Here is a 57,671-nt window from a genome sequence, read left to right on the forward strand (position 1 = left end):
CCTTGTAAATGGAGCTTTTTTCTGCTCCATCGCTAACAATATATAGAATTCCACGAGCTTGAAGCATTAATCCATCCGCCTAAAGCGAACATACCACATCTCATCTGCCAACTATTAATATGACCAACTCTACCATGTTTGGATGAGTAATAGGAACATGAAATCCCCCCTCACATTTGAGAATGCCCCCCTAACGCGAAAAACTCATCCGAATTATAGCAAACTAAACATTTGCACCATTCTCCCAACTTCTTAAATAATTTATCATCTGACACTATTACATCATCTCTCGACATAAACAATGTATGGAGTATGTCTATCGTATCATTTTTTGCGCACTGCATTCCGTTTAGTTGTGACAGCGAGAAATGTAATTGCGAGCAAAAAAAATATTTATCTAAACTCTTATCATATTTTTCTAACGCTTTGAAGTACTCTGCGCTAGGCCGTTTTGTTTGTGAAATATCTTCGAAAAAATTAATAAATTGAACCTCTGCTAACATACTAACATAAGAGCATAATGTTTCATCTCCAAAAAGTTCTTGGTCTATATCTTTTCGATGATTTTTCGTTAGTTCCTGTCGCCATTCACTAATCCCCTTCATGGATTCATCAATTCCAGCCAGAGATAGATCCGAATCTAAGCTTTGAAAACTCTCCAATGTAAAATATTCGCTCTCTGAAATGTATATTTTCTTCGACATAACCTCTTCAAACGACTGACTATCTGCAATACATTCTGCCATTTCTCTAATCAACTTTCCCTCAACATCATTAAATGGAATTCGAAATGCTTTGTGCATCTTCATCTTATAACTATCCCAATCTATAAATATATTTGAATCCATAATGTTTTTTATTGTAATCTTTCTTGTATCGTAATCATCTAGCGAAATCCCTGATATTAATTCGAACATCGTAAGACTAGATGTATATATTCTATTTTGACTATAAGAAGCTATTTTTTTTGATTTTTTTCTTAACGATGAAGTGTCGAAATAAAACCGCATAAACTGTTCTCCTTTTATTCACGTGATTCTCCATTTGGGACCAACACAAAGGCTAACCCATCAAATGCTAACATTAGCTTCTAATGGGTCGATTTTCTCGTTCTATTAGCTTAAGTCCTTAAAATAAATAGCAGAACATTTAAGCGAACCTGCCACATCTCATTTTCGTACCATCAATATAACCGACTCCACATGTGTTGAGTTGATAGAATTGATGGCAATTTTCTAAATCGTGGTTGATAAATTAGATAACGTTATTTCTCAACAAAGTAGAGTTGCTAATTTTAATGTGGAACATTCTTATCATATTCCTTATTAGTTAACTATTTCTTTGGTTTGACCCTTAGCCATATTTCGCTCCAGCATATGCTACCGCAGCCATAATACAGTTCCAATTCATAGCCGTCAATCTTCTCATAATCGGCAGTCGGCAGCCATTCGGTGTATACTCGTTTGATAAGACTTTGAATAGCATTGCTTGTTCCTTCCACTATATGATTTTCAGTTCTGAAGATCGCCCATGTTGCGGCTGGAACAGTCACTTCCTTATATCCCTCCGCTTGGCTTTTACTTGTTTTGTAGGCGAATAGCATATAAGGAAACGTATTATCGCCTTCAACCGAACGGTAATCACAAATAGCATTGACCAAACACAAATTGTTCGGTGCCTCTGTAAGCATATTCGTAGATTTGATAAGTTTGTCGATTCTGCCGTCACTATGTGCCTCTTGCCAAAGTTTCGGTATGGAGCGGAAATTTTCGCCGTTATCAGCGGTCATGATACTTTCGACACCATAAACAATAAATGCTTCTTTTGATTCAATTCTGTAATTCATAGGAACAGCTCCTCTAACTGTTAGTAGGAAAGAGATTCGAGGATAGGCTGTGAGAACTACGCCATTATCGCGTGCTGACGACGGCGTTGTCCCATGAATATTGTTAAAGGCTCGTGTAAAAGCTTCCGGAGAGTCATAACCATACTTTAGCGCAAGGTCAACAATCTTAATGTTACTATTCTGCAACTCAAAAGCAGCAAGAGTCATCTTTCTTCGTCTGATATACTCGGATATGGAAACATCCGCTACTATTGAAAACACTCTCTGAAAATTGGAGTTGGAACAGCAAGCAATCCTTGCGGCTTGTGTCATATCAATATCCGCACAGAGGTTATCCTCGATATAGTCGAGCGCTTTATTCATTCTTTCAAACCATGTCATCTCGTTTCCCTCCCCTCTGATAACAGTTAATCAGATATAAAGATAATAATCCTTGCAGATTATAATCAAAAAATGCAAGTCCACCATTAGTTTCACAGTTTCGAGCCTCGACAATTCCACAGTTTAGATGCTAGGATAACGTATTTTCAAAAAAGTGTTTAGGATATCATCGTTCAATAGCTTAGGTTATTCCTCCGAGAAATAATCAAGATCTATTTTCTTTTCTTCATATATAGCGACCGTTGACACCCCAAGGTTGTAATCGATCATAAGCTGGGTAAGTTGATCACCGTCAATCAACACAACCTTATTATCGATGTAAGTTACGTATTCTCTTGCTTCTTTTGTAAAGCTGGATGTCGTGATGAATACGCCTTTTCGAGATTTCTGTCCCTGCAACGCACCAACAAACTTCTGAATTTCTGGCCTCCCTACTACACCTTCCCAGCGCTTTGCCTGTATGTATATTACGTCCAAGCCCAATCGATCTTCTTTAATAATTCCATCAATACCACCGTCACCACTTTTACCTACGGCTTTTCCTGCATCGGACATAGATCCTCCATATCCCATCCTAACAAGTAACTCTACGACTGCCTTCTCAAAGAACTGAGGACTTCCCGCTTTTAATCGCTGTAAAAGATCGAGAGCAAGCTCTTTGCGAATAAACTAGATAACTGTATTCAAGATTCTCACCAGGTGTACGTTGTTCCGAAATAATATCTTGTTGATCATCTGGCTGTTGATCACCATTAGTCTTGGCAGTATGGAATTCCATGAATTCGGGAAACTGACGGAGGTATGTGACATTGATAATACTAGGATTTGAGTTTAAGACATCAATTCCCTTTGCCGTTATCTTGCAATAACCACGGCGTGGGTCTTCAATCAGTCCTGCTTTCATTAAATAGGTACGGGACCAGCCTACGCGATTATCAAATATCGTTTGACGACCACTTGGCAGTTTCTCATCTACTTCTTCACTGGTTAGTTGGAAATGCTTCGCCAACATATCAATAGTTTCACGATGCTTATGCTCTTGTTGGTCGCTGACTTGCTTTAGGAAGGGGAGCATGATGGATTGAAAGTCGGGTATTGCCATAGTACGTTTCCTCCCTTATATCATTATCTATTTTATAAGGCTCTTGTATTACGACATTTCGGAAAATTACTGCAACCAAGGAATTCGTCACCTTGCTTATTCTTTCTTCGTACCATAGGAGCACCACACTTGCATGCCACTATCCTTGTAGCTGCGACTTCCTTTTTAGCTTTTGCAACCACAGACTTAGCTGCGGCTTCACTCTTCTTACTAGAACGTGGTTTCTTACTTGGTTGCCACTTGCTCCACGCCTTTAGCTTCTGCTCAATGAGTCCTCCATGCCAGTATTCCACCTTGAACTGCTCAGCTTCCTTCTTAGCTGGAGTTGTTAAGTCTGAAGTCGTAATAAGCAAAGATAGGATACAGTCATGGTTCCTTTTCGCAGCCACCAGCTCTCGTACTGTCTGAACTGGGACCATATTATGATCGGCATAGCACTTAGCTTGTACAGCAGTCTTCTCGCCACGTTTATCGATAATGACCAAATCAACGCCGCCATCATTGCCTCCAACCCCAACCTCATTAACAACATATCCTTGATCGCGGAAATATAAGGCGAGTAACCTTTCAAACTCAGCTCCAGACAAATCACTTAATCTGCTTGATAAGATGATTTCATCTGATCTGCGTCCTTTTGACGATCGTCTTGATTGCGTTTTTCCTGATTTGCTTGCAACTGATCTCCTATTTCTCTTATCCTTACGTCTTTTCCTTGTCCAAATAGCCCCAATGATTTCAGCTATGAGTACAGAGCCTATTAAGATTCCAAAGAAGAAGCCCCAGTGCAGTCCTGGTATATTGAAGTACAGAGCAAGTCCACCGATTATAAATATACCTCGCAGAATATATGCAATTTGCCTTCCTTCAGCGTAGTAAGTTCTAGCCATGTTGTGTCTCCTTCGTCATTTACTCTTCACTCTTCAAGGTTATATCCAACAATAATATCGGCTTCAGTAGCCAACTCTTCCTACTTTTGACCTATTATTCGACATGGTTGGACGCATGTCCTGCATTAAGCAAGGAAAAGCGCCACTATGATGCTCTTCCTAAATACCCAAACAAAAAAATAGACCGCCCCTGAGAAGGTTACGATCTATCTAGTCGTCGATATCGATTCAGCCGCCGCTCTTACAGAGTAAGAGTCAGCAAATCTTTTTCCATTACCTCATTAAAGTCCATTCCTATAAAACGGCTTTCAATTGCACGAAAATCCAAAATAGAGACGCTATCGGAAAAAATCTTCAATTCTTTTACACGCCCATGTTCAACTTGGAAAAAGGCCTGAATGTTGCCTATTGAAGTCCTCTTCTCAAGAGTCGCATTATATACAGGACTCTCTCCATAAATCCATCTATCATCCATATATCTCTGAATAAAGTCAGGCGATTTCTCTTGTCGGCTATACTTTACTAAGAAGGAGTGTTCACCGTAAATTTCTTTAAAGCTATCGATCAGCGCTTCGGAAAGGCTGGAGATAGAGATGTCATCGTTCAGCTCCTTCAGATTGACGACCCGGCTCTTGACCGAGGTGATTCCTTTGGATTCCAGCTTGAGCTTGGATGGTTTCAGTACTTTAGCAAGCATCGTCAAGTCCACGTCTACCATCATCGTTCCATGATGAAATGCATTCCCGTCTTCTTCATAGAAGGCATGGCCGGAGAACTTCTTACCTTCATGTGTCATATCGTTTCTTCCGGACCGTTCAACTTGAAGTCCAAAGCGTTCGACAGCTTTCTGGAGCACTGCTATTTGCTTCGTCAGATCTTCTTGTTCCTTCTTACATACAAATGTGAAGTTTAGATTACCTAGATCGTGGTAGACTGCTCCCCCACCCGATATTCGTCTGGCAATCTTGCCGCCATATCGCTTGATTTGCTCGATATCACACTCGATATACGGATTCTGATTTCTACCGATCACGACTGTTTTTTCATTTTGCCATAGATATAGCGTCACTTCACCGGGACGTGCGTCTCGGAACAGCTCCTCTTCCAGAGCGAGATTGAAATAAGGATCGTATTCCTGAGATATTACGATCTTATTCATGATAATGAAGCGCTCCAATACCTAAGCCTAATGCCGCTTCATGAATGGCTTCACCTGTTGTGGGATGAGCAAATATCGTATGAATAATGTCTTCCTCTGAGATCCCGTTATTGATGATGACAGTAAGTGTACTGATCAGAGCGGAAGCCTCAGGACCGATAATGGAAGCACCGACGATCTTACCGTTGTCAATATTTTTGATTAATTTGACAAATCCTTTTCCTTCTCTCATCGTCAGAGCTTTTCCGTTAGCTTGGAAAGGGAATTTGCTGATCGTAATATTCATCTGTTGACGCAGCGCTTGTTGTTCTGTCAGTCCAACGGATGCGATCTCAGGTGAAGTGAAGATCACGTTTGGTACCATATCGTAATTTAAGCTCGAAGGTGTCCCTAATATATGATCAATAGCTGCTGTTCCTTCATGGGAAGCAACGTGAGCCAACTGAATGCGGTTGGTGACATCGCCAATAGCATAGATATGATCTACAGATGTCTGCAAATGTTCATTAACGGCAATCCCTTTTCTATTTTCATTTAGCGCAACGCCAGCTTTATCGATATCCAGTCCTTCCAGGCTTGGTTCTCTTCCAATGGCGACTAGAACTTTTTCACTTGTCATAAACATCTCTGCGCCATCTTTTTCAAACATGACGACTGCATGGCCGTTCTGGTCCTTTTCGATTCTCGTCACTTTGGCTCCGGTATGAACTCCAATTCCTCGTTCAACGGCTATCTGTCGGATTTCTTCCGAAACGTCCTCATCCACCATAGTCAAGAGGCGGTCACAGTATTCGATCACATTGACCTGGATCCCGAAGTTGGAGTAGATAAAGGCAAATTCCATACCAATTACACCGCCGCCAATGATGGTGATCGATTGCATATTCTCCTTATGCTGCAGCGCCGATGTACTATTCAAGACAAAATCGTGTTCAATACCTGGCAGATTAATATTGGAGATCTTAGAACCCGTTGCAATTATCGTATTGGTCGCTTGAATGGTATATTCGTCTTTCCCGTTCTTGACCAGTACCTGCTTGCTGTCTATAAAGGATGCACTTCCTCGGATCACTCTTACCTCGTTCTTCTCCATCAGGTAGTCGATTCCCGAAACAAGCGTATCTTTGATTTTATCCTTTTGTTCGATGACCTTAGCCATGTCCATCTGTATATGTTCAACGGAAATTCCGAACTCTTCTGCATGCTTGAAGTTGTGGAATACTTCTGAAGATCGGATTAAGGCTTTGGTAGGAATGCAGCCCACGTTGAGACAGGTCCCGCCAAGCTGCTGCTTCTCTACAATAACGGTCTTCAGGCCATGCTTCGCTGCATAGATAGCGGCTACATATCCTCCAGGTCCTGCACCAATCACAAGAAGATCGGCCTCCACCTGTTCCTTCTTGCCATGAAGCAGCCCAGCAAAATAGTCCAATTTAGGCTTAGCAGCCTCACTTTGTTGGGTAGTCATTTTAAACAACACCTGACCAATCCCAATCTCCTGACCTTCTGAAACCATAATCTCATCGATTGTGCCTGCGTATTTCGATTTGAAAGGGGTGTTTCCCTTCTTACTTTCTAATTGCAGTAACTGTTGTCCAATCTCAACTTTATCTCCAACTGATACATTCATTTTCCCAATCTTCGATGTCTTCGCATGTCCGGAGAGCTGTTCGAGTTTAATCTCCAAGAGAGACGCCCCCTTTAGTTCATCTAGGTTAATGCCCGTGAGGCCTGCTTGTGAAAGCAGACCTCCCAATTCGGCATAGAAACTCTTGTGGTCGTTATTTGAAGTCCTTCTCAAATTCGTCGATAGAGTCCTTAAGCAGGGTCACTGAATATGCCATGCTCGGACCTCCGCCAAACGCTACTGCCACCATCGCAGCTTCGATGATCTGCTCTCGTGTTGCACCAGCTTCAAGAGCTTTGTAAACGTGAAACACGATACAGTACTCGCAACGGTTGTAAGCGGCAACTCCAATACTGATCAGTTCTTTCGTTTTGGTATCGAGAGCTCCCTCTGCATAAGTGGTTCCTAGCAAATTCATAAACGCGCCTACGTGTTCACTATTGGTTTCAGACAGGGTAGCCAGTCCGCTTGTAAAATCACTCAACATTTGTCTAACATCTTTCTTCATCTTCATCTCTCCCTTTCGGTTGTGAAATGTTTCACTTTATTAGCATAAAAGAAACTTTACACTGCAATGGTTGCTATGTAAAGTATCTATGTTTAAAGTATCACTTCGTATGAATATTGTCAACTTCGTTCATTGTTTATTCGATAGATTTCGAACCATTTTATGGAGCACCCCTTCAAATACAGCCAATTCCTCCTGTGAGATGCCTCGAGTAGCGTCATCATGAAAAGCTTGACCAATAGGGAGCAGCTTTGCTCGCAGCTCTTCACCTAGGGGTGTCAAGTGAACTCTAACAATCCTTCTGTCTTCAGCATCCCTAATTCTCAAGCACAGATTCTCTTTTTCCATGCGATCGATGAGCCTAGCAACCGACGATTCCTGCACGTTCATTTTCTGGGACAATTCCTTTTGGATAATGCCATCCCGTTCACCGATGAAAAATAGAGCCATCCACTGTACCCGAGTCACGCCGCTGTTCTCTATTCTGTTGTTAAACTCATCACTTATTTTTTTGGAAGCCGTATTCGTAATAAATCCGATGCAATCATTCAGATCAAACATAACATTCTCCTTCCACAGAATTAGCTGTTAATCATGAATTATATCATACAGGAGCTATTCCTCTGAATAATACTTGAAGTGGCTAGTTCACTTAAGAGATTTTACGTCCTTTTCCATAAGGAATACATAATGGTGTTCCAAAAATAGGGTCAGTCGTCATTTGACATTCTAGATCAAAGACATGCTTGACTAATGTAGTTGTCATGATTTGTTCAGGCCTTCCTTCTTGAAAGACGCCTCGATCTCGAACAGTTATAATATGATCAGCATACCGACATGCCAAATTAATATCATGCAGCACCATAACAATTGTTCGCTGTTGCTTCTGATTTAATTCAAATAGTAAATCTAAAACTTCTATTTGATGTGTTAGATCTAAATAGGTAGTGGGTTCATCTAATAAAATAATATCTGTATCCTGTGCAAGGGTCATGGCAATCCAAGCGCGTTGACGTTGACCACCTGAAAGCTCATCCACCGGTTTATCCTGTAAATGATCAACACCCGTTGCTTTTAATGCGTTTAACACTACCTCTTCATCTTTCTCTGTCCATTGCTTGCGCCAGCTTTGATGAGGATAGCGACCTTGTTTAACAAGCTGCAGTACGGTTAATCCCTCTGGTGCTACTGGTGATTGAGGAAGAATAGAAAGTTTTTTTGCTACTTGTTTAGTAGATAATTTAAAAATATCTTGACCATCTAATAATACAGAGCCGTTCTTAGGTTTTAATAATCGAGCAATTGAGCGTAAAAGTGTAGATTTTCCACAACCATTAGCGCCAATCAGCACAGTTATTTCATTCATCGGGATAGATAAATTTAGGTTTTCAATGATATTGGAATCACCATAATTTAGTGTAAGTGATTTGGTTTCTAAAGTTATAGTCATGCCATCTAACTCCTTTATTTTCTAGGGTTTCTAAATAATAAATAGATGAAATAAGGAGCACCAATGGCAGCCGTAAACACACCAGCTGGTACTTCTAAAGGGCTGAATACAGTGCGTCCAATAATATCTGCAATCATGACTAGTAAAGCACCAATCGCGGCAGATGTCGGAATTAGAACACCGAATGAAGGCCCTACAATGCGTCTCGCAATATGCGGTGCCATCAAGCCCACAAAGCCAATTGCTCCTGCAAAAGAAACAGCACTAGCTACTAGACTTGAACTCAAGAGTAATAAAAATAAACGAGTTTTTTGTACCGATTGTCCTAAACTAGCAGCTGTATCATCGCCCAATTCTTGGACATTTAACTGACGAGTACTAAAAAACGCTATAACTAGAAGAACTATGATCACTGGAACTATAATTTGAACTTGTTTCCAATCGGCACTTTTAACGCTCCCTGTAATCCACTTATTGGCTTCACTTGCTTGATAGATAGGACCGATAACCATCAGCATCGTCGTTATGGCTTGCATAAATGCAGAAACTCCCATACCGATTAATACAAGACGAGTGGGTGTTACACCATCCTTCCAAGCAAATAGGTAAACAATGACTCCAACGAAGGTTGCTCCGATAAAACCAGCAAGGGGTAACCATTCAATACTAACGGTTAAGGAATGATTGGAATCACTAAAGATGGCTAAAAAACCAACGACCGCAGCTCCGCCACCGGCAGAAATACCGATAATATCGGGGGAAGCTAGTGGATTTTTAATTATTCCTTGTAATATAGCTCCCGCCACTGCTAAAGCCATTCCAGCGAAAGCAGCAATAAAAATTCTAGGCATTCGGAATTCAACAATAATGAGTTGATCAAACTCAGAGCCTTTGCCGAACAAGGTTCGGATCACCGTTAGAGGATTAATAAATGAATCACCAAATGATGCACTAATGAAAAAGACAGCTAGTGTAATGATGCCAATAAAAGTGAGTTTTTTAGAAGCGTTTGCATCAAGTAAAAACGATATTTTATTTTGTAGTAAGCGTATTGTTCTTAACTGTTTCATTATTTTTTTCCACCTGTTCGCGCAAGGTAAATAAAGAATGGAGTACCAATCATGGCTGTCATTACTCCTACTGGTACTTCTTGAGGCATAATGATATAGCGTGCTCCCACATCGGCTAACAGTAAAAGAATGCCGCCTAATAGAGCAGCCATTGGGATTAGCCAACGATGATCTGTTCCAACAAACTTTCGCGCAAAATGGGGTACCACAATTCCGACAAACCCTATTGGACCAGCTATTGCAACTGACCCACCTGCTAATATAATGACAATAAGACCTACCATCAACTTCATCAATCCTAGTGGTAATCCTAGACCTCTCGCTACATCGTCCCCAAGAGCAAGAATATTCATTTTAGAAGAGATGAGCAGAGCGGCAATCCATCCAATGACTAAATAAGGTAGTACAGATAACAGAATTTCAATCTTTCTCCCTTGTACGGAACCCGCTAACCAAAACAATACTTGTTGGAGTTCTGCTTCGTTAGTTGCAAGTAATCCTTGGGTAAAGGAAGCAAATAATGCACCGATCGCAGACCCTGCTAAAGTTATTTTCAATGGCGTTACTGCATCTCGTCCTGCTGCGCTAATACCATAAACAGATAAAGCAGCTATTGCAGCTCCTAAAAAGGCGATCCATGCAAAGGATTGCAAATTGGAAACATGGAAGAAAATCATAGAGAAAACGACCGCGAAGCCAGCTCCAGCATTAATTCCTAATATGCCTGGTGATGCTAAAGGATTCTTCGTTAATGTCTGCATTAGCACGCCTGTAATAGCTAAGGATGCACCGACACAAGTAGCGATGAGTGCTCTTGGAATACGAACATTTTGAATAATAAGGTGCTCATTAGAATTATTAAACTGTGTAAAGGATTCAAATGTCGTTTGAATGGACGTATCTGCATATCCGCATACAATACTTATCCCCATACAAAGTAGTAGTAATATAGCTCCTACCATTAACCCTATTGTTTTTGAATAATTGTTTTTTAGAATCATATAAATTCATACTCTTTCTTTAAAAGGATTGACAGTAATTGATTCTTACCATATGATTAATCTCGTTCTTAAGTAAATGAAAGTGATTCTCATTATCGTTCGATCTGCATAAACATTCTATCATATACATAGGGGGAAGAAAAGTGAAAAAAGCATCTCGAAAACTACTCGTTTTGTTTGCTGTTGTCTCTATATTTGTTTTAGCTGCGTGTGGCAATTCTAAGGAAAACGCGAAAGAAGAAAGTTCTACTGAGAGCAATGCTTACAGTGTCGAGCATGCAATGGGGACAACTGAAATAAAAGACACCCCAAAACGTATTGTTGTTTTAACAAATGAAGGAACCGAAGCACTTTTAGCTTTAGGTATTAAGCCGGTTGGGGCTGTGCAAGCATTTTCAGGTGATCCTTGGTATGATCATTTAGAAGATCAGATGGAAGGTGTACAAGTTGTCGGATTTGAGGGTGAAATTAACCTTGAAAAAATCGCTTCTTTAAAACCAGATTTGATCATTGGGAATAAATTAAGACAAGAAAAGGAATATGAAAAATTAAGCAAAATTGCTCCCACCGTCTTCTCAGAGACATTACGAGGAGATTGGAAAGAAAACTTTAAACTATATTCAAAAGCGGTAAATCAAGAAACTAAAGGCGCGGAAGTCTTAAAAGCATACGAAGATAAAGTTCAAGCTCTTAAAGAAAAGCTTGGCGATAAAACGAACCAAGAGGTTTCAGTCGTACGCTTTATGGCCGATAAAACTAGAATCTACTATACAGATTCATTCTCAGGTGTCATTTTCGATTCTTTAGGATTCAAACGCGTACCAGAACAAGCGGCACTATTTAAAGATAATGCGAAATTAGGAAAGTTAGCTGTTGAGGTAGGAAAAGAAGTTATTCCTCAAATGGACGGAGATGTAATCTTCTACTTTACTTACACGCCAACAGGTGATGATGCAGCATTAGCTACTGAAAAAGAATGGACAGAAGATCCACTTTGGAAAAACCTAAGTGCCGTACAAAAAGGGAATGTCCATAAAGTTGACGATGTAATTTGGAACACTGCAGGCGGCATTATTGCAGCTGATATTATGCTCGACCAAATTGAAGACATATTTGTTAAATAAATTCTCCACTTAGTCGTAAAAGAAGCAGTGTCTTGTTCACACAGGACACTGCTTCAAAATATATCTATGCATCGCTATCGATTAGATCTACTCCTCGACTCTCGGGTGATCTGGATTGCACTTTGGATCAGGCACTAAGCCTAATTGCGCTAACTTTATAAGATAATAGCACTCTTCTCTCATCATATGATCTGGCATTAGCGGCGAGATTCGATCCAATACTTCGGCCGAAAGCTCCAAATCCTCCAGCTCTTTCAAAAAAGCCCTAAACAGGTTCATTTCCATATCAATGTCTGAATGAAATCTGCGGAATGCAGGGAAATCACTGAGCTGCGTTCTCATATACCCTGCCATTTCAATACTCTTCAAATAGAATTGTTGAAAATGCTCCTCAAATTTTTGGCTTTTTTGAATCAGTCTTTTCTCAACAAAGTCCAAATCGCTGGATATGGCTGCCGCGTGTCCTGCTGCATCAGGCAGCCACAGGAAGTCATGATGCAGGGCATCAAATTGCGGAACCTGTTTGCCTTCAAGCAAGCTATCGAGAATGCGTAGATACTCCTCAAGCTCATTGACCATATGATTGATGAAGGTAGGCGTTAGTGCAATCGTAATTTTTCCGAAGAGAAGGCGTTGGAGGATATTCAGTTTAAATTGTCGCAGGTTGGTAGTAAGCGAATAAGCCTGCTGGTTCAAAGGTCCAAGCTGCGAATCCGATTGTATATTTCGCGCTTGATGTAGAAGCTGATCGAATGCCTGTATAAACTGTTGTGCGGTTTGAATATCTGCCGTTTCTTTCGGGGAGAGCGTATTAAAAATGAATCTTGCGTGATCACCAAGAATCTGGAGCCAGAAACGATGTTCAAAAAGTTCGGCTTGTTCCAAACGGAGACCTCCTTTATTCGTTCTAACAAAGGTTTATGAGTAAATCACGAAATCATTACATTCTTCGCAATTCTTTCTCCAGGAACGAATAAGGTGCGGGTATTTCGCGCCCCATAACCGTCATACAAAAAAACTTTCATGAGCCAACCGCTCATGAAAGTTTTCTATGAAGAACTCTTGACTGTTCTGTACTTGTTGATATCTACATTCCAATCTTCAACTTCAATAGAAGCTGGGTCATTTGATTTATCACGATTTACATGATATGACAGATAGTTTATTTCTGCAATCCAATCATCATCATTTCTATGTATGATTTTGAATGCAAATTTCGGATCATAATACTTCTCTCCTAATTTATTTACAGCCTTGCCATCGTCATTTAGTTTCATAACATAACGATATGCCTCATACTTCTCATATTTATGTACTTCATGAAATGATTTTTCAAATGTGTAATACTTATCCATAATATCATAAGGTATGTAGTCGCAAATCAATTTGAGTACATCGTCTAATTTAATATCATGCTTATTCTCAACATTTGAAAGATTAATGGTTATATTGCTTATTATTCTATTAACTCCACCAGGAGCTGTTACTAATAACAAAGCATCCTCGTTCAACATTTTCCGATCCGTATCAACAACTTTAACTTTATCATAACCCTTCCAGAACTTTTTTGCCTCATTATAGTCACCATAAAATTGAGGATGACCCTTCATAGTCAGTAACTCCAGATCGGATAAATTCTCTTTCACTGCCTCTTGACTACTATTTTCTATACCATCATTTGGTGTAGCAATACTGACCATGAGCCCCGCACCGAGAAGAATGAATATGATTAATACAATAATTTTGTTTGTCTTATTGGGATTAGGCTTTGGAATAGGATTATATTCAAAAGTGTTATATTCAATCGGCTCATATTCAACCTGTACTTGCTCTCTATTAATTGAATCTACTTCGCATTCTTTACATATTTCTTCAAATGTTTTCTTTCCGCATTTTATACATATATTTTCAAATTGTTTAGAACCACAACTATCGCATTGCTCGACATCATCTGTAGCCCTTGTTCCACAGTATTCGCACTTCTTCATATGTTCTCCCTTCTAAGTCCAGATTCAATGGAATATGAATGTATACCATCCATATTGTAACACCTAGAAAGGAGAAGTGTGAGTGTGATCATGCGAAATCATGCATGTTTATTTTAGTCGATTATCATACATTAATTGAATTTGAATGCCAAACGGGTCCTCAATAATGCCGTATGCTTTGCTAAACACATTGCTGGATAAAGGCACAATGATTCGCACCCTATCATCTGTAGTCAAGCTCTTGTAAAAACGTTCAATTTCTTCTAAGTCCGCACTTTGAACACACAATGAGGTGTTGTTGCCAATTGCGTAATTTTCTTTGGGATCCATTGGATTTTCTGCCAGCATGACTTTTGTTTTTCCAATGGATAAGACGGAATGAGTAATATAATGCTTATTTTCATCCGTAAGCTGCAGAGAGCTGTCGCGTTTTGCCATGTCTTCATAGGTAACAAGCAACAATTCCTCTGCATTAAAATGCTTTTTGTAAAAATCGACAGCTTCTTTTGCTTTTCCATTCATGGATAAGAAAATAGCTACTTCCAGTGTTGCACTCATTGTATCAGTCTCCTTTTGTATCATGAGGTTAGGTAATATTGATGTATACCTTGAGCTTATTATAAAATATAAAGGTATCAAAAATTGACACCTTTATAAGGGGATTTACGATGAAGAAGTCAGAAAGATTAAATGACATGATCAGATACTTAAACGGCCGGGAGTTCTTTAATTTAAGTGACTTAATGGATAAATACAATATTTCAAAAAGTACGGCCTTGCGTGATATTAGCTCATTAGAGCAATTAGGTATGCCCATTTTTTCAGAACAAGGCAGACATGGACGATACGGCATTTTAAAAAACAGGTTGTTATCGCCCATTATTTTTACGATTGATGAGGTGTATGCCCTGTATTTTGCCATGTTGACGTTAGAAGCTTATCAATCAACGCCATTCCATTTAATTGTCAATCAACTTAATGAGAAGTTTGAAAACTGTCTTTCTAAAGAACAAATCAAGCAGATTCACAACATGAAAAAAGTCCTGCAATTTGAAATGTATCCGCATCATCACGTGAGTCGTTTTTTAGATAAGATTCTAAAAAGCATTCTTAATGAGAGCAGCTGTAGAATTCAATACGTAAAAAATGATCAGGAGACAAGTTACCATGTTCAATTTTTCAAAATTTCCGCCAAGTTTGGTCAATGGTATGCTGCTGGAATAGAGTTAAATACGAATAAATATAGAGTTTTCAGATGCGACAGAATAACCTTTATAGAAGAAGAGGACATCGAATCTCACTTTTCCATAGAAGAACTCGTTAGTCGCTCATTAGAAATTTACCGTTCTGAGAATAGTATTGACTTTGAAGTCGAGATTTTAGAACAAGCAGAGGATATTTTTTATAAAGAACATTATCCTTCGATGAAATTAGAAAGTAGCAATAACACAGTTATAAAGGGGTTCTATAATCCAGGAGAAGAAGAATTTATAGCTGACTATTTTATGAGATATGGTCATTATGTTATGTCAGTGAAACCTGAATCATTAAAACAAATGATCCAAGATCGATTAGAGTATCTTTTAGATCACTATCGAAAGATATAGTTGATTACTCTTTTCCAAGAAAATTTAGGCCTGCAATCTCGAATATGGCAGATTCAAAAGCGCAGGGACTTCTTCAGGAAAATTGGTAAGACTTAAATAGAAACTATATTCATTTAATCTAAAATAAAGCTTACCCTCTTCTGTATTTTCAGACTCTTGCACCTTATAGAAAGTCCAAGAGCCGCTTCGTCGTACTGAAGCGACCCTTTCATGTAAACTCTACTAAGTCCAAAGTTATTCTATTCCCGTAATCTAGAAACCTTGATTCTTGATGCTCTCTATAATGCCTTCTTTATCGCAGCATTAATATCTTCACGGCGCTGCAATAACCAACTTGCATCATGCGGATAATTCATGAACGTGAGCGATTCCTTCAGCCCCGACTCCATCACCGCACCCGCTTCCTCACGGCCAACTAAGCTTTCTAGCAACTGTAGCGCCCGCATGTCCTGAACGGCTTCTGCCATTTGCATGAGTCGAATGGACCCGACCGGACCTTCTGGACCTGGATACACCAGAAACGAATCCCCAGAAGGGAAAGCATACCCGGCATCCGTCACTTGATAAGGATCGATTGGATAGAGAGAGTATTGGCTGTTCCAGAAGTTATAGCCCCAATGGAGAAAGCCTTGCAGCTTAAACTTGTACAACTGCATACCTATTATACGCGTACGTTCACCCGGCATACTGAAGAAGCGGTTCGATACTTGATCCCATTGCCCATTGCAATAGTAGGTCCACAAGGGGTCTACCCCATTCGCATGGAACTCTTCCACATGATTGTTTCCGGGGATTGGGGTTCCCACTAAACCTTTCGCATAGAATTCATAGTCGGAAAGCGCATCGATGATTTGAATATCGTCCTGTATGCATTCATGCAGCAGGGTACGCGCTTGTTCATATTTCTCCAGGTCCTTTAAACCGGGTTCATCAGAGATGTGGAAGAAACAGCGATCGGTGATGCCTTTATTATCAATCCACGCCTTCAGCTCCGGTAAGAACTGCTTCAGAAATTGGGAATAAGCTGAACCGTAAGCATCCGTTTCCCAGCCAAATACCCGTTCCTGCCGCCCATCCCGTATAGCCATAATCTTAGGGGCATGCTTAGCTCCCCATTGCGTGAATAAGTGAGAGAACTCGATGTATTCAACCCCCGCCTCAAGGCACATATCGACCCACTGATTCAGCTTGGTGAAATCGAAGCCATACTGTCCCTCTCCAAGGAGAGTCACATCGACCAGCTGTACAGTCAGGCGTTCTCCGCCTACCTGTGTATCCAGCGGCGGGGTAAACAGCGGCGTCAAAATCATATTGATACCATGCTGCACAGCCGTTTGCACATATTGACGAACCAATGACCAGTAGCGGTCACTGAATACCTCTGTCTGATAATAGCGAGCGATGCAATCCGTATGGAACCACTCCGTACGAATCAGCGTTTGCGGTGGTAGAGTTGCTGGGATGACTTCCAGCTCAAAGACCTGTTCTCCGAGCAAGCCCTCTTCTTTAGAATGCAGCTGCAGTCTCAGCTTATGATTGCCTGCTGTCGTCGAATTCGATGGTTGAACCGTAATCCACAATGCACGCCATTGCCCTGGAAGACCGACCATATGGGGTCGCTCTTGGCTGGAGTACAACGGGTCGGGATATAATCCCGGCGTCGTTCGCAGCACATAATCATCATGCTTCGCATGATTCGGGTATTCCGAAGGAACGAGCCCGACCTGACGAATCGTGATCTCAGCGTTCAACTCGGATTCTGTTACAACACGCAGCTCTAGATCCGTTAACACACTTGCAGCTCGGTAAGCTAGCTGAAAAGAAAATATCTCACTGCGCAGAACACTGCCTTGTGAGTATGGCGGAGCTGTCAAATCTTCATCTGGAAATACTTTTGCTAAAGAAGATACGAGCGCAAGCTCCCACTGCGGCTTCTTCGTCTCCATATCCCAAAACTCCTTTACGATCATAATACGACACGCATTGAAACTCTAATTGTCCAGATGCAATTTATAACTTGGGTGAGGCTCTACAGCCCTTACCTTTTTCATATAGGCTACTAACCCACAAACGACAAACAGCGCAAGGCCCATGGAAAGAAAGACAAAACGATAACCAAAGTGCTTCAGATAAGGACCCATCAATAAGTTATAGAGAATATCAAACAACGTGGCCCCAGATACGATAATACTAGTCGCATAGATGAATTGTTCTTTAAAGCAGGTGCGAACAAGGAACAGCATCGTCGGATATACGATGGAGAAAAAGAAACCGGACAAGCTAATGAGCAGAACAGTTGAACCTCCACCAAGCACACCAGCTACAAATAACACGCCTGAGGCAAGCACAAACCAGAAAACGATTCTATAACTGTCCATTTTCTCTGTCACATATCCGCCTATTAATCTTCCGAGTGTCAGTAGACCAAAGAAGATCGATAAATAGAACGTGCTGCTCGAAATCGGTAATTGCAAATGCTCCCGGTTATACATCACAAACCAGTTCATAACCCCGTGCTCCACGATGCAATAGATGCCGACCGCTGCAATAAACAGATAGATTCGTTTATCACGGAACAGCCCTCGCTTGTCTTCTGCAAGCTGATGGGTTCGCTTATTCGCTTCCTCATCGGTATTCGCCTTAATCTTAGGGACATGAACCATGAAGCTGAATAACAACAGCAAGGCGATGATCCCTGCCAGTACCAACACAATCGAGCGCCATTGCCATGAATCCGCAAGCAGCATTCCCGTAATACTCTGCGTAGAGGATTGTCCTACTCCATATGCGAAATGCAGCATATTGAGAGCGAAGCTCTGATACACAAGAAAGAGAGAAGGCGTTAACAGATTCATTGTCATATTTAAAAAGGAGGCAAGCCCAGTCACGATAAATATAGAAACCAGCAGCATCGCATAATTACTTGTAAAGGATAGTCCTATAACGGAAAGAAGCAATAGCAGCAGCCCTGCTCGGATCGCCGTCTGCTCTCTTATTCGCTCTAGAATCCAGCCGCTCCCGAGACAGGATAGAAATACACTCAAATAACTTACACTCAGAATAAGCGACAACTGGCTGTGATCCAGATCAAAGGTCGCTTGAAAGCTTGGCAGCAGAAGTCCCCGCAAGCTATCCGATATGGCAACAACGAACATCATCACAAATACAATCACTTTGGTATGAATCGGATTATGAGCGGACATTCCTGAGCCTCGTTGTGCCTCCGACTTCATCTGTGTGCTACTTTGCTTGTCTGTTTTCATCTCACAAGTTTCACCATTCTATAGGTTCGAAATTTCAGATACCTCAATATGTAAGATATCTTTATGCTTTAGCAGGTTTTCGATCAGATGATTCATCTTATCAGGCTTAAAGAACTTTACATTCACTTCAAGATAGATAGCGCTTTCAACATGCTTCTTCTCATGTTCGTATTCACCTGTATTCAGAGAAATATTATTGGTGGATACACCAAACGAATTAAGCTTCTCCAGCAGCACACTGATGAGATCATAGTTGTTGGATAATACAAACTTCATTCGTTTGTACGTGTGCTTCTTAATCCAGTACTTCTCAAATTGGTTGAAGAAAAACAAGACCACCACCACCGCTACCGCTGTCAGCACCGCTGCGTAATAGAAACCTGCACCTACCGCTAACCCTATCGCTGCCACGACCCATAATGAAGCAGCAGTCGTTAAGCCCGATATCACAAATCCGGTTCGAAGAATGGTACCTGCTCCGAGAAACCCTATGCCACTGATGACTTGCGCTGCTAAGCGGGCTGGATCTAGGCGAACATTAGGTTCATTTGCAAATTGGGCAAAGCCATAGGTTGACAGCAGTACAATTAATGTCGAGCCTACACAAACTAAGATATGTGTTCGGAAGCCTGCTGAGTGGTTGCCCAGTTCGCGCTCAAAACCTATGACACCGCCGACAATGATTGAGATAATAATGCGGAGGCTAATCTCATATTGGCTGATCTGCCAGACTTCGGGATTATATATCAATTCCATGTCCATCCCCCTTTAAGCCGTCCCGCTTATACAGCGTTCTTATCCATCAGTAGAACCAAATGCCTGTGAATACGTTCTTCTTACTTCGACGCCTTCAGAGATAACAACAGCTCCGGCTCACAGGTTGTGATCGCTGTGACTCCGATATCGATGAAGTGAGCCATATCATCCGCATCATTAACGGTATACACCCATACGGCTAAGCCCTGCTTCTCGCCGCACGCTACAATTTCGCGTGCACAAGTGTTATACGACATGTTTAAGCCATAAGCACCTTCGTGTGCAGCCTGCGCACAGATCCGCTCCGCGAACTCAGTATAATGGGCAATCTCTTCTTCACTTAAGAGATCAGGCGTGTTATAAACAACGCGAATATCCTTATAACGTTCGGTAATGCCTTCACTGCAGCCAGTCACATAAACGAGATGCTGTGCACCTATGGATCGAACTAGCTGCATCGTTGGCTCAACCGCCTCCAAGTATTTGATATCGAGATTTAATTTCACGTCGCGCTCCAATGCAACGGTCAACACATCCGATAATTTCACGATCTCAGATTGCTCATAAATAGAACTTAACTGCACACGCATCTCAGGCTGATTGAGTTGATCATACGTATACTGCTCTAGCAGTGGAGAGTGGTCATGCAGCAGCACGACCGTCCCATCCGCCGTCACCCTCAGATCAATTTCCACAATATCTGCGCCGGAATCTACGCCTTCTAAGAAGGATTCCATCGTATTGTCTGGAGCCTTGCCACCTCCTGTATGCGCCCCTATTAGTGGGAATTTCAAAGAGTTCATCCCTATCCACCTCCAAACTTATACGGAGCGTTTATCCGCTCGTGCTGCTACAAAGTCTGACAATAGGCGTGCTCCATAGCCTGTAGCACCAGCCGGAATGTATCCTTTCGTTGACGAAGCATCCTTCATTGCAGCCATGTCAATATGCGCCCAACGCAGGGAAGGATGTACGAATTTGCGTAAGAACAACGCCGCGGTTATCGCTCCCGCTTCCCCAACCGAGCTTATATTGCATACGTCAGCGTATATACTCGACAAGTAATCCTCATATTCATCGGCCAGAGGCAGTTCCCAGACCTTCTCCCCGCTTGTGCTGCCTAAGCTCCGTATCGTGGATACCGTTGATTCATGTCCCCATATGCCAGCATATTTGGAGCCGATTGCCCCTTGACAGGAATAGGTGAGCGTTGCCATATCCACCGCTTCAACCGCACCTAATCGGTGAGCATGCAGCAATCCATCAGCAAGCACGAGTCTTCCTTCCGAGTCGGTGTTACCGACCTGAACGGATAGACCGTTCGGGTATTCGAGTACGTCTCCAGGTACCATTGCTCTGCCGTCAGGCATATTCTCCGCTACAGGTATAATCGCAACGACATTAGCTTTGGCATTCGAGCGTGCTAGGATGTCCATTGCACCGATGACTCCAGCGGCGCCCCCCATATCGATGCGCATATCGCTAATATCATGGTCGCGTTTCAAGCTGATCCCGCCCGTGTCGAATGTGATACCTTTGCCGACTAGTGCGATCAGATCCAATTCAGTGTCCGTGCAGTAGCGCATCTCAATCATGACTGGCGGATGCTCGCTTCCTCGACCGACATTGATGAGACCACACATCCGATGTTGTTCGAGCTCCTCGCCCCTATACAGCTTGATTTCCACTTTCGTGTCCGCAAATCGCTCTACGACGCGTTCGGCGAGGGTATTCGGCCGCATATGATTGGCCGGCTCATTGCCCAAGTCACGGGCAAGTTGAATGCCTCCTGCACGAATTTCGCCCCAAGCTGCTGCTTCCTTGTTCTCCTCGTTGTCTGCAAGATCAAACGTAACGGTTTCTATGAAACGATTCATTTTTCTCGACTTATATTTATCAAACGAATAGTCACCAAGCAGCCAACCTTCTACCCATGCAGTAATCGCTGCGCTGCTATTCATCCCCGCCACAGCCTTTGCAGCCAGATCGGGTAAACGCACTTCGACATGCATCAGTTCCTCTCTCTCAACTGCCCTAACTGCATTGCCTGCTGCTTCACGCAAGCATTCTGATTCGAATGCACTCACGCTTCCAAGCCCCACGAATAACAGATGCTGTTCACCATTTCGTCCGTAGTACCAAGTGATTGCCCCGCGATTACCAGCATGAGCTTTCAAGTTTACTTCTTGAATAGGTAACTCAGCAGTCTCTTTGAATAAAGGAATAATAACGACTTGAGCATCATCCGATTGCCCGAAATGGAATCTCATTGGATCACCTTCCCGTCTTCAAGTCGAAGCCATGTCGTAAAGTCACGTACGCCTTCCTGCAGCTGAATCACCCGTGCACCGCGCAGCAGCTTCCCATACGTGTTATAGCCAGTAACTCGACCGAAGCAGAGGCGGATGCCGTTCAGCAAACCGACATAGTCATTATCATGATCATGACCGACAAATGTACCCATCACATCCCCCATATCCACCATTGCAGCAAACATGCCGGAGTTCAACTTAGGACAGCATACTTGTTCCATCTTGTGGCCGTATACTCTGCCTTTCGCTAACACCGTTTCATATTCAGGCAGTGGAATGTGGAAGAAGGCTAGCGATGGCAGCGGAGCACCGTGTCTACTAGTTATTTTGCGAGACTCGGATACGTACCATGCGACTTGATCAGCATGGATCCACTCATACCCACCAATTTCTTCTGGAGCTTCCCTGCCCGAATCTAAGAAATAAAGGACTGCTTCTTCTTTCTCATCTGTTGAACCATTAATCGTAAGTACGTAGTTGCCGACACCCGTAATCTCTTTAGGGCCATGCTGTGCCAGACAAGTGTCATGTTCGAGCATGACATCCATCAATTCGTCGCGGGTAACATTCTCTTCAGAATCATGATTGCCGAATACACAAGCAAAAGGAATGCCTGACTTGACCGCTGGGGAAATCGCTAAGCGAAGTCCGCGTATCGGATCTTTAACACCATGGCTCCAGTTCTGATCACCAGTATGTATAATGAAATCAGGCTGTTCTTCCTGAATCAGCTTCTCCATTAGTGCAACCGACTTCTCGTCTTTCTCCGCTCCATCTATCCCGTCTCCAATATGAATATCCGTGAATTGCAATATTTTGAACGTACCATCTTCGCGAAATTTCAACTGCTTCTTCATGAATGAATTCCCCATTTCATGTCATTTTGGTACAGCTATTCAACTAGATTGATCATATCTTCCAGCGGCATCTCGCACAGTGATGACAGCCGGAGGTCCACATGCTCGAACGCATGATGCTTCGTCATGCTGTTGGGCACTGCCACACAATAAGCACCTGCCGCTTTCGCAGCTAATGTGCCGACCTGCGAATCCTCAAACGCTATCATTTCTCTCGGGTTCACACCCAAAGCTTGAATGGCTTTCTGATAGATTTCCGGATGCGGCTTCACATAAATCGCATCATCCCTAGTCTGCAGGACATCGAAATACGCAACCAAGTCATATCTCTTCAGATGCCCGATGGCCCATTCCGAAGAAGCGCTTGATGCAAGAGCGAGCTTCAACCCCATTCTCTTTCCGGCCTCCAGCACATCTACGACACCTGGCAACAGGTCCTGACTGAGGATCATTTCTTGGAAAATGCGTTTCTCCAGCTGTATAACCTCATCACGGTCGATCCGCTGTTCTAATAGTTCCTCTAAATAATCACAAGCAAGCGTATGGGTGTGAATGCCGCCGACCCAGCATTGCCACTTATCAAAAGAAATATCTTGTCCGTAGTAACGGAACACGTCACGATATGCGTGATAACTGGTCGTTTCGGTATCCAGTATCAAGCCATCGAAGTCAAAGGCGAGCGCTTTAATGTCCATATCGACTCTCTCCTCCATTAGCCGCCGAACAGCCCGACTGTCATAATCACTGAAACACAATGCGAACACTAGCTGTTTGATGAGCTCCTATATCAAAGGAAAGCTGGGACCCCTGTACCGCTACTGCAGCATCAGTAATCGTTCGTTCGTGGAAGTCAACGAAGTAAGCCTGCTTCACCTCGCGACTCAGTCTAAGCTTGACTTTCGTTTCTTTCCCTTCGGTTTCATAAACGCGCATGATCCATTCCTTCTCAACACTTATATGGCCTGACTTGCTTGCGTAGAAGTTGGCTTCAGGCACTTTAATCGCTGAGATCGCTACTTGACCTTGCTCTAGGCTGACAGCTCCATTGCTGAGCGGCAGCGTGCCTTTGCTTGCACTTACCGAGATGGACTCGAGCGGATGATGATAATGGTAAGCCTCTCGGATCATCTCTCGATTCTGCTGATGATCCGCTAAGCTGACTGCAAAGGTGAATCGATGCATGCCGATCTCTGGATAAGGATCCGGACTATAGGATGCACGCAGAAGTGTGATCGCCATCGATTGATCGACACCTCTGAATCCATGCTTCGCATCGGACAGGAGCATCACGGAACGGCTCGGCTCATCGCTATCCGCAGGAACCGCTGTCATAAAGCTGTTGGCTGGAACATCCTGCTGAATAGCTTCGCGTTCAATCGTGCCAAATGGAATATCATATCGGTACGCTCGGCATGCGTAGTTTACAGGCATATGGAAATTCAACTGAGGCGTGAATTCCCCTGATTGACCTATTTCCTTCCAATCGCATTCCAAGCTGTACTTTAAGTTGGTGCTGTTTCGATCGAGGGACACCGTTACTTTCAGCTTAGAGTTGCGGTAGCAAGCGCTGAACGTCATCGATTGACGAAGCCGATCGCTTCCAACGTCATAGCTCTCCAGCTTCCACTTGGTGATAGGCTCAACTTGACGGTATCGTCCAACCAGCCAAGCATTTCCACCACCGTTAAATGTATCTTCCTCGATGAAGCGGAATACCCCCGCAGGACGCAGTGGATCCACATATTCACGATTCGTCTGCTTGTCTACAAGTGATTGCAAGGTAAACTGCTCGATCTGGAACGCTGCCCGTATCCGCTCATTCTCCAATACGAGGTCATAACGTTCATTCGGCGGCAAGTTCTGTTCGGCTAGATAATGGTCATTAGCGGATAAGAAGGCTATGTCGCCGGGCTTCTCCTTCATGACATACGTGTTGTAGCCCATTGGAGGCACCTTTACCTTCAACAACACTCGCAGGAAGAAATGTCCCCAATGCTCAGCGAATCCGCGATCAAAGAATTGGAAAGGAACCTCGTCACCGTTTGCATCGTAGAAGGAAATCTGGCTCAGTTCCCCATTCCAATCCCAGATCACCATCTCAGCCAACTCATCACGCTCATCGATCGAACAGTTGAATACGTGGAATACGCGCGTCATCCCTTTGCCGCGTTCTGATTCTCCCGTTCTGCGGAAGAGATCTACGCCTACTCCAGCCCCCGCTCCCTCGGACATGCTTTCACGCACATCCTCATTCTCCACGATGTATGCCGAGGTATCGATCTGTGCAGCGATCCGACGCAAACTATTGCTCTTCTTCGTGTTCGCAGTCGCCAGAATGTCCTGCAGCAAGCCCATCGCATGCTCTCGCGTTTCTAGCACGCAGGAGCCAGGCAGAATATCATGAAACTGATTGAAGCAGGTCTTCTGCCAAGCATCCGCCAAGTCGGCACTGTCATAACGCGTGCCGACTAATAGTGTGGAGAGGCTGCTAAACGATTCTGCTTCATGCAGTAAACTTTCGGAAGCGCGATTCGCCATCTTCAATCGCGACTCCGAGCTGTAACAGCCAGTGAAGATGAAGTTGAGCTCATCCTTCACGACCGGAAGTTGATCAGCTACCTGCTCAGCAAGCTCAAAATAGCGATGATATGTGCTGAACTCGATATTCGGGAAGATTGGCCAGGTCTGCATATCCAAGATGCGTTCGATATCGCGTCTTGTTGGACCTCCGCCATGATCTCCGACGCCGTAAACCTTCAGCATCGTGTTCAAGTTCGTTTGCTTGCAGAACGCTGGCACCGTCATCACCATCTCTGGCTCGATTCTGGAGTCATACCAATGCGGCTCCTTATAAGCGATGACCGAGCTGCCTGAAGGCGACATCCATCTGAATAGATGGTGCCCATTGTCACGATGACCACGGCAGTAGTAATAATATTTGACTCCGCCATGCTTCAGCGCTTCGGGCACATTGATGCTGTGGCCGAACGTATCGGGTTCGAAATCGATCTGCAAACGATCGGGATCGATCTCAAACAGTTCAGATAAATATTGCTTCGCGTATAACAGCTGACGAGCCATGCTCTCTCCGCTCGGCATATTCTTGTCTGCTTCTACCCAAGTGGAGGCGGTTAACTCCCAACGCCCCTCTTGAACACGTGCCTTAATCTCAGAGAGCATCTCTGGATCATATTTCTCTACGATCTGGTAGCTCGCCGCTTGCGAATGCGAGAACAGATAATCCGGATACTCTTCCAGAAGGTCGAGCATCGTACGGAATGTATTTAATGTAGCTGACACAGTCTCAGTCCAGCCCCACATGAAATTCATATCCAAGTGAGCATGTGCTGCGCACAAAACCGTGTATTGCTTGGCTTCCTTCGATAGCGACGCCAGCTTCCGTTCTGCTTCTTTCGCAACCAGCTCCGTGATGGTGCCATCCTCGTTCAACTTAGCGAGTACATATTCGATGACGGGTGCGATGGTGGAATCAAGTGTATGATCTTGAACCAGAGAGACACGATTAATGTATTCCAGCTGGGAAACGATTCGCTTCGCCCAATACTGCTTCGGACATACCTTAACCAGCATCGAAAGAAGATGATGTGTGTTGTTTACAGACATTAGCTCCATTCTCCCAACAGATCTCGATATTGTTCCAAGTAATCATCCACCAACTCTTTCGCAAGTGAATAGGATTGAATAAGCGGATGCACGGATAATGCCTTCACCGCAAGCTTTCTGGATCTCTTCGTAATCGCTTCAACCGTCAATCGCTCAAATAGCTTTACAGCCTTCATCAATATATACATATCTTCCGGAATCTTACCGATCTTCACCGCATGAGCACCATCTTTAGCTATGATGCAGGATACTTCGATGACATCGTCGTCTTCAAAGCCTTCAATGCTTCCATCGTTAGGAATCGACAATACGATGTTGTGCTGCTTTCCTGTTTGCAGCGACTCTACAAAGTCCAGCATGACACCAGCGTAGCCAAGTGACTCTGGCAGCTTAAGCTCCTCTACAGGCAGCATTTCCTTCGCTTCGGAATTGGTCTCCGTCGCCATATAGGAAGCTTCTCGTTTTTGTGTGTAGTAGAGGTAGATTTGCATTGCTTTTTCCGGGTTATTATCAATATCGATATTTCGAAGTTCATTCAGCATTTCTTTGTTGTTCTGCGCAATCATCTGACCGCGTGTCATCTTCGCTTGTTGAATGTTCGAAACTGATTTTTCCCTGTGATAATAGTAGTACAAGTATTCATTCGGCAAATAAGGCAGGTCCTGCAGCAGTTCATCATCGAACATCTTGAACTCTTCGATCGATTGAATGAAGCGCATATCCTTCTTCAGCTCTGGCAATACATCTTTACCGTCTCGAACCAGCTTTCGAATCCAGGAGAGATGATTCAAGCCGAATACTTCCGTCTCCAGATCTTTTTCGTCTACCCCTAGTGCTTCAGCGATGCGAAGCTTCGTATGACTGGGTGTATCGCAAATACCAATTACCCTATCATAGCCATAGCTGCGTAATGCTTGAGTAACCAGACCTGAAGGATTGGAGAAATTAAAGATCCAAGCGTTAGGTGCAACTTCTTTAGCCAACTCGCAGTACTCGCTCAGCACAGGGATCGTTCGCAGTGCCATGGAGAATCCTGCAGCTCCAGTTGTCTCCTGTCCAAGCAGGCCGCGTTTCAAAGCGATTTCTTCATCTATGTAACGTGATTGCTCTTTACCCACGCGAATCGTTGTCACGATGTAGTCTGCATCCTGCAGTGCTTTACGCGCGTCTGTTGTCACTTCCAGGCTCAGATCGATTCCACTCTGTTGAATAACGATTCTGCACAGCTTGCTAATGATATTTAGCTGCTCTTCATCTGTATCATGCAATACTAGCTTCGTTATACCGGATTCCACTGCCTTCAAGGTTAAGCTTTTCGTAAATAACACCGCTCGTACGCCGCCGCCGCCAATTAATGTTAATTTCATGCTTGAACCTCCATTTGATGCAATATAGTATGATGATGATCTGCTATATATTGCTCCAGTGTTTCAAGATTCGGTGTTCCCGTGCTTCCGCCATAGCTGCGAACGGAGAAAGAACCGCAGGCATTGCCGTACATTAAGCCTTTCTCTACAGGTTTATCGGACAGGAAGCCGTACATATATCCCGCATTGAAGGAATCTCCTGCGCCAGTTGTATCTACAGCATCTACGATGAAACCAGAGCGATAAGTCAATTCACCTTGCACACAAGCGACTGCGCCTTTTGCTCCAAGCTTAAGGACGAAATGCTTGGAGTACTTTCGCAAAACCTCAATGCTGTCAAGAATGTTTGACGTTCGCGTATAATGCAAAGCTTCTTGTTCATTCATGAAGAATACATCCATATACGTCATTAGCTCCATGACCCCTTGATACCATTCGCCGGTATCATCCCATCCCGTATCGCAGGATAGGGTAATTCCTTCCGCTTTCAGCTTCTTGACTAGGGCGATAAAAGTCTCATGATTCTGTCTTCCTTTGTATCCCGTTAGATGAATATGTCTTCCTTGCGTAATTTCGAGGAGATCAACCTGGTCGAGATTGACCTCTTGATTAGAACCCATATAGGTTATAAAGGATCTATCTTTTTGCGGATTAACCGCAATCGAGATACCTGTATTATTCATTTCGCTCCGTTTGATCTGTCTGGTATCGATTCCAGTTTGTTTAAATTCATCTAAGATGAATTCACCAAACTGATCTTTTCCTAGAACACCGTTAAACGCTAGCTTCATTCCTAGTTTTGCAAGCGAGAGCGAAAATAAAGCTGCTCCACCTCCAACATGAATCTGCATCATATCTACAAATATCTCTTCACCCGGTGAAGGCATTGTGGTACTTCCACCAACCACGAGATCAATGTTGGCATCTCCTATAACTACAGCATCATATCGTTTCAAGTAATACCCTCTCCTCTCATACATGATGTCTTCAAAACGGATATGGTATCGTTACCATATTGCTTTAAAAAAAATATGATTTCTCTGTCTTATCTTTAGTCCATACGTTTACAGCTTTCTCTAATAGCTAGTTCATGTTGTAAGATTATATCGTGCTTCACGGTGTCCGGATCTGTGATCATTGCCAGTAACGCGTGAACGGTCTCAGCACCCATATGCTCAATAGGCTGCTCCATGGAAGTAAGACGCGGACGAACGATCTCCGTAAATGCACTGCCGTCAAAGCCTATAATCGAAATATCTTCCGGAACGGATAACTGGTGATCTCGAACGCAATTCATCGCCCCAACAGCCATATCATCACTGACCGCAAATACAGCTGTAGGCAATGGGTTGCATTGCAACAGTTCGCCCATTAAATCATAACCGCTCTTCATCTTATAATCGCCAAACTTAATATATTCGTATCTCACATCTTGACCATGAGTCGTTAATGCATCCCGAAAGGCAACATATCGATTCTGGCCGGACGTGATGTCTCGCATATCTCCGCCTAGAAGAGCAATTCGTTTATGCCCGAGATCAATCAGGTACTTCGTTGCATCATAAGCCGCCTTATAATCATCTACAATGACCGAAGGGTACTTCTGGTTAATCGGCTTCACGCTGGAGAAAATAATTGGAATATTGGATTTATCTAGAAGATGCTTGATTTCACTGTTAATCTTCTCATGCATGATGATAATGCCTTCAACACGCATCTCGTTAAACACATTCAAATATTTAAGCTCTTTATCTTCATTTTCCATGATATTACACACTAATAGGTTATAGCCATTCTTACTCGCAGCCTCTTCAATGCTGCTCAGAATGGTAGAGTAGAAGCTAGAAGTTAAATCAGGAACAATTACTCCAAATAGATTCGTCTTCTGCCTAACCAAGCTTCTTGCGATATGGTTCGGTGTGTAATTGAGCTCCTCGATCGCCTCTAATACTTTCTTCTTCAATCTCTCACTCACATACTTTTCATTATTCAACACTCGCGAAACCGTTGTTAGTGAAACACCCGCTTTGCGGGCAACATCTTTAATTTGAACTGACATTCTTGAAATCACCTTTTCCTCTAACTGAATCAAAGGAATTATACTTACTCCATAGCATTAGAAATGAACAAAGGCTGTGAGAATGCCCCATAACCGCCTTCGAGATATGCAGCAACTCTAATATATCCTTCATCTCCTTTACACTCATACTGGAGACTGTTCATTCTACCGGTAGTTTCGTACATAACTTCCCCATCATTTCCGAATAGAGTAACATACTTGTACATCTGATTCAATTGAGCACTGGTCGGAAACTCAATTGTAATTAGGTTCCCTTCTGTGCGAATGGAGGCAAAGTCAAATCCAGTTGAAACATAGAAACTGCCTTGCTTGATCGCGCTCAGTATGCTCTCTTGCGTATTATGTTCTGCAAGCACGACATTCCATGCTCGCTTCTCTTGTCCATACACATGGAAGTCATCATTTCCAAAGCCCCAAACCTTACGTCCAGCTGTTAACAGCTTATCCCACTTATCAAAGGCAACATCATATTCAGGATTACCATCACCGTTTACCACTTCAATACCGGTATAGCGGTCCATGTCCAGCATGTCCTCAATCTCCCAATATTGCGAGAAATATCGGTTGGGATGAACCAATATACTAAGCCCCCCTTGGTCTACACATCGATCGGACAATCGCTGATAATTCTCAATCGTAAATTCATTCGTGTAGTCGTTCATGATTTCACGCGGAGGGTTCACTAACAGCATATGTGCTTGCGGACTGCTCACCTCCACCCCTTCAAATACGGTAGGGATCTCTCGCTCTCCCTCATGCACCGTGATGTAGTCGTGATCCGATATGCCTAAGAAATCATATGCGCACTGGCCATAGATTCGGTAGACAGTCGCAAGCGATTGTGTGCCGCATTTACTATTTGTTGTATGGTTATGAAAGCTTCCTTTCAGCCACTTTCCTTCTCTTTTATAAGGGTTGCATATGTTGATCATGACGAGATCCTCCCCCAATGAACTATTCTTTCACAGAGCCGATCATTACCCCTTTAGCAAAATACTTCTGTATAAACGGGTACACGCATAGGATCGGTGCTACAACGACGATAATCGTCGCCATTTTTAAAGAGTTTCCTGTGACAGTCATTTTTTCTAACATTTCATAGCTTTGTGAGCCTGCATTCTGCATGAGCTGTGCCCGTATCGCATCCTGACGCGTCAGCATCTCTTGCAGTAAGGTAGATACCGGACGCAAATTCGTATTCTGTACATAGAAGGAACCTGTGAACCAGTCGTTCCAATGCCCTACTGCATTAAACAAGCCTATAACAGCAATTACCGGTTTACTAAGAGGCAGAATCACTCTCATAAAGACTCCGAAATCATTACAACCATCCAGCTTGGCAGACTCCTCCAGACTGAAGCTAATTCCATTAAAGAAGGTTCTCATGATAATAATATTCCATGCGCTGTACAGTCCAGGGATAATATATACCCAGATCGTGTTAATCAAGTGCAGCTCTTTCAGCAGCATATAGTAAGGAACAACGCCGCCACTGAACAGCATCGTGAAGAAGATCATCATCGTAAAGAATTTAACGCCTGGCATCGTCTTGCTCTTCAGTGTATAAGCAGCCATCGCTGTCAAGAATACACTCGATATCGTTCCGACCACGGTACGAAACAAAGTAATCATATACGCTTGGATGATATTGGATGAATTGAATACTTCCCTAAAGTTCTCCAACGTCCAAACGCGCGGCCATATAAAGATCCCTCCTAGTTCCGCATCTTTCCCTTCATTAAATGCAAGTGCTAATATATTGAGAAAAGGAAGAATGATAGATAAGCAGAGCAGAATAATGATGGAGTAAGTAACTATTCTGAATATTCGTTCACCGATAGAAATCTTATAAAATTCGTTCACGTAACTACTCCTCTCTTGATGAACATCCGTTATCCCATTCGGAGATGAGCAGGGATTTCTATCTTCGATGAAGATAGAAACCCTAAGCTTATCTCAGCAATGCTGACAATTAGTTCGATGAAGCTCTCAAAATAATTGGTGTCAGCGGATCCTTGGCTTTTTCCTCTAATAAGGTGATGAAGTCTTCTAAGCCAGCTGCGTTTAGCTGCTTAATAGATGCATCCATGATCTTCTTAGCTTCGTTCATGTCCTTCGAATAGTACGCACGCTGCAAGCTCTCATTATAGTTATCCATCGCTGCTTTCAATTGCGTTCCATTCTTGAATTCGTTCAAGAATGTCAATGGAGAGTACCCGTCTACAATCTTGGCATTCTCTCGTCTCTTATCCCATCCATAGTACTCTGCAATCTTTAATGGACCGTCTTCTTTTGCTGAGGAAACTGCATCTCCATACTCAAGTTCACCAAAGTCTGCCATACGGTCAAGGTCCGTATTCCCTAGGAACTCACCCCAGAGATTGCCTACGCCTGCGAATCCAAGCTGTTGCGCTTTTTTCGGGTCATTATTCTTCAGATCAAGCACTTCTTGCTTAACGATTGGATTGCCTTTCTCATCCAATGTGTAATCTCGACCTTCAATACCGTACTGCCACAATAGCTTGCCTTCACGACTGGATAAGAAATCCGCAAATTTCACGATATCTTCAGGGTTCTTCGTAGTTGCTGGTATAGACCATGCATTATAGCCGGACTTATACGTAAGGGTCATTTGACTATCTCCATCTACGTTTTGAAGCGGTCCGATCGGAAGATAATGCATGTCCTTATTGAATTCCAAATAGTTGTGCATATCAGCGATAATACCGAAAGAACCGTTCAATGCGCCTTCAGTGGCCCGAGTTTCATCCATTGTGTAGTACTCTGGATGGATAAGCTTCTCACTCATTAACCCCTGAACAAACTCAATTCGTTTCAATGGATACTCCGTTTGGCTTTCATGCTTCAGAACACCGTTAGTGTCTCGATAGAAGCCATTGTCGCCCCATTTCAGATCACTGTAGATATAATCCACATCGCTTCCGCCCCAATAGCGAGGTCCGATTGGATAGATCGCTTTGCCATTAGCATCTTTGAAATTTCCTTCTTTGATCTTCTGCGCTACCTCTTTTAACTGCTCGGATGTTTTGATCTGATGTGGATCAATATTCAGAGCCTCAGCGATATCTGCACGGATATGTGGACCGCCTACCCATTTACGATCTGATACGCCGCCTTCACGGTTAATTGCCAAGTGCAACGCATAGCTTGCACCATTGAATTCAGGACGGAACATAACGCCATTCTTTGTATCGATCGGTAGATAATCATCTTTCAGATACTTGCTCAACACTTTCGTATCTTTCAAATATGGAGTTAAATCATGAAACATGCCTTCTCTTGCAGCCTTCAGAATAACTGGCATTTCAGGTCGTCCACTGTTATTCAAGTAATACACGACTACATCTGGAAGATCATTCGTTGCCAGGCCCGCTGTTAGGCCTTCAAGCGAGCTGTTTGCAGGCGTATTCTCCCACTCGATCGTGATGCCTGTAAGCTCTTTGATCTTCTTCATCACTTCGTTATCCAACTGATTATCTGAAAGGTCATTCATTACACCATTCTGATAAATTCTTCCCTTCAGTGTACGATCAGCAATCCACGTAGCTGGTTTATCTGAGTTATCGGTTCCTGGGTTGTTAGTGTCTGAGTTTGCTTCTGTTTTTCCATTGCTACTACAAGCTGTAAATAGCATGGTTAATACCAATGATAGTGCAAGTAATTTAGTCCACTTTGCCTTCATTCGATTACCCCTCTTCATTTGATTTAATATGAATAACGTCCTCAGACGGTCTCCATTGAAGATCAGAAGCATTTCCCCGTTATGGATACGTTACCATAACGAGGTTTCAGAAACCTTTCGAGAAATCTTATTCGCAGTTACAACTAAGATAAATCCGATAACCCCTTGAATCATACCGACCGCGGTTGCATAACCAAATTGACCATTCTGTAACCCTACCCTGATGATGTACGTATCCAGTATTTCGGATAAATGCATATTACCAGGAGTTCGCAGCAAGTAGATCTGATCAAAGCCCGCTGATAGAATGCTTCCCAATGAGAGAATAAACAGGATGACAATAGTAGGTGTAATCGACGGAATCGTAATGCTCCATATTTCATTCCACTTGTTCGTTCCATCGATCTTTCCTGCTTCATACAATTCGGGATTAATCCCAGAAATGGCAGCCAGATAAATGATCGAATCCCAGCCTATTCCTTTCCAGATATGACTCCAGAACATAATCGAGTAGAAGTATTCCCCCTCCATCATATAGAAGGTGCTGCTATCGCCGCCGAACATACCAATAGCTTCATTCAATAGCCCTGTATCCGGAGCTAATATACGTTGCAGCATCCCTACAACAACGACCCAAGACAGGAAGTGCGGCAGGTATGAAATGCTTTGAGAAATCGCTTTAAATTTCTTATGTCTAACTTCGTTAAATAATATAGCTAGAATGATCGGAAACGGTAATCCAACAAATAATTTCATACAGCTAATAATCAACGTGTTTTTGATTAGAAGTGTGAACTGATAATCGTTAAAAAATTGAGTGAAATACTCGAATCCAACCCAAGGGCTGCCGAATATCCCCATGTTGAATTTGTATTCCTTAAATGCCAGTACCAAACCAGACATCGGAAGATAGTGGAAGACAATGAAATACAAAAGACACGGCAATAGCATGAAGTACAGATACTTATGTTGTAAAATTCGCTTTCCAAGATTTCGTTTCGGGCTTAGTGCGATGCCTGTAGAAATATTATTTTGCATCCTTTGGATCCCTCTCTTAATAGTCTGATGTGAAATAAATGAGCTAAAGATTCACCTCCGGCAGTATGGTAACGATACCAGAATAAAATATGCTTTCCCTTGTTCATGCCTTAAACAACAAAACTTCGACATAGAACTAGAATTGAATTAATCAGGTCTTAATCTCATACGGTTTAATATCAAAGCAAAGTTTGCCCTCTTCCGCTCGTGTTTCCTCAGCTGCTCTGCCCGAAATCGAATATACCGACTATCTTTCTGCCTACCCACTCGATTGGAAATAGGACATCTTTCTGCAGCCATGCATACAAGTCTCGCCCTTCCCAATGATGACCAAGCCTTATGGTGCCCGCTCCTTCCATCGAATGTGGTGTTTGCGCAGGCATCGGTGCAGCGGAATGAACCATTGAACATTCATCTAAGAAATAAAATTCTTCCAGTACGATAGCGTCGCGATATCTGTAATCGCTTAGCTCCATAATCCGTTCATCCAGTTTTTCCTTTGTCCAAAACATAGCTGCCCTCCGTTGATAGTAAGTATGGTAACGTTCCCATAATGATGTGCAGCTCTTCTAGTATCTAAACTTCTAATCAGTAGCGGTACCCTGTAATTCTTGAGACTACCTCTACATCTGAGAACTCTAGACTCCTTTCTCAAAGGTGGTGATAACGTTTTCATAATTATTTTAATGGTAATATTGCCCTCCGTCAACCCATTCTGCCAATTAAACACTGTTCATTTCATGAACAATTTCTAATATAAAATTTTACAATTGACAAATAATCAAAACAATTCCGCTCCTTGTTATGATGCGTTCATTCTGCTAGTCCTTAATTTTCTATCCAACTAAATGTAGCCGATTCAGTATTGCAATACGTTGAAACAGAGAAAGACATGGAGTGCTGACTCCATGCCTTTGAAAATAATCCCGCCCCCGCCATGTTAGCAACACACAGCACTCCACATGTGTGGGTTACGTGCTCAATTAACTGTACATTTCCTTGAGCTTTAACAAGTTCGTCTTGTGGTCGGACAGACCAATGCAGAAATTATTCGGCTTAAACAGGATCTCTGAATCATCAGAGAAAGTGAACTTCATTTTTGTTTTTAACAAACCTTTTTTCAGAGAAATATTTTTCACATCGTTAAAACTAACTTCAAACATATCATCAGTCAGTTTTCCAGTAGTCGGATCCATTTCGCATATAAGAATCCGCTTATTCGTTACACAAACAATCATGTGTTTATTGAACAAGGGAGCGGAACCCTGGAAGATCAAATGTTTGGTTAATGAAGCAAACTTCATCACATAAAAATAATAGTGGTAGGTTTCCTCGGGTTCGGTATTTTGTTTAAAATATTGATCAAAGTACGAATTTCGATTAAACATTTGATCACGTCCTATGGCTTAGACATAATATCTGAATAGATCTCTATTTTTTTTTTATATAATGAAGCATAGCAAGTTGACCTAATTTTTCTACTTTGGTTAATGTGTATTTTTGAGTAATATCATCCCCGATATAAAGGGAGATTCCTTTCCCTAAAATAATAGGCGCAATGGCTATTTGGAGTTCATCAATTAAATTCTCCTTGAAAAATTCACGAGCTAAATTTCCTCCACCAATTAACCATATATCCTTACCGGGCTGTTGCTTTATATTTTCAATGAAGGTTTTGACATCTTCATCAATAAATGAAGCATATTCATCTGATCCACTAACCGATTTAGAAAATACATAATTTTTAATATCACGATATGGATAATCCATATCAAATCCACGAACGACATCATAAGTTGCTTTTCCCATAACAACAGTGTCGATTCGTTCCAGAAGTGAATTGTAGCCAGAATCTCCTTCGACTTCTGTTGACTCTAACCACTCTAATGTACCATCCTCATTTGCAATATAACCATCAATTGAAGTACCAATGTATAAAATAATGTTACGCTGTTTATTCATCTACTAATTGATCCCCCTCGGTCCTAAACTTGAAATTTCTTCATATAAACCATATTTAGTATGCCTCATTGAATTGAATTCATCATCTCGAAGAAATATTTCGGTTCATGAGTTTTATTAAGATTATACCAAGCGTCTAATGTTTGTGGTGCGAATACATCTAAGGACTTCAAGACATGCAAAGCAAATTCCAATGGAGCTACTCCGGAAGCAGTTATCAGTTGTCCATCCGTTACGGCGGACTCCTTCTTGTAGTACTCTTCCCCGGTATAGGTAGGACATATCATTTTAAGATATTCCAAGTCGTTGCTCGTATGCCATCGCGAATCCAACAAGCCTTTCTTAGCCAGCCCTACTGTAGCACCGCAAATCGCCGCAACCACAATATTCTCCTGTAAACACTGCTCTGCTATTTTTAGTATAGGTTCATGAATTGTTTCCGCCCACGTATCTCCACCTGGCAGAATCAAAGCATCTGCGTCTTGAATAATGCACTCATCCAGCTTAATATCAGGTACTATTTTCAACCCACCCATCGTAATAACAGGGGTCTTTTCTATTCCCACAGTAACTATCTTTGACGGTATCAGCCCTTTTTTATAAAATCTTCCCGAATTCAGTTCGGCAGATAAGTAACCTACTTCCCAGTCAGCCATCGTATCAAATACATAGAGATAAACCGTATTATTCATGTGCATGTCCTCCATCTATCACAATTCATTTTTGCTCATTATAAAACAACTTCACTGACAACGGCTGTCAGTGAAGCTATTAATTCTTATAGTATTCCATTAGTTCTGATGCGACAGCAACAAGTCTTATCTTCAAACTCTGGGGCTCGATTACCTGAATTGCCTTCCCATAGGATAACAGAAAATGCGGTACATATGCTTGAATTGCTCTCTCGTCGAGTAAAAAGACAGCTTGATTGGTTGTCCTCTCCTTCAGATGATGTCCTAAAAACCAATGAATGCACAAATCGTCCAGAGCCTCTGCCCTGCCCCTTATAATTAATGAGATCACCCCATCCTTATCCGTCAGATCCGGCAATAGATTTTGCAAGAAAAACGCCTTGGCGGAAAAAGATTCAGGCCGTTTAAACACCATTTGGGTTTGTCTTATTTGTAAGATCCGTTCAGCCCGGAAACTTCTAATTTCATTCCGCAAATGACAATACCCAATTGTATACCATTTATTATTCCAATAAATCACACCATAAGGATCAATCACCCTTTGCTTGGGTTGTTCATCACGGCTTGTGCGGTATTCAATTTCTACAGAATACTCGTTTGCTACAGCTCGCTCTAGTTCGACTAATGTTGGCTTAACAGAAGGGTCAATATGACGGCTTATCACTTCAAAGCCAGTTAAATGGCGCTCGAGAATGCTTTCCTGTTCCCGGTTTGAATACATTTTCAATTTATCTGTAGCTTTGTTTAATGTCTCACTGAACGGGTACCCTGCTTCAGTTGCAAATGCGGCAGCATGAATAATCGCTTTTTGTTCCTCAACATCAAAGAATAAAGGCGCACTGATGAAATTGTTCAGCAAGCTATACCCGCCATTCTGTCCTGCATCAGATACGATCGGAACTCCACTGGCGCAAAGCGAATCCATATAACGGTACACAGTTCGCACGTTTATCTCTAACTTCTCCGCAATTTGTTTCGCGGTTATTTTGGCTCCTGAATTCAGCATCCATAGAATGGCCAGCATATTATCGTTTTTTGACACAGACTCCCTCCTTTCTTATCTCACGTTCATTTTTCATAATAATTGGATACGAGTAAAAGCAGTTAAAAACTCCGAAAATCTTTTGAAGATTCTCGGAGTCATCCATTTGTTTTTTCAGTTTTTCACCAACAGTGCAACCGACTTATTGAGTATACCATTGAATCTATCCATTCAACGAAGTCATCAGACTCTTAGCGAACCGCGGAACCCTCTTGCAGCATAATAGCATTCTGCTCCATTGTGGTACACGAAGACAGTGTCGTAGCGACGATCGCAAAAGATGGCCCCGCCGAGTTTTCTAATATTAGCGGGTGTTTTCACCCAGCTCGAAGTTTTCAAATCGAAATTTCCAAGCTTCTGCAAGTCCCGATATTGTTCTTCCGTTAAAAGCTCAATGCCCATGGCAGACGCCATATTAATAGCACTATTTTCTGGTTTGTGTTGTTTCCTAGACTCCAACGCTTCATGGTCGTAACAAACACTTCTGCGACCTTTAGGACTTTCCGCTGAGCAATCGTAAAAAATGTATTCCCCCGTCTTATTGTCATGATCGACAATATCCGGTTCGCCGCCAGTCCTCTCCATTTCATGGAGTGACCACAGTTTTTCAGCATTAGCTTCGAGCTTTACTTGTACGTTAGCCCATTCAAGTCCTTGATGGCGGTTCATGTTTTCCTCAAACCGGGCTTTCAATGTTTTGAGTAGTCCTTCACGTTGTTCCGGCGATAATTCCTTTATATTGCTGATTTCACTCTTTGCCATATTAATTTCCTCCTTTAATTGTGCTGCTTCTGTTCATCATGAATAAATTCTTGATACAACTCGATGATTCCCCCGATTTTTGACCCATCTTTTTGTATCACGACTTTATTATACACTGAATAATGTTTTGATATAAAAACTGGGGAAAGGCTTGATGGATCTGGTTTTTCCCAGTTCTCCATTCATCCCTTCCCCGATTTTATCACGGCTTTTTTTGTCCTCTATCGTTAAATAATAGTTATCCAAAGTAATCATCGAACTCTTTCTACTAAACAGTTATAGCAGCCAGGTACTGCATTATGAATATGGATATAATCTATTGTTTCATTACTAAAAAAATCAATTATGCAGCTTTTTGTATCAATACCATCAATCAATTTGCAGCTCAACATCATCCCATTTTTATCATAACCTCTAATTGAAAGCTTTCTATGCAGCACTTCCTCTGGAACCGTATTGATTGCAATATTTGCAGTTTCTACATTTTTTCGTACAAAAATAGCTCCATTCCCTTGATAAGGTGAATTGACATCATGGTGATTATAGTTAAGAAGATAAACCGTCTCCCCTACACATGCATCCTCTAAACTAACACGGCAAGGATACCCCGGATTACTATCTGCAATCAGTTTCACAATCCCTCTTTTCTGTAATTCTTCATCAGATAAATCATCTAAATATTGAAACTCACTTTTTTCCAATCCTCGTATTCTAAAATCATGCATAATTTTTATCCATTCCTTTCACTTCGCCTAAGGCACAACCAAGTGGGACATTGAGCCCGGACTCTTATCATTGGTAATAAACCATGTTTATTTAGTTGTTCTTATATATCCAACTTTAGCATTTGAAGATATAACAAATCTTCCGATATTTTGCTAACTAATTTCTCAGCACGTTAAATTTTTGTTGGATGCCAATTCTGCTATTTGGTATTTACATAAACCATTAAACTGGATTTTTATGAATAATCTCTTTACGCCATACCCTTTATCATCTATGACAACTGCCAAAAAACCGAGCTAAAATTTGCACTTTTTCGCCCCGATCTTCGCTCAATTTTCGCTCAGAAACCACAACATATCGTGGTCAGACCCCTATATTATTTGAGGGAGTACAAACATTAACCGATAGAATGGCATTTGCTCACTATTTTCTGTCAAGTCCAATCTGCCCACGAGCCAATCATTCCATTTGTATGATGTATTGATTGATTATGCTGAATTGTAAAAATATTTTTCATATTAATTCCTCACTTTTACTATTTAATCACGGGTTACAAAGTGCTCAATTCCATCTGATAGATTAGTGATTTTATCCTTTAAAAAAACAGGGTAAACCTTATAATCCAGTAATTCATTAATGTCCACCCACTGAAAAATCAACTTCGATTCGTCAGTTTCTAATGATTTAAAAACCCCATTTAAAGGAATCTGAGTGGGGATATTCAAGCTGACTAAATGGTAATGACATAAGGTATGAGCTTCTCTCACTCCCCACTTCCAAAAGACTTCCTCAACCCAAATAAGCCTATCTACTGATATATCTACACCCAGCTCTTCCTTATATTCACGGATAAGAGTATCTGCACTTGTTTCACCCCAAGCAACATGCCCTCCTGGAAGAGCATATTCAGTATCATTAATTCCCCTTTGAATAAGAACTTTTCCGTCATTAATTAAAACTCCAGTGCTACGAAAATTATGGATTCTATTTTCGTCTATAAATAACCAATCCCTGTTTTTCATTTCCATACACCACCTATATTTTTTTATTTCATCTTTTACTTATCGTATAGTCAGTCCGCTTCGCCGTACTGGTTCCTGTGATGCCTTCATCAGCATAAATGCCGGAAAGCTCCCAACCTTTTTGCTGAATGTAAATTTCAAAGAATGAATATAATCATATCACTAAAATCGGTATTATTAATCTGCACGCTAGAAACACGCTTAAATACCGAAGCAAAGCTTTATGTCACGGTTTTTCTGGCTTGTGCTGCTGCCGGAAAGGCGTAGTTCCCTGAGCTGCGGGACGTATTGCTCCAACCGGAGATGAAAAACGACACCCTATACAGGAGTCGTTTTCCCTAAACCTAATTGCTCGGTTGGTTAACAAGTTTACTCATACACCCATCTATGAGCTGCATTCCGTGATGATATATCTACTTTAATGATGCCTTGCACCTATGAAGAAAATCTCTTCCGGAGTCGGGAATTACTGCAGTATCATCAGCGATGAATCCCCAATTGATACTGAACTGGATCCAATTAATCAACATTGGATCCAGTTCATCTTTTTGCAACATTCATATTGATTTCATCGTTAGTTAAGCAAAGAACTGTTAGGATGTGATTATTAAATGAATAAGTACATCAAAACTGTTTTAGTCTCTTTTGTTATTGTTCAAGCGTTAATTGGATGCAGTAATGAAGATTCTTCTTTAAGTAAAGGAGAGACACCTATTCCCATGCAAACAAATGTAATCAATGATAAAGTAAGATTTCAAATTACCGTTGACAATATATCTAATATTTCAATTTTTCTAGGAGATAAGGAGAGACTTGAAAAAAGTCTTTCAGCAAAAGAAGACATTATTACATTTTGTAATTATATCAATAATGCTGTGTCATTTAGTGGCGTTACTACTGCTGATTTGTTTAGAACAGTAACAATTAAAATGAAAAATGAAGAAACTGTGGAACTTTTGTTTACTGGGAAAGGTACTGTATTTAAAAATTCTATTAATGGAGGGAATTATTTAGTTAATGAGAATAAATCACTAAGTTTTACTGAATACATTGAGAAAAACGAATAATTCTTCTCACCTTTTTCTTTTGAAGTTTAATATACTAAGTGTGATTAAGTTATTAAAGAGCAATTCCTGCAATGATTGAGAAGTTTTATGCTCACCTGCTCAAGGTAGCTGGTCTATCTGAAAGGTTTATTCAAGACATACATTTAAACTATTTGTCCGGCCGCATCAACAGTGAACAACACTCCACATGCACCGTATGCGGGAACATAGCAACATTGGATATTATCTGATACAATCTGCAAAAGGCTTGATCTCAGAGGCTCTTCAGTAACATATCTCTGTTCATTTACGCTTTAACTCCATTGAATCCGAATCGATTTATATCTCTGATTTGTCAACTTCATGCCATAGCAGTCCTAACAGAATCGGCGGAATGTATGGAGAGTTTGACCATTCATACTGACAATCCAATCCGAGTCTAGCAAACTGCAACACCCCATTTTTATCGTTCTGCATCTTCCAATGACCGTTTGCAACTGCTTTACCGTTATTAATCATTTGTACGGCTTCAGACCAATTGACTTCATGTCCTTTACTACGATCCAATTCCGCAAGAAATGACTCGTAACGATCTTGTGCTGCCTTCTCCATATCCTCAGTGATTTCTGAATCCCATACTTCAATGAAGTCAAAGCCCTTTAGCTTAGCTTTTAATACGGTTTCTCGAAACTGATCAGACACATATACTGTAGATGTTGTTAATTCAGGTGTTTTGAAAATATGTTGATTTGCCACTTTCTTTTCTATAAAAGCAATCTTCTTAAAACCTACTATACACCCAACACTAAAATCTGGAATTGAGCGTGCGTGGTCAATCGCGTCGATAACATTTGTCACATTTGCGATTGTGTATTTTTGCTCATGATTAATAATGTTTGCATTCAGAAATTGTACTTTTCCTGACATTAATTCAGTTAATACATCAAAACTTTTGTCACTTAAAACTGGAACACCCGAATACAATATTGGTAAATCCTTGTTTTCCCCTTTTCTTATTACTTTAAACTGCAATTCTTTATTAATCTCTAAGGTTCCTCCATTAAAATCATAGAATACGTTTACTTCATTTGATTCCACTTGTTCAAGCCACATACTTTTGTCACCGGATAAAAGCATCCATATTCTCAATTGAATACACCTTCTCATTAAATAGGATTGACTAAGTCTATTTCACCATTTAACAAAAGCATTCAAACATCCTCAATTACTAGGAGAAACTTTGTCTTGGCAAAGTAGATCCGCTCCTTGTTATGATGTGTTCATTCTACTATCCCTTAATTTTCCTGTCCATCTAAGTGTAGCCGTTTCATTATTTCGGTGACAAGAATTGTTGACCTCGTTCCCCGTAACTATTTGGCATAAAGAACGACAAAGACCGCCAGGAAGGATCAGTTCCTGACGGTCGCGAGTTGTGATTACATGGAGATATTCTTCTATTTTACTCCCTTCATATACCTTTGAATCTTCGGAGACAGCAGGAAGAGCAGTAGACTCAGAACCAAAGCTGCCCCGCCGATAACACCAAAGTACAGCATCTCGGTCTCTGGGGTATAGAATTTTACGATCTGGGCGTTTATGGCTTGAGCCGCCGCATTCGATAAGAACCATAAGCTCATTGTCTGGGCCTTAAAGGCATCAGGAGCGAGCTTGGTAGTAGCCGATAGGCCTACCGGCGACAAGCATAACTCTCCAAGTACGACGACGAAGTAGCTGAGCACGAGCCACAACGGACTAACAAGCGATGTAGGTCCGCCTAGATAAGCAGGCAGCAGTATAATCAAGAACGACAATCCAGCGAACAGTAAGCCGAGCGAGAACTTCTGAGGTATGGTCGGCTGGCGATTGCCGAGCTTTACCCACAACCACGCGAATACAGGCGCTAAAATGATAATAAAAAGCGGATTCAGCGACTGGAACCAAGCAGGTGAAATATGGATACCCATGAAATCCAATTGGGTACGCTTATCAGCGTAATTGGCTAGTATCGTTGAACCTTGCTCCTGAATCGCCCAGAACATGATCGCTGCAATAAACAATGGAATGTACGCAATAATTCGGGAACGCTCGTCAGCCGTTGTCTTTGGACTTCGGTACATAACCACGAAGTATAACGTAGGAATCAAGAGACCTAACACGCCGACCAGCTTGATAAAGCTATCAAAAGTAAGGATGCCTAACGGAATGGCAATCGCGATCAAGGCAACGAGCACAACGATGCTCACAACTATAATCGTATATACTTTTTTCTTCTCTTCAGGTGATAGCGGGTTGACTACGGTCTTACCGACAAGTCCGAGATTTTTCGGTCTGGTTACCACATACACAATCAATCCCAGCAGCATCCCGATAGCCGCAAGACCGAACCCCAGGTGGAAATTATTCATACCGACAGTTCCTACGATCAATGGAGAGAGGAAGCTCCCGAGGTTAATTCCCATATAGAAAATACTAAAACCAGCATCTCGTCGGTTATCTTGTTCGCTGTAAATCTCCCCTACCATACTCGATACATTAGGCTTCAACAAGCCGGTTCCTAACACGATTAAGACCATAGATACTAAGAATAGTGTCGCATTCCCTGGTATGGCCAACACGATATGACCAAGCATAATGAGGATACCGCCAAAAAAGACAGCCCTCGACGTACCTAATATCCGATCGGCCAACCATCCCCCGATGATACCCGACATATACACCAGAGATCCGTATATGGACATAATGGCAAGTGCAATGTCTTCATCGAACCCTAGTCCACCCTCTGTCACTTCGTAATACATAAAGAATACAAGGATAGCTCTCATTCCATAATAAGAGAACCGCTCCCAGAACTCGGTGAAGAAGAGAGTGAATAAACCTTTAGGATGTCCAAAAAAACCCTTCTGCGGAACACTCTCCACAATCTTCCTTCTGTCATAACTCGACATAACTACTCCCCTTTGACGTCTTATTGCCTTAAAGCAAAGAAGCTAAATGTTTATTTTATTATATCATGCCCTGCGCTTTCGACTATAATCGACAATATAATACATTTTTCCAATACTGCACTGCTTTACCACCTTTATCGACATCATCTATTAAAAGCGCATCAATTAATAGAGCCGCAGCTGACAAGTTTAAATCGATTCTCACAAATATATCTTCCGGAATACAAAAATGACGCGCAGGAGTAACATCTCCTGGCGTCATCTTTATTTTATTGCGTATGGCATTTATTAAGTTTCTTATCGCTCATTTTGATCAAAATCATCTACCAAATCATCAATGGCTCTGGTTACGACTGCTCTGAGCCGTGTCTTCCGGCATAATAAGGTTCTCCCGGATTTATATCGACGACAACTCGGTGCGGTGCGGCCAGCCCGTATTGGTGTTCGCAGCGCCAGCGCATCTCATCGGTGAAACCAATTGTTTCCCCGTCAGCAATAACGTCCCCGCGGTCGAATAAATAATAGGCGATATTAAGCAAATTCCCGGCTACTTCATCAGGCTCCAGGTCGTAATAATGACACTGAACATCCGGAATGCCAAGCGCGGCGAGTCCCAATGAATCCATCAGACCTTCAGGGCGGTCGCTGCCTGTGCCTTCAACATTATAAAAACGAATGTTCATCGCACCATATAACAGCTCCCCTTCTTCAATCGCCGCCAGATAAGCGCTAGGTTCGACGAGCTTGTCGCTTTCTCGGAAATAGATGGCGTCACAAGGCGCCGTTTCCAGCACCGCCCGCAGTGAGCCGGTAAACAGCTGCAGCCGCGATTTGGGATCGAGTCCCGATGCCATCATGTCAATCAACAGCAGCGAGTGCTCGCAATCACTCACGACTTGAGCGGCTTCCTGCCAATGCCAAGACTGCTGAATGGCCGTCTCGTAGTCCGTAACCGGGCGGCTTTCTGTATCCATCAGGCTGGTTTGCGCCGGCATTTCGCCGTCCGTAAATTCAACCATATAATTCAAATGGAAAAAATGCAGCAAATTCTGATCTTCCTCACTGTTCGCTTCCCACACAGCAAGTCCCTCGGCATCCGTATGATGTTCTCCACGATCAACCTTACCTGTGTAAAGTTCCATCTTCTCGTAAAGCATGTTTCGGTCCAGCTTCGGCGGCTGCTTGTATTTTAGCTCCACACCATACACCCGGGCAAAACCAAAGTCCTTTTCCTGTTCAAACATCTCATTCGTCTCAATATCATTCTCTGTTACGCCAACCTCGTGACGGCTCCATTTCAATAACAACAAAGTATCTTCATCATCGGGATCAAGTTTATTCGCCATTTCGAATGCTGTTACTGCGTCCTCATATTGAGATAGGTAGTAGTAGGAGTAACCTGCACGGAAATGCCAATGAGGATCATGTTCGCCTTGTGTTTTGATCATCAAAAGCTGCTGCAATGCTTCATCGTAACGTTCCAGATTGTTTAATGCTCTCGCTAAATGACCGACTATATCATAGTCTCTGTCCTGTACGGGAATATCCGCAATCTTACCTACTATTTTTTCAAATTCATCATCTTCATGCCATAAGTTTAGCTGCTCCAACAGGTCTTTTTCCATAACACTACCTCCTTAGTTTCCAAAAGCCTCTTAGATATGTTTCTAGTTTAATTTTGGAAAACCTCCTTACTTCGCTAATCGGAAACCAACAATGATCGACATTTAATGCGTAGTTAGGAAACGGAAACCGATACACCAGCATGAAAAAAGAATCTTAAGCAGGATGGAATAGATGTTGATTCAAATTAAAAAGGTACTATTTTTAATAGCACCTTTTTAAATCATCATTCTTTTTGTGTTCCCACACATGTATCGAATATTCATGCTCCCATTTACAAATTTATCATTGAAGCCTAATCTTTAACTCGATCCTCTGCTTTACCACTATCGATGATACGGTTCACCGTATCACTCGAATGACGAAATCGAAAGGCATCTTTTATTAGAGTTTTAGTTATTTAGTTAAACCTTAGTAATCTTACGCTGAATGTTGCCTGTTTATTAAACTGATCCCTGACGATTAATTCACGCTTTCTTCAATGAAAACAGAATATAGATCGTATCAATTTCATGATATTCTTCCAGAACCCACGAGGTTTGAGTTAAAATTCGCAGCAACCCCTCCAGCCCAAGGTATCGGATTTGCACGCCAATAAATTCTGTAAATCCCAGGTATCCCAGATTTATATGTGCCCGATCGAAAATTAAGGAACCCGTGACCCGGGCGTCCGCTGGGGAGTGGGTAAAGAAATAGTTTAAATTTCCAATAATATCTGAATCCGAACCATACTCAAAAAGCCCGTCCTCCGATGAACAGAGCTGAATCCATCCAGATCGTTCCAAACTCGTCTTTAGTAATTCCTCCGGCCCACTCCAGTCATAATGAATGATATTGAGGGTAATGTCCAGGCCATGGAAGCGTTCCCCCGGTTGCTTCAGAATATCGATGCAACGTTTTGCGAAATTGGGGCCGTAGGTATCGACATCTAAAATGTTGATCTCAATCTTCCGTCCCTTGAGTAATTCCGGGTCCGATTCCTGAATTAGAATTATGGTGTTGATACTGTCGGTAGCGGCTCCCCCAGCGATATTGAAGAAACAAAGGTTCCGTCCAGGGAATTGCTTGAGCTGAGGCAGTAAAATTTTCGACTGGCGCCGGCAAAGATCCCGCAGCCTAATCCGAAGTCCCATGAAAGAGGTTTGCTTCACCGCCCACTTGTCCCGGAAACCTAGTTTTATCCCCCGGCTTAAGTCGGGGCCAAGTTTGTACAGCAAAGTACGCATGCCGCTAAGATAAGAATTGTCAACATTCGACATTTTCACAAAGATGTTCTGGATAAAGCCAGGCATCCTCTTTAATGATTCAATGCTACGGGCCGACTTGAGACAGCTCAAATGATACGCCTGTTCATCAATACTTGCGTTGAAAAGGGGATGAGTAATATCCAGTATCGGTAATTGAATTTCATTCTCGAAAACTGCATAGGGAATTCGCTTATCTTGATTTGCATTCATAGTTTTCAACTCCATCTCACTTGAACAATGATTTTTGATCAAACTAAAACCCAAAGCTAGCGTAATTGATCTTCCCGTAAGAAGTCTGGGAGAATCTGTTGAATTGAAATCACCTAAATGAAATCTAGAACGAATACCGTTCGCAGGAATTTTTACGTCAATTTAAGCTACATAAGCACCGCACCCTTATCCGTATTATAAAGGATACTGGCAAATTCATTTGTCAGTCTGATGATGGAATTATTCCTCCATCTTGAGGCCGAGAAACGACTACTTACCGCTAGTTGTGCATCCAGATAGGGGAAGCTTCCATGTCTGACATGCCTCCCTGAGTACTAAGGAATCTTTGAACCCACAGTAGAAATTGGTGGAAACGCAGAAACAAAAAAAATCAGCAAAGAACTTAACATTGCTCTCAAGAAAATAAAAGCCTTAAGCGTTATGTCCGCTTGGGTACGAATAGGTAGTACACTCAGGTAAATGCGGCTCCAAAATACTACTTCCTCACTACCGACACACAGCACTCCACATGTGTTGAGTGCTCAGAGATAACAAAATTTACGATGTGCCCCCTACCTACTTATAAAGCCCTGACAATATGTCAGGGCTTTATTCTAGCTTTCATCAATATGATGTAGCATGGTGCGAAACATTAATTCTAGGATACGAGGTTTTACGCACCAAGCACCGCCATTTACCGAATAGAGAGAAAGCGCAGCTAGGTCTAATTCAAGAAAAATAGGAGCATCATTTAGTTTCTTTCCATTTCATCATTAGATGACTATCATATATTTCATTGAACTAACGGACAGATTAGCGGGGAAAGACATGTAGCCAGATCAACCAAATAGATAGGCCTACATATAATCAGCAAAATCATCAAAGTTGAAAATGCTTATGTTCTTACTACTCTAAATCCTGAACACTCATTTTATCGATCTCTCTATTCTTTTTTAGTTTTTCGCGACAAACATAATAAATTCCAAATAGGATTGCGGTTGGAATGTTATAAAGTATAAAAATATATAATGCTGATATGAGTGTAGCAACTTTAGGGATTTGAACAGTATTTAAAATTGTTTTAAAACTTTGCTCGGTTAATATAGACGGCATATAAAATGTAAGTCCTAAAACAGCCATGATAGAAAAAAACAAAGTTATTGTTGGAAGAATTAAACCCAGCCACTTATAATCTTTCTTTGAAAGAAAAATCTGTAGAAAAATAGCTCCAGTAATAATAATTAAAAGCAAAAGTAATGTAATGATACTGCTCATGATTTATTATTCCCCTTCAATTTTTTGAATTCTGAAATTAGAATCTTAGCTGTATCAAAGTCAAGCTTTTCGTTTATGAACAATCTTCTTATTAAGCCGATATACGGTTCACGAGCTCTAATATCGTGTAGCAGCTCATTCCATACGTAAGCAGATTCTGTAGGAGCAATGGTGTATGCCAACACTTCTTTGGATCCATTCTCACGAATACCAACGGCAAGATAGATTGCTTCCTTGGACAGTTTCACGTTTCACAGCAATATATGTGACGTCAATATACGCACAAACATAGCGCTTAGCCAGCGCACGTTTAGCGAAGGCGTCGACGTGTTCCACCATCGTTTTTGTCATGTTGGACACAGTTTGTGGGGTGTAGTGATGACCGTACATTTTCTCGATAAGATCAGCGATTTCCGTCATCATGTTCTCTTCGATTTAGGTTTTCTACTCCCCACTCACATAACTGTTCCAAGACTGGTAATAGAGTTTCAGCTTTATCTGTGAGACTGTACTCGACTTTAGGGGGAACTTGAGGATACTCTTTCCGTCTCACCATGCCATCTGCTTCCAATTCTTTAAGTTGTGAACTCAATGTTTTAAAGGTAATAGTCCCTATTCTTCTTTTCATATCATTAAAGCGAACGGGTTGGTTTTCTGCCAGGAGGTAAATAATAAGCAATTTCCATTTACCACCAATCACTGACATTGTATAACCAAAAGGCGTCTCGTGAATATTACCTTTTTCTTCATAATCAGCCATACTCATATTTACACTATCCTTTCTGATAGTACCTATCAAAAAAGTGCGTACTAGTTTTTTGTTTGCTTTCATTACATACTGATCTTACTTTGAAGTAAAGGAGAGAAAAAAATGACTAATGTTAAAACCTACAATCATGGTCTTTGGGATCACGGTATTACCCAAGGTTACAGTGTCGACGGCACCATCTACATTTCGGGACAATTCTCCCACGATGTAGCAGGCGCGTTCATTGGCGAGGGCGATATCGAAGCACAGACCCGGCAGACGCTGGACAATCTCGATCGCGTACTGGCGGGATTTGGTGTCACGAAGTCCAACCTCGCTTATGTGGAGATCTATCTAACAAATGCGCAAGAACATTCCGAGCCAGTCATCCGGCTGTTCAAAGAATACGTGGGACAACATCGGCCAGCTGGCAGTCTCATCGGCGTGACTAGCTTGGCGTCACCTGAGCAACTGATCGAAATCAGCGCCATCGCACACACGAACTAACCCAGCCACCATAGTCGCTTAAGAAGCCGTCTGCATGTCGGCTTCTTTGTTAATTTCGCCCTGCATGGGCAGTCTAATGAGTGAAAATCCCTAACACACCCCGATGGCGAGAAGTATACAGCCAATATGTTATCATCCGCTGGTAACATTAATTACTGCATCATTTAATTGATTCATTCAACATTTCTCCAAAAGAGTTATCTACTTCTTTTACTATGTTGCTACCTTCATCAAAGTCATCAGTTTCAAATACAGATATGCTATCAAATTGTGCTTTTTCTTTATATTGAGAAAAAACTTCCTTCATGTCATCAACCTTATTCAAGACACATCCAAAAGGCAGTTCCAGTCCCTCATAATAGGAAACTACGGAAACTCTTATGGCTGGCATTAGGTAATCTCCCCAAAAATAAAAGACAAAAGACTTTCCTTTATAATGCTTACATAAATATACAGACCAAGAACCCTCAATAAAGCCAAACACTTGCTTCAATTCAGTTATCGAGATACTGTCCTTTTTTATCATTTTGTTCAATTTTGTAATTGCGTAGAGATTATAGTTAGCTTCAGTATTATATTGCTCTCTGTCATTAGAGAATAGTAAATTAGGTTGTTCAGCTATCTCTGTTACCTCATGATATGCTTTTATTCCTTTGTTTTTCAGAAAACCAATCATTTATTGTCACTACCTTCATCGAGTGTCAATCCACATTATACCATATACAGTCTTTGAACTATTCGTATCGAGTTGTTAATCCTTCGAATTGCTGACTAGATGTATATTACTCTATAGTAAAAGGAACTAACGATAAATTTGATGTAACCCCCCAGTTTCCTATTCTTGCTCCTACTCCTCTCCCGTATATAAACAAAAAATACCCTCTCCGTGAAGAGAGGGCTATCCCACATTAACTTCTCATTTGTTATTTCCGTTCCAAACTAACAGTGAACAACACTCCACATGCACCGTATGCGGGAACATGTCCACCGGCTGCACCTTGTCTACGGTGTAGCCGCCGTCCGCGAGCACGCGGAGATCGCGTGCAAGCGTCGATGGGTTGCACGACACGTACACGATGCGCTCCGGGCGCATCTCCAGCATCGTGTCGAGCAACGCTTGGTCGCAGCCCTTGCGGGGCGGATCGACCACGATCACATCGGCGGTTACTCCCGCCGCCTTCCACTGCGGGATCACGACCTCCGACGCGCCAACGGCGAACTCCGCGTTCGTGATCCCGTTCAGCTCCGCATTGCGGCGCGCGTCCGCGATCGCTTCCTCGACGATCTCCACGCCTAGGACGCGCCGAGCGCGCTGCGCCAAAAATAACGAGATCGTACCGATACCACAATACGCATCGATCACCGTCTCGCTTCCCGTCAATCCCGCATACTCCAGCGCCTTCGCATACAGCACTTCCGTCTGTACCGGATTGACCTGGTAGAACGACCGTGCCGATATCGCAAACTTCACGTCCCCAATATAATCCGTGATCGTCTCCGCACCCCACAGCACACGCGTCACATCACCAAATATCACATTCGTCCGCTTCGTATTCACATTCTGACAAATGCTCTTCACCCCAGGCAGACGCTCCACGATCTCCGCCACGATCTCATCCGCGGCATCCAATCGCTCGCCGTTCGTCACCAAGACCACCATCATCTCCTGCGTGCGGAAGCCCACGCGCACCACCACATGGCGAAGCACGCCCGAGTGCGTTTCTTCCACATATGGCTTAATGCCATGCTTGCGGGCAATCTCCTTCACCGCCTGCACCGCATCATCATTCACCTCATGCTGAATGAGACAAGCATCCATATCAATGATCCGATGGCTGCCGCGCGCATAGAAGCCGCCGATCAACCCGCCCTCACGCTCATCCATGCCAATCGGAACCTGCGCCTTATTGCGGTAACGCCACGGCTCGCTCATCCCGAGCGTCGGCAGCACCACGGTTCCTTCACCAGCATCCTGCCCGTCTCCTGCAGCAATCGTGAACTTCCCGATCCGCTCCATCACGTCCACCACATGCTGCCGCTTCCACACCAGCTGCTCCTCATACGTCAAATGCTGCAGCTGACAGCCCCCGCACTGCTGATACACAGGACAGTCCGGCTCCATCCGATGCGGGCTGCTCTCCACACGCTCCAACACCTTCGCATACCCGTACTGCTTCTTCACCTTCAACACAAGCGCGCGCACTCGCTCCCCCGGCAGCGCCCCATGCACAAATAACGTAAAGCCCTCCACATGCCCCACGCCCTCGCCCTCATGCGTGAGACCGATAATATCGAGCGTCACTTCCTCATTCTTCTGCACCGGCGCCGTTGACACCGACTCCGACCGCGCACCCTGCGCCCCGCGTCCTCTTCGATTGCGACCACCATGTCCATCCTGCTTCTTCATCCCGTTCCTCCATCTCTAAGCTCAGCCACTTCTTCACTATATCAATCGCGAGTCATCGCGCAGACCGACGAACCCACATGTCCTCTTCACAACCATCGCCCAGCCATCCGACCGACAGCAAACATAACTCGTCCACTATCCATCATTTTACCCAAGCCAAGGCCATACCTAAAACACCAAGAAGCGGTCCGCCTCCCCCTCGCCCGACAACCGCCGAACCCTAGAGCGAAACCGACCGCAACGACTTTCATCTCCCTCTATCATACCTTAACTTCCCGTCGACGTATACATGCCCTGCAACACATTCACCTGACCCAATGGGATAATACCCAAACGCTCCGGCAGACCCACCTCGACCACTGAACCAACCCCCTGATCCATTGGGATACCACACACATAACTGCAGCATACAGCACCTACCCTTCATTCGAGCAGAGAGCAGCAAAAAGACGCAGGATAACCCTGCGCCCATCATTACCCATTATAGTTGTTGTGATAAAATGCTGCAGCTTCGCCTATCGATACGTAGATGCACCCGTACTGTCAGCAAATATTTGCAGATGGCTTGGCAGCAGATCGAACACAGCAGGCAGCGTGCCGCCGTATTCCCCATCCAGATTCAGCTGCACATGATCAGGTGAAGTGACCTCAATGCAGTTGGATCGTACATGGACCACATACGGATCCAGCACATGCTCACCGCGCAGCGCCATCGTGACGATGCGAATGAATTCCGCGATGTTGCACTTCTTCAACAAGATGACGTCGAATAAGCCATCATCGATGGAAGCGCCCGGCGCTAGCTTCTCGAAGCCGCCAACCGAGTTCGTATTCGTGATCAGGAACAGCATGAATTCCTCGTGAAACTCGCCGTGACCGTCGATCTTCAGATGCAGCTCCGTCGGACGAAGCCGGAATATCATTTTCTCTAGGCCCTTCATATAATACGCAAGCGGCCCAATCATCGTCTTCAGCCGGCTCGGCACTTCGTAGGTCAGTTCTGTTAACGATCCGCCGCCAGCGATATTAATAAAATATTTATCATTCGCCCGCCCCACATCCACAGGACGTGTTTCCTGCTGAATGATGATATTGCACGCAGCTTCCCAATCACGCGGAATGCCGAGCGCACGCGCAAAGTCATTCGTCGTCCCGAGCGGAATGATACCGAGCGGAGGCCGATTCTCCTTAACCGCCATGCCTTGGATGACCTCGTTCAAGGTACCGTCTCCCCCAGCAGCGATGATCATATCGTAGCCGCGGTCGATGGCATCCATCGCGCACTTGGTCGCATCGCCTTCGCCCTCCGTCGCATGGGTCGTCGTTTCAATGCCAGCAACGTCCAGACGCTGCAGTATATCCGCCAACCGCCTCTTTCCTTCCTCGCGCCCAGAAGTCGGATTATAGATAAGCCTAGCTCTTTTTACCATGCACGATTCACCCATTTATCATCTATTCACAAGCTGATCTCCATATATGCTCGATACGTTCAGCCTTCATTAGGAGATTGCCATGTTCATTTGTCGCAATATCACTACTAACACCATATCATATATTTGAATTAATTTATATGAAAGTACCTGATTTCTTCAACAGCAATCGCCCTTCCTGCTCCAACCAAGAAGTCAACGCGGGATGGGGCAGCAGCGGCTCTCCGTTATAACTTATCTTAACATGGTTAAGATCGCCGTCCAGTACCCCGAGCCGCTCTGGTATCACCTTCGTTGTGAAATACCCCCTGCTCAGGAACAGCGGCACAACCGCTACTGCGGTGCCGTCGTCATCCACGGCGCTGCCTCCGGCAGGGGCAGCGGCCATCTCCCGCACGCGCGCGGGCACATCATCGCAACACAGCAGCGCGTGCCCCGCGGCCTCACATAGGCCGCGCTCCACGAGCCGCTCCGCAAGGCGCGCCAACCCGGCGCGCCATCGCGTCTGGAACGGCTCGTGCGGGCTGCCGTGCGCGACCAGCAGCGCGCGCACGCTTCCCTCGCCAACCGCCAGCTTCGCTAGGCGGTCCGCGATCATCGCGAGCACCGCTTCGTGCTCGTCAAGCGGCCGTCCGTACAGCACGGCCGCTCGCACGCGGAAGCGCGTGAGCTCCGTCGCGGCAAGCGGCTCCTCCGTCACGCCAAGCGCCCACGCGATCTCGTCCACATGTGTACTCCCGGACGAGACAAACAGCGGAATCACCGCGAGCTGCTCCACGCCCTGCGCTTCCAGCTCATCGATGCCGTCCTGGATGCTTCGCCCAGGAACGCATTCCAAAAAAGAAGAAGCGACCGGCAGGCCTTCCGGCCACTGTGCCTTAGCAATCGCTTCATCTACTAGTGTTACCCAGGTTAGGTCTCTTGAACCGTGACTAATCACCAACAGACCTGTCTTCATCTTGTTAACGGCCCATTCGTTCCAATGTCAACTTGTAACCGTCATTGCCATAATTCAAACAGCGTTTAACGCGGGATATCGTCGCTGTACTTGCTCCTGTTTCTGCTTCTATCTGGTTGTATGTACAACCTTTACCCAACATACGCGCTACTTCGAGGCGTTGGGACAACGATTGAATCTCATTCACTGTGCATAGATCATCGAAGAATATATAGCACTCTTCGACCGACTTCAGCGTCAGAACCGCTTCAAACAATTGATCGACCGACTTATCATTCAGCTTCTTCAATTGCAATATAATCCACTCCTACATCAATCTCATAACTTAATTGTACTTCGTTTGAGTCACGTTTTCAACCTGTACAGTTGTCACGCGTTAGCAGACTAATGTATCCCCAAGGAAGACACTCCCCATAGTCAACCGCCCAATTGGGCGTGCGCCTACGGGCGATCGTCCATACAAGTTGTTCACCTACGTCATACAGTATAGGAAAAGGGGAAATTTGCCAACCCCTAATTTTGGAAAAGTTAGGGTGATCTTATGAACAAACCGCACAATCCGAATGGCGCTTACCGTGATCTCACGAAGATACCCGGCTTCGATATGGCCTTGGCACGGCAGGAAGCCGCACGTATAGCGCAATCCTCAGCGGCTTCGCGGTCACAACAGCACACTCACAGTCGACCGCACCAAGCGCATCGATCGTCGTCCAGCATTTCGTATGGCGACATATCATCCGCTAATCTGACTGCGATCCCAACTATGCCTCAATCTGGAGGCAGCGCTCTGTCACCATATACTGCACCAGCGCCAATCGGCGAATCAGCAGCCCTCGTGCCTTATGACCCGCCGCAGGAAGCGGCAGCGTCTGCTGAAGCCAAGCCGAAGAAAAGCCGTTTTAGCCTCAATGAAATCAAGGGTGCGTTCGAACGCATCGGGGGTGTAGAAGGCATCATAGCATCGATGGGCCAAGCGCAAAAGGTGATTACCAGCGTAACACAGATGGCGCCGATGGCAAAGCTATTAGTAGGCAGCATCTTTACGAAGAAGGGCAGCTCTGACGACGAAGATGACGAGAGCAAGCCGCGCAGACCGCGGCGCAAGCGCAAGCGCCGCCGAAGCAGCCACACTATTGCTGGCGGCGGCAGACGCAAACCCTCGCGTTCAGCAAGCCCCTGGTCCCGCCCCACGCGCAGACCGCTTGCTAGCCGCCGCTAAACCAACGCGAAGAGCCCGACGGGAACGCTAGCAACACCTTCGGGCTCTTCGCTATGGAGCATTTCCATATTTCAGCCATAATAAAAGGAGTATCCTCAAGACGCTGACGCACCCGAAAACACTCCTTGCTTATATCAAGTGTAATTACATTTGTACAAAGAAATCAATAATCTTGAATATGAACATCGCCAGGACGACACAGATTGGAATCGTAATAAACCATGAAACCACGATTCGTCCAGCTACACCCCATTTTACCGCTGAGAAACGCTTCGCAGAGCCTACACCCAAGATAGCGGATGTAATCGCATGCGTCGTACTGATCGGCAATTGTACTAATGTAGCGCTCATGATGACCGTTGCAGCTGACAAGTCAGCCGCGAAGCCGTTGATCGGCTCGATCTTGAATATCTTCGTCCCCATCGTCTTAATAATCTTCCAACCACCGATGGACGTACCGAGCGCCATTGCTGTAGCAGCAGAAATCTTAACCCACAGCTGAACATCATCACCCGTTTGAAGGCCTGATGTGATCAGAGCGAACGTAATAATACCCATTGCTTTCTGAGCATCGTTCGTACCGTGTGTAAAAGATTGCAGAGCCGCAGTAAGCACCTGCATGGAACGAAAGCCCTTATTAACGGTGTGCGGACTTTTCTTGCCGAATGTCCATTTCAATATGGTCATGACGATATAACCCATCGTGAACGCAAGAATCGGCGATAAGATAAGCGCCAGCACGATACTCTTGAAGCCACTTAGGTTAATGTATTCCATACCAGCACCCGCAATTACAGCGCCAGTCAACGATCCGATGAGGGCGTGTGAGGATGAGGATGGAATTCCAAACCACCAGGTGACCAAGTTCCATATAATTGCGGAAATCAGCGTAGCAATTACGACCTCAAGTCCGTTATTTAACGTCGTTGGATCCGCAATGCCTCCTCCGATCATCTTAGCTACTCCGGTAAACATCAATGCACCTATAAAGTTCATCGTGGCAGCGAGTAATATCGCTTGACGAGGGCGCAAAGCTCTAGTCGATACCGATGTAGCAATCGCATTAGCCGTATCATGGAAACCATTGATGAAGTCGAATC

57 protein-coding genes and 1 pseudogene (1 of these 58 cut by a window edge) are annotated in these 57,671 nt (G+C 43.2%); 5 read left to right on the forward strand and 53 right to left on the reverse strand.

Annotation, left to right across the window (positions count from 1 at the left end):
• Nucleotides 1-170 precede the first annotated feature (170 nt).
• The 12 genes from ACXX53_RS18215 to ACXX53_RS18270 all read right to left on the reverse strand — a co-directional run bounded on the left by ACXX53_RS18215 (nucleotide 171) and on the right by ACXX53_RS18270 (nucleotide 11,031).
• Entirely contained in the window at nucleotides 171-1,010 is an 840-nt protein-coding gene (locus ACXX53_RS18215) for a hypothetical protein (RefSeq protein ID WP_458570110.1), read from the reverse strand.
• A gap of 323 nt (nucleotides 1,011-1,333) precedes the next feature.
• A complete protein-coding gene (locus ACXX53_RS18220) occupies nucleotides 1,334-2,227 on the reverse strand; it encodes an AraC family transcriptional regulator (protein WP_458570111.1) in 894 nt (297 codons plus the stop codon).
• Nucleotides 2,228-2,413: 186 nt separating this feature from the next.
• Nucleotides 2,414-2,800, reverse strand: a complete 387-nt coding sequence (locus ACXX53_RS18225) for a restriction endonuclease (protein ID WP_458570112.1) — start codon at nucleotides 2,798-2,800, stop codon at nucleotides 2,414-2,416.
• 28 nt (nucleotides 2,801-2,828) lie between these two features.
• Entirely contained in the window at nucleotides 2,829-3,329 is a 501-nt protein-coding gene (locus ACXX53_RS18230; protein ID WP_458570113.1) for a winged helix-turn-helix domain-containing protein, read from the reverse strand.
• 32 nt (nucleotides 3,330-3,361) lie between these two features.
• The gene (locus tag ACXX53_RS18235) at nucleotides 3,362-4,216 is read right to left on the reverse strand and encodes a restriction endonuclease (RefSeq protein ID WP_458570114.1); all 855 of its coding nucleotides are present in this window, start codon (nucleotides 4,214-4,216) and stop codon (nucleotides 3,362-3,364) included.
• 241 nt (nucleotides 4,217-4,457) lie between these two features.
• Complete coding sequence (locus ACXX53_RS18240) at nucleotides 4,458-5,375, reverse strand: lipoate--protein ligase (RefSeq protein WP_458570115.1); 918 nt, start codon at nucleotides 5,373-5,375, stop codon at nucleotides 4,458-4,460.
• The gene (gene lpdA, locus ACXX53_RS18245) at nucleotides 5,368-7,062 is read right to left on the reverse strand and encodes a dihydrolipoyl dehydrogenase (protein ID WP_458570116.1); all 1,695 of its coding nucleotides are present in this window, start codon (nucleotides 7,060-7,062) and stop codon (nucleotides 5,368-5,370) included. The genes ACXX53_RS18240 and lpdA overlap by 8 nt, the downstream gene beginning before the upstream one ends.
• Before the next feature lie 94 nt (nucleotides 7,063-7,156).
• Nucleotides 7,157-7,510: a carboxymuconolactone decarboxylase family protein gene (locus ACXX53_RS18250; protein WP_458570117.1), complete on the reverse strand. Its 354-nt coding sequence runs from the start codon at nucleotides 7,508-7,510 to the stop codon at nucleotides 7,157-7,159.
• A gap of 129 nt (nucleotides 7,511-7,639) precedes the next feature.
• The gene (locus tag ACXX53_RS18255; RefSeq protein WP_458570118.1) at nucleotides 7,640-8,071 is read right to left on the reverse strand and encodes a MarR family winged helix-turn-helix transcriptional regulator; all 432 of its coding nucleotides are present in this window, start codon (nucleotides 8,069-8,071) and stop codon (nucleotides 7,640-7,642) included.
• A gap of 91 nt (nucleotides 8,072-8,162) precedes the next feature.
• The gene (locus ACXX53_RS18260) at nucleotides 8,163-8,960 is read right to left on the reverse strand and encodes an ABC transporter ATP-binding protein (protein WP_458570119.1); all 798 of its coding nucleotides are present in this window, start codon (nucleotides 8,958-8,960) and stop codon (nucleotides 8,163-8,165) included.
• A 14-nt stretch (nucleotides 8,961-8,974) separates the two neighbouring features.
• Nucleotides 8,975-10,030 carry a FecCD family ABC transporter permease gene (locus ACXX53_RS18265; protein WP_458570120.1) on the reverse strand — a complete coding sequence of 352 codons (1,056 nt, stop codon included), beginning with the start codon at nucleotides 10,028-10,030 and terminating at the stop codon, nucleotides 8,975-8,977.
• A complete protein-coding gene (locus tag ACXX53_RS18270) occupies nucleotides 10,030-11,031 on the reverse strand; it encodes a FecCD family ABC transporter permease (RefSeq protein ID WP_458570121.1) in 1,002 nt (333 codons plus the stop codon). The genes ACXX53_RS18265 and ACXX53_RS18270 overlap by 1 nt, the downstream gene beginning before the upstream one ends.
• 143 nt (nucleotides 11,032-11,174) lie before the next feature.
• On the opposite strand from ACXX53_RS18270, the gene ACXX53_RS18275 reads away from it, so the two are divergent.
• Nucleotides 11,175-12,155 carry an ABC transporter substrate-binding protein gene (locus ACXX53_RS18275; RefSeq protein WP_458570122.1) on the forward strand — a complete coding sequence of 327 codons (981 nt, stop codon included), beginning with the start codon at nucleotides 11,175-11,177 and terminating at the stop codon, nucleotides 12,153-12,155.
• 87 nt (nucleotides 12,156-12,242) lie between these two features.
• On the opposite strand, the gene ACXX53_RS18280 is transcribed toward ACXX53_RS18275, so the two are convergent.
• The 3 genes from ACXX53_RS18280 to ACXX53_RS18290 form a co-directional block, all read right to left on the reverse strand.
• A complete protein-coding gene (locus tag ACXX53_RS18280; protein ID WP_458570123.1) occupies nucleotides 12,243-13,040 on the reverse strand; it encodes a DUF2935 domain-containing protein in 798 nt (265 codons plus the stop codon).
• A gap of 164 nt (nucleotides 13,041-13,204) precedes the next feature.
• Nucleotides 13,205-14,143, reverse strand: a complete 939-nt coding sequence (locus ACXX53_RS18285) for a hypothetical protein (RefSeq protein WP_458570124.1) — start codon at nucleotides 14,141-14,143, stop codon at nucleotides 13,205-13,207.
• A 108-nt stretch (nucleotides 14,144-14,251) separates the two neighbouring features.
• The gene (locus ACXX53_RS18290) at nucleotides 14,252-14,701 is read right to left on the reverse strand and encodes a VOC family protein (RefSeq protein ID WP_458570125.1); all 450 of its coding nucleotides are present in this window, start codon (nucleotides 14,699-14,701) and stop codon (nucleotides 14,252-14,254) included.
• A gap of 110 nt (nucleotides 14,702-14,811) precedes the next feature.
• On the opposite strand from ACXX53_RS18290, the gene ACXX53_RS18295 reads away from it, so the two are divergent.
• Nucleotides 14,812-15,750: a helix-turn-helix transcriptional regulator gene (locus ACXX53_RS18295; RefSeq protein WP_458570126.1), complete on the forward strand. Its 939-nt coding sequence runs from the start codon at nucleotides 14,812-14,814 to the stop codon at nucleotides 15,748-15,750.
• A gap of 278 nt (nucleotides 15,751-16,028) precedes the next feature.
• Here the strand turns inward: ACXX53_RS18295 and ACXX53_RS18300 are convergent, their stop codons facing one another.
• From ACXX53_RS18300 to ACXX53_RS18415, 24 genes are all read right to left on the reverse strand, one after another.
• Nucleotides 16,029-17,696 carry a DUF4091 domain-containing protein gene (locus ACXX53_RS18300; protein WP_458570127.1) on the reverse strand — a complete coding sequence of 556 codons (1,668 nt, stop codon included), beginning with the start codon at nucleotides 17,694-17,696 and terminating at the stop codon, nucleotides 16,029-16,031.
• A gap of 45 nt (nucleotides 17,697-17,741) precedes the next feature.
• A complete protein-coding gene (locus ACXX53_RS18305) occupies nucleotides 17,742-18,953 on the reverse strand; it encodes an MFS transporter (protein WP_458570128.1) in 1,212 nt (403 codons plus the stop codon).
• A 78-nt stretch (nucleotides 18,954-19,031) separates the two neighbouring features.
• A complete protein-coding gene (locus ACXX53_RS18310) occupies nucleotides 19,032-19,769 on the reverse strand; it encodes an MgtC/SapB family protein (protein ID WP_458570129.1) in 738 nt (245 codons plus the stop codon).
• 80 nt (nucleotides 19,770-19,849) lie between these two features.
• Nucleotides 19,850-20,572: a glycerophosphodiester phosphodiesterase gene (locus tag ACXX53_RS18315; protein ID WP_458570130.1), complete on the reverse strand. Its 723-nt coding sequence runs from the start codon at nucleotides 20,570-20,572 to the stop codon at nucleotides 19,850-19,852.
• Between the two features lie 18 nt (nucleotides 20,573-20,590).
• Nucleotides 20,591-22,039, reverse strand: a complete 1,449-nt coding sequence (locus ACXX53_RS18320; RefSeq protein ID WP_458570131.1) for a leucyl aminopeptidase family protein — start codon at nucleotides 22,037-22,039, stop codon at nucleotides 20,591-20,593.
• Complete coding sequence (locus ACXX53_RS18325; RefSeq protein ID WP_458570132.1) at nucleotides 22,036-22,938, reverse strand: metallophosphoesterase family protein; 903 nt, start codon at nucleotides 22,936-22,938, stop codon at nucleotides 22,036-22,038. Before ACXX53_RS18325 ends, ACXX53_RS18320 begins: the two co-directional genes overlap by 4 nt.
• Before the next feature lie 35 nt (nucleotides 22,939-22,973).
• The gene (locus ACXX53_RS18330) at nucleotides 22,974-23,633 is read right to left on the reverse strand and encodes an HAD family hydrolase (protein ID WP_458570133.1); all 660 of its coding nucleotides are present in this window, start codon (nucleotides 23,631-23,633) and stop codon (nucleotides 22,974-22,976) included.
• A 46-nt stretch (nucleotides 23,634-23,679) separates the two neighbouring features.
• The gene (locus tag ACXX53_RS18335) at nucleotides 23,680-26,562 is read right to left on the reverse strand and encodes an alpha-mannosidase (RefSeq protein WP_458570134.1); all 2,883 of its coding nucleotides are present in this window, start codon (nucleotides 26,560-26,562) and stop codon (nucleotides 23,680-23,682) included.
• Nucleotides 26,562-27,929 (reverse strand): family 4 glycosyl hydrolase, encoded by a 1,368-nt coding sequence (locus ACXX53_RS18340; RefSeq protein WP_458570135.1) that lies wholly within the window; start codon nucleotides 27,927-27,929, stop codon nucleotides 26,562-26,564. The genes ACXX53_RS18335 and ACXX53_RS18340 overlap by 1 nt, the downstream gene beginning before the upstream one ends.
• Entirely contained in the window at nucleotides 27,926-28,885 is a 960-nt protein-coding gene (locus ACXX53_RS18345) for a carbohydrate kinase family protein (protein ID WP_458570136.1), read from the reverse strand. The genes ACXX53_RS18340 and ACXX53_RS18345 overlap by 4 nt, the downstream gene beginning before the upstream one ends.
• Before the next feature lie 95 nt (nucleotides 28,886-28,980).
• Nucleotides 28,981-29,988, reverse strand: coding sequence for a LacI family DNA-binding transcriptional regulator (locus tag ACXX53_RS18350; RefSeq protein WP_458570137.1), 1,008 nt, complete (start codon nucleotides 29,986-29,988; stop codon nucleotides 28,981-28,983).
• Between the two features lie 44 nt (nucleotides 29,989-30,032).
• Nucleotides 30,033-30,941 (reverse strand): CehA/McbA family metallohydrolase, encoded by a 909-nt coding sequence (locus tag ACXX53_RS18355; protein ID WP_458570138.1) that lies wholly within the window; start codon nucleotides 30,939-30,941, stop codon nucleotides 30,033-30,035.
• 22 nt (nucleotides 30,942-30,963) lie between these two features.
• Nucleotides 30,964-31,872 carry a carbohydrate ABC transporter permease gene (locus ACXX53_RS18360; protein ID WP_458570139.1) on the reverse strand — a complete coding sequence of 303 codons (909 nt, stop codon included), beginning with the start codon at nucleotides 31,870-31,872 and terminating at the stop codon, nucleotides 30,964-30,966.
• Nucleotides 31,873-31,981: 109 nt separating this feature from the next.
• A complete protein-coding gene (locus ACXX53_RS18365) occupies nucleotides 31,982-33,712 on the reverse strand; it encodes an extracellular solute-binding protein (RefSeq protein ID WP_458570140.1) in 1,731 nt (576 codons plus the stop codon).
• 90 nt (nucleotides 33,713-33,802) lie between these two features.
• On the reverse strand, nucleotides 33,803-34,750 hold the full coding sequence (locus ACXX53_RS18370) for an ABC transporter permease (protein ID WP_458570141.1): 948 nt from the start codon (nucleotides 34,748-34,750) through the stop codon (nucleotides 33,803-33,805).
• Between the two features lie 215 nt (nucleotides 34,751-34,965).
• Entirely contained in the window at nucleotides 34,966-35,262 is a 297-nt protein-coding gene (locus ACXX53_RS18375; protein ID WP_458570142.1) for a hypothetical protein, read from the reverse strand.
• A gap of 471 nt (nucleotides 35,263-35,733) precedes the next feature.
• Nucleotides 35,734-36,138, reverse strand: a complete 405-nt coding sequence (locus tag ACXX53_RS18380; RefSeq protein ID WP_458570143.1) for a PH domain-containing protein — start codon at nucleotides 36,136-36,138, stop codon at nucleotides 35,734-35,736.
• Nucleotides 36,139-36,181: 43 nt separating this feature from the next.
• Nucleotides 36,182-36,712 carry a dihydrofolate reductase family protein gene (locus tag ACXX53_RS18385; RefSeq protein WP_458570144.1) on the reverse strand — a complete coding sequence of 177 codons (531 nt, stop codon included), beginning with the start codon at nucleotides 36,710-36,712 and terminating at the stop codon, nucleotides 36,182-36,184.
• Between the two features lie 65 nt (nucleotides 36,713-36,777).
• Nucleotides 36,778-37,404 (reverse strand): type 1 glutamine amidotransferase family protein, encoded by a 627-nt coding sequence (locus ACXX53_RS18390; protein WP_458570145.1) that lies wholly within the window; start codon nucleotides 37,402-37,404, stop codon nucleotides 36,778-36,780.
• Between the two features lie 79 nt (nucleotides 37,405-37,483).
• Nucleotides 37,484-38,446, reverse strand: a complete 963-nt coding sequence (locus ACXX53_RS18395) for a helix-turn-helix transcriptional regulator (RefSeq protein ID WP_458570146.1) — start codon at nucleotides 38,444-38,446, stop codon at nucleotides 37,484-37,486.
• Nucleotides 38,447-38,629: 183 nt separating this feature from the next.
• On the reverse strand, nucleotides 38,630-39,208 hold the full coding sequence (locus ACXX53_RS18400; RefSeq protein ID WP_458570147.1) for a DUF4256 domain-containing protein: 579 nt from the start codon (nucleotides 39,206-39,208) through the stop codon (nucleotides 38,630-38,632).
• Nucleotides 39,209-39,222: 14 nt separating this feature from the next.
• Nucleotides 39,223-39,390, reverse strand: a complete 168-nt coding sequence (locus tag ACXX53_RS18405) for a hypothetical protein (RefSeq protein ID WP_458570148.1) — start codon at nucleotides 39,388-39,390, stop codon at nucleotides 39,223-39,225.
• 69 nt (nucleotides 39,391-39,459) lie between these two features.
• Nucleotides 39,460-39,909: a DUF1203 domain-containing protein gene (locus ACXX53_RS18410; protein WP_458570149.1), complete on the reverse strand. Its 450-nt coding sequence runs from the start codon at nucleotides 39,907-39,909 to the stop codon at nucleotides 39,460-39,462.
• Between the two features lie 564 nt (nucleotides 39,910-40,473).
• Nucleotides 40,474-40,956 (reverse strand): NUDIX hydrolase, encoded by a 483-nt coding sequence (locus ACXX53_RS18415; RefSeq protein ID WP_458570150.1) that lies wholly within the window; start codon nucleotides 40,954-40,956, stop codon nucleotides 40,474-40,476.
• Nucleotides 40,957-41,567: 611 nt separating this feature from the next.
• Between ACXX53_RS18415 and ACXX53_RS18420 the strand changes: the two genes are divergently transcribed.
• Nucleotides 41,568-42,023 carry a hypothetical protein gene (locus ACXX53_RS18420; protein ID WP_458570151.1) on the forward strand — a complete coding sequence of 152 codons (456 nt, stop codon included), beginning with the start codon at nucleotides 41,568-41,570 and terminating at the stop codon, nucleotides 42,021-42,023.
• A gap of 318 nt (nucleotides 42,024-42,341) precedes the next feature.
• Here ACXX53_RS18420 and ACXX53_RS18425 read toward each other — a convergent pair whose 3' ends face one another.
• The 8 genes and pseudogenes from ACXX53_RS18425 to ACXX53_RS18460 all read right to left on the reverse strand — a co-directional run bounded on the left by ACXX53_RS18425 (nucleotide 42,342) and on the right by ACXX53_RS18460 (nucleotide 50,068).
• Nucleotides 42,342-43,151: an imm11 family protein gene (locus ACXX53_RS18425; protein WP_458570152.1), complete on the reverse strand. Its 810-nt coding sequence runs from the start codon at nucleotides 43,149-43,151 to the stop codon at nucleotides 42,342-42,344.
• Between the two features lie 305 nt (nucleotides 43,152-43,456).
• The gene (locus tag ACXX53_RS18430) at nucleotides 43,457-44,947 is read right to left on the reverse strand and encodes a peptide MFS transporter (RefSeq protein WP_458570153.1); all 1,491 of its coding nucleotides are present in this window, start codon (nucleotides 44,945-44,947) and stop codon (nucleotides 43,457-43,459) included.
• Between the two features lie 82 nt (nucleotides 44,948-45,029).
• Nucleotides 45,030-45,209, reverse strand: a complete 180-nt coding sequence (locus ACXX53_RS18435) for a hypothetical protein (RefSeq protein ID WP_458570154.1) — start codon at nucleotides 45,207-45,209, stop codon at nucleotides 45,030-45,032.
• Nucleotides 45,210-45,294: 85 nt separating this feature from the next.
• A complete protein-coding gene (locus ACXX53_RS18440) occupies nucleotides 45,295-46,572 on the reverse strand; it encodes a DUF4261 domain-containing protein (RefSeq protein ID WP_458570155.1) in 1,278 nt (425 codons plus the stop codon).
• A 465-nt stretch (nucleotides 46,573-47,037) separates the two neighbouring features.
• Nucleotides 47,038-48,027 carry a hypothetical protein gene (locus ACXX53_RS18445; RefSeq protein ID WP_458570156.1) on the reverse strand — a complete coding sequence of 330 codons (990 nt, stop codon included), beginning with the start codon at nucleotides 48,025-48,027 and terminating at the stop codon, nucleotides 47,038-47,040.
• Between the two features lie 906 nt (nucleotides 48,028-48,933).
• Complete coding sequence (locus ACXX53_RS18450) at nucleotides 48,934-49,302, reverse strand: hypothetical protein (RefSeq protein ID WP_458570157.1); 369 nt, start codon at nucleotides 49,300-49,302, stop codon at nucleotides 48,934-48,936.
• Between the two features lie 110 nt (nucleotides 49,303-49,412).
• Nucleotides 49,413-49,722, reverse strand: a pseudogene (locus ACXX53_RS18455) (transposase); the annotation flags it as partial.
• Entirely contained in the window at nucleotides 49,706-50,068 is a 363-nt protein-coding gene (locus tag ACXX53_RS18460) for a winged helix-turn-helix transcriptional regulator (protein ID WP_458570158.1), read from the reverse strand. The gene ACXX53_RS18460 and the pseudogene ACXX53_RS18455, both read right to left, overlap by 17 nt.
• Nucleotides 50,069-50,173: 105 nt before the next feature.
• Here ACXX53_RS18460 and ACXX53_RS18465 point away from each other — a divergent pair, with 105 nt between their 5' ends.
• The gene (locus tag ACXX53_RS18465) at nucleotides 50,174-50,557 is read left to right on the forward strand and encodes a RidA family protein (protein WP_458570159.1); all 384 of its coding nucleotides are present in this window, start codon (nucleotides 50,174-50,176) and stop codon (nucleotides 50,555-50,557) included.
• A gap of 160 nt (nucleotides 50,558-50,717) precedes the next feature.
• On the opposite strand, the gene ACXX53_RS18470 is transcribed toward ACXX53_RS18465, so the two are convergent.
• The 5 genes from ACXX53_RS18470 to ACXX53_RS18490 all read right to left on the reverse strand — a co-directional run bounded on the left by ACXX53_RS18470 (nucleotide 50,718) and on the right by ACXX53_RS18490 (nucleotide 55,647).
• Nucleotides 50,718-51,233, reverse strand: a complete 516-nt coding sequence (locus tag ACXX53_RS18470; RefSeq protein ID WP_458570160.1) for a hypothetical protein — start codon at nucleotides 51,231-51,233, stop codon at nucleotides 50,718-50,720.
• Between the two features lie 240 nt (nucleotides 51,234-51,473).
• Nucleotides 51,474-52,964, reverse strand: coding sequence for a 23S rRNA (uracil(1939)-C(5))-methyltransferase RlmD (gene rlmD / locus ACXX53_RS18475; protein WP_458570161.1), 1,491 nt, complete (start codon nucleotides 52,962-52,964; stop codon nucleotides 51,474-51,476).
• 515 nt (nucleotides 52,965-53,479) lie between these two features.
• A complete protein-coding gene (locus ACXX53_RS18480) occupies nucleotides 53,480-54,394 on the reverse strand; it encodes a diacylglycerol kinase (protein ID WP_458570162.1) in 915 nt (304 codons plus the stop codon).
• Nucleotides 54,395-54,530: 136 nt separating this feature from the next.
• Nucleotides 54,531-55,352, reverse strand: a complete 822-nt coding sequence (locus ACXX53_RS18485) for a sirohydrochlorin chelatase (RefSeq protein ID WP_458570163.1) — start codon at nucleotides 55,350-55,352, stop codon at nucleotides 54,531-54,533.
• Between the two features lie 4 nt (nucleotides 55,353-55,356).
• Nucleotides 55,357-55,647 (reverse strand): YerC/YecD family TrpR-related protein, encoded by a 291-nt coding sequence (locus ACXX53_RS18490; RefSeq protein WP_458570164.1) that lies wholly within the window; start codon nucleotides 55,645-55,647, stop codon nucleotides 55,357-55,359.
• A 246-nt stretch (nucleotides 55,648-55,893) separates the two neighbouring features.
• Here ACXX53_RS18490 and ACXX53_RS18495 point away from each other — a divergent pair, with 246 nt between their 5' ends.
• On the forward strand, nucleotides 55,894-56,571 hold the full coding sequence (locus ACXX53_RS18495) for a hypothetical protein (RefSeq protein WP_458570165.1): 678 nt from the start codon (nucleotides 55,894-55,896) through the stop codon (nucleotides 56,569-56,571).
• Between the two features lie 144 nt (nucleotides 56,572-56,715).
• Here ACXX53_RS18495 and ACXX53_RS18500 read toward each other — a convergent pair whose 3' ends face one another.
• Nucleotides 56,716-57,671, reverse strand: the 3' portion of a protein-coding gene (locus tag ACXX53_RS18500) for an anion permease (RefSeq protein WP_458570166.1). It continues 49 nt past the right edge of the window; only the last 956 of its 1,005 coding nucleotides appear in the window; the start codon falls outside the window, past its right edge; it ends in the stop codon at nucleotides 56,716-56,718.

The sequence above is a fragment of the Paenibacillus marinisediminis genome (assembly GCF_054343325.1).

Coding starts and splice junctions, on each gene's coding strand:
- ACXX53_RS18215 (WP_458570110.1), bottom strand. CDS start 1,010: ATGCGGTTTTATTTCGACACTTCATCGTTAAGAAAAAAATCAAAAAAA.
- ACXX53_RS18220 (WP_458570111.1), bottom strand. CDS start 2,227: ATGACATGGTTTGAAAGAATGAATAAAGCGCTCGACTATATCGAGGAT.
- ACXX53_RS18225 (WP_458570112.1), bottom strand. CDS start 2,800: ATGGGATATGGAGGATCTATGTCCGATGCAGGAAAAGCCGTAGGTAAA.
- ACXX53_RS18230 (WP_458570113.1), bottom strand. CDS start 3,329: ATGGCAATACCCGACTTTCAATCCATCATGCTCCCCTTCCTAAAGCAA.
- ACXX53_RS18235 (WP_458570114.1), bottom strand. CDS start 4,216: ATGGCTAGAACTTACTACGCTGAAGGAAGGCAAATTGCATATATTCTG.
- ACXX53_RS18240 (WP_458570115.1), bottom strand. CDS start 5,375: ATGAATAAGATCGTAATATCTCAGGAATACGATCCTTATTTCAATCTC.
- ACXX53_RS18250 (WP_458570117.1), bottom strand. CDS start 7,510: ATGAAGAAAGATGTTAGACAAATGTTGAGTGATTTTACAAGCGGACTG.
- ACXX53_RS18255 (WP_458570118.1), bottom strand. CDS start 8,071: ATGTTTGATCTGAATGATTGCATCGGATTTATTACGAATACGGCTTCC.
- ACXX53_RS18260 (WP_458570119.1), bottom strand. CDS start 8,960: ATGACTATAACTTTAGAAACCAAATCACTTACACTAAATTATGGTGAT.
- ACXX53_RS18265 (WP_458570120.1), bottom strand. CDS start 10,030: ATGAAACAGTTAAGAACAATACGCTTACTACAAAATAAAATATCGTTT.
- ACXX53_RS18270 (WP_458570121.1), bottom strand. CDS start 11,031: ATGATTCTAAAAAACAATTATTCAAAAACAATAGGGTTAATGGTAGGA.
- ACXX53_RS18285 (WP_458570124.1), bottom strand. CDS start 14,143: ATGAAGAAGTGCGAATACTGTGGAACAAGGGCTACAGATGATGTCGAG.
- ACXX53_RS18290 (WP_458570125.1), bottom strand. CDS start 14,701: ATGAGTGCAACACTGGAAGTAGCTATTTTCTTATCCATGAATGGAAAA.
- ACXX53_RS18295 (WP_458570126.1), top strand. CDS start 14,812: ATGAAGAAGTCAGAAAGATTAAATGACATGATCAGATACTTAAACGGC.
- ACXX53_RS18300 (WP_458570127.1), bottom strand. CDS start 17,696: ATGGAGACGAAGAAGCCGCAGTGGGAGCTTGCGCTCGTATCTTCTTTA.
- ACXX53_RS18305 (WP_458570128.1), bottom strand. CDS start 18,953: ATGTCCGCTCATAATCCGATTCATACCAAAGTGATTGTATTTGTGATG.
- ACXX53_RS18310 (WP_458570129.1), bottom strand. CDS start 19,769: ATGGAATTGATATATAATCCCGAAGTCTGGCAGATCAGCCAATATGAG.
- ACXX53_RS18315 (WP_458570130.1), bottom strand. CDS start 20,572: ATGAACTCTTTGAAATTCCCACTAATAGGGGCGCATACAGGAGGTGGC.
- ACXX53_RS18320 (WP_458570131.1), bottom strand. CDS start 22,039: ATGAGATTCCATTTCGGGCAATCGGATGATGCTCAAGTCGTTATTATT.
- ACXX53_RS18325 (WP_458570132.1), bottom strand. CDS start 22,938: ATGAAGAAGCAGTTGAAATTTCGCGAAGATGGTACGTTCAAAATATTG.
- ACXX53_RS18330 (WP_458570133.1), bottom strand. CDS start 23,633: ATGGACATTAAAGCGCTCGCCTTTGACTTCGATGGCTTGATACTGGAT.
- ACXX53_RS18335 (WP_458570134.1), bottom strand. CDS start 26,562: ATGTCTGTAAACAACACACATCATCTTCTTTCGATGCTGGTTAAGGTA.
- ACXX53_RS18340 (WP_458570135.1), bottom strand. CDS start 27,929: ATGAAATTAACATTAATTGGCGGCGGCGGCGTACGAGCGGTGTTATTT.
- ACXX53_RS18350 (WP_458570137.1), bottom strand. CDS start 29,988: ATGTCAGTTCAAATTAAAGATGTTGCCCGCAAAGCGGGTGTTTCACTA.
- ACXX53_RS18355 (WP_458570138.1), bottom strand. CDS start 30,941: ATGATCAACATATGCAACCCTTATAAAAGAGAAGGAAAGTGGCTGAAA.
- ACXX53_RS18365 (WP_458570140.1), bottom strand. CDS start 33,712: ATGAAGGCAAAGTGGACTAAATTACTTGCACTATCATTGGTATTAACC.
- ACXX53_RS18370 (WP_458570141.1), bottom strand. CDS start 34,750: ATGCAAAATAATATTTCTACAGGCATCGCACTAAGCCCGAAACGAAAT.
- ACXX53_RS18375 (WP_458570142.1), bottom strand. CDS start 35,262: ATGTTTTGGACAAAGGAAAAACTGGATGAACGGATTATGGAGCTAAGC.
- ACXX53_RS18380 (WP_458570143.1), bottom strand. CDS start 36,138: ATGTTTAATCGAAATTCGTACTTTGATCAATATTTTAAACAAAATACC.
- ACXX53_RS18385 (WP_458570144.1), bottom strand. CDS start 36,712: ATGAATAAACAGCGTAACATTATTTTATACATTGGTACTTCAATTGAT.
- ACXX53_RS18390 (WP_458570145.1), bottom strand. CDS start 37,404: ATGAATAATACGGTTTATCTCTATGTATTTGATACGATGGCTGACTGG.
- ACXX53_RS18400 (WP_458570147.1), bottom strand. CDS start 39,208: ATGGCAAAGAGTGAAATCAGCAATATAAAGGAATTATCGCCGGAACAA.
- ACXX53_RS18405 (WP_458570148.1), bottom strand. CDS start 39,390: ATGGAGAACTGGGAAAAACCAGATCCATCAAGCCTTTCCCCAGTTTTT.
- ACXX53_RS18415 (WP_458570150.1), bottom strand. CDS start 40,956: ATGAAAAACAGGGATTGGTTATTTATAGACGAAAATAGAATCCATAAT.
- ACXX53_RS18420 (WP_458570151.1), top strand. CDS start 41,568: ATGAATAAGTACATCAAAACTGTTTTAGTCTCTTTTGTTATTGTTCAA.
- ACXX53_RS18430 (WP_458570153.1), bottom strand. CDS start 44,947: ATGTCGAGTTATGACAGAAGGAAGATTGTGGAGAGTGTTCCGCAGAAG.
- ACXX53_RS18435 (WP_458570154.1), bottom strand. CDS start 45,209: ATGACGCCAGGAGATGTTACTCCTGCGCGTCATTTTTGTATTCCGGAA.
- ACXX53_RS18440 (WP_458570155.1), bottom strand. CDS start 46,572: ATGGAAAAAGACCTGTTGGAGCAGCTAAACTTATGGCATGAAGATGAT.
- ACXX53_RS18445 (WP_458570156.1), bottom strand. CDS start 48,027: ATGAATGCAAATCAAGATAAGCGAATTCCCTATGCAGTTTTCGAGAAT.
- ACXX53_RS18450 (WP_458570157.1), bottom strand. CDS start 49,302: ATGAGCAGTATCATTACATTACTTTTGCTTTTAATTATTATTACTGGA.
- ACXX53_RS18460 (WP_458570158.1), bottom strand. CDS start 50,068: ATGAGTATGGCTGATTATGAAGAAAAAGGTAATATTCACGAGACGCCT.
- ACXX53_RS18465 (WP_458570159.1), top strand. CDS start 50,174: ATGACTAATGTTAAAACCTACAATCATGGTCTTTGGGATCACGGTATT.
- ACXX53_RS18470 (WP_458570160.1), bottom strand. CDS start 51,233: ATGATTGGTTTTCTGAAAAACAAAGGAATAAAAGCATATCATGAGGTA.
- rlmD (WP_458570161.1), bottom strand. CDS start 52,964: ATGAAGAAGCAGGATGGACATGGTGGTCGCAATCGAAGAGGACGCGGG.
- ACXX53_RS18480 (WP_458570162.1), bottom strand. CDS start 54,394: ATGGTAAAAAGAGCTAGGCTTATCTATAATCCGACTTCTGGGCGCGAG.
- ACXX53_RS18485 (WP_458570163.1), bottom strand. CDS start 55,352: ATGAAGACAGGTCTGTTGGTGATTAGTCACGGTTCAAGAGACCTAACC.
- ACXX53_RS18495 (WP_458570165.1), top strand. CDS start 55,894: ATGAACAAACCGCACAATCCGAATGGCGCTTACCGTGATCTCACGAAG.